Origin of the sequence: Aquamicrobium ahrensii (genome assembly GCF_040545755.1) — a bacterium.
In the GTDB taxonomy this organism is placed as follows: domain Bacteria; phylum Pseudomonadota; class Alphaproteobacteria; order Rhizobiales; family Rhizobiaceae; genus Mesorhizobium; species Mesorhizobium ahrensii.
This window is the reverse complement of sequence record NZ_JBEPMN010000016.1, coordinates 1-57,531: the sequence shown is the minus strand read 5'-3', so window position 1 is coordinate 57,531 and position 57,531 is coordinate 1. Positions and strand designations below refer to the sequence as shown.

Annotated in this window: 44 protein-coding genes, 2 tRNA genes and 2 pseudogenes (1 of these 48 only partly in view); 22 read left to right on the top strand and 26 right to left on the bottom strand. The window is 63.3% G+C overall.

The window, feature by feature from the left end; all coding sequences use genetic code 11:
• From asnB to ABID44_RS16185, 4 genes are all read right to left on the bottom strand, one after another.
• On the bottom strand, nt 1–962 hold the 5' portion of the coding sequence (gene asnB, locus ABID44_RS16200; RefSeq protein ID WP_354152744.1) for an asparagine synthase (glutamine-hydrolyzing). 919 nt of this gene lie to the left of the window's left edge; the window shows 962 of its 1,881 coding nt (coding positions 1–962); its start codon is at nt 960–962; its stop codon lies beyond the left edge, outside the window.
• 12 nt (nt 963–974) lie between these two features.
• The gene (locus ABID44_RS16195; RefSeq protein ID WP_354152743.1) at nt 975–2,180 is read right to left on the bottom strand and encodes a glycosyltransferase family 4 protein; all 1,206 of its coding nucleotides are present in this window, start codon (nt 2,178–2,180) and stop codon (nt 975–977) included.
• Complete coding sequence (locus ABID44_RS16190; protein WP_354152742.1) at nt 2,161–3,474, bottom strand: UDP-glucose dehydrogenase family protein; 1,314 nt, start codon at nt 3,472–3,474, stop codon at nt 2,161–2,163. Before ABID44_RS16190 ends, ABID44_RS16195 begins: the two co-directional genes overlap by 20 nt.
• 89 nt (nt 3,475–3,563) lie before the next feature.
• Complete coding sequence (locus ABID44_RS16185) at nt 3,564–5,528, bottom strand: heparinase II/III family protein (RefSeq protein WP_354152741.1); 1,965 nt, start codon at nt 5,526–5,528, stop codon at nt 3,564–3,566.
• A gap of 152 nt (nt 5,529–5,680) precedes the next feature.
• On the opposite strand from ABID44_RS16185, the gene ABID44_RS16180 reads away from it, so the two are divergent.
• The 8 genes from ABID44_RS16180 to ABID44_RS16145 all read left to right on the top strand — a co-directional run bounded on the left by ABID44_RS16180 (nt 5,681) and on the right by ABID44_RS16145 (nt 13,487).
• Nucleotides 5,681–6,940 (top strand): glycoside hydrolase family 5 protein, encoded by a 1,260-nt coding sequence (locus tag ABID44_RS16180; RefSeq protein ID WP_354152740.1) that lies wholly within the window; start codon nt 5,681–5,683, stop codon nt 6,938–6,940.
• A 138-nt stretch (nt 6,941–7,078) separates the two neighbouring features.
• Nucleotides 7,079–7,981: an outer membrane protein gene (locus tag ABID44_RS16175; protein WP_354152739.1), complete on the top strand. Its 903-nt coding sequence runs from the start codon at nt 7,079–7,081 to the stop codon at nt 7,979–7,981.
• Nucleotides 7,982–8,076: 95 nt separating this feature from the next.
• Entirely contained in the window at nt 8,077–8,736 is a 660-nt protein-coding gene (locus tag ABID44_RS16170; RefSeq protein WP_354152738.1) for a phosphoribosylanthranilate isomerase, read from the top strand.
• A gap of 30 nt (nt 8,737–8,766) precedes the next feature.
• Complete coding sequence (gene trpB / locus ABID44_RS16165; protein WP_354152737.1) at nt 8,767–9,987, top strand: tryptophan synthase subunit beta; 1,221 nt, start codon at nt 8,767–8,769, stop codon at nt 9,985–9,987.
• A 1-nt stretch (nt 9,988) separates the two neighbouring features.
• Nucleotides 9,989–10,318, top strand: coding sequence for a divalent-cation tolerance protein CutA (gene cutA / locus ABID44_RS16160; RefSeq protein WP_354152736.1), 330 nt, complete (start codon nt 9,989–9,991; stop codon nt 10,316–10,318).
• Between the two features lie 3 nt (nt 10,319–10,321).
• Complete coding sequence (trpA, locus tag ABID44_RS16155; protein WP_354152735.1) at nt 10,322–11,164, top strand: tryptophan synthase subunit alpha; 843 nt, start codon at nt 10,322–10,324, stop codon at nt 11,162–11,164.
• A 45-nt stretch (nt 11,165–11,209) separates the two neighbouring features.
• Nucleotides 11,210–12,142, top strand: coding sequence for an acetyl-CoA carboxylase, carboxyltransferase subunit beta (accD, locus tag ABID44_RS16150; RefSeq protein ID WP_354152734.1), 933 nt, complete (start codon nt 11,210–11,212; stop codon nt 12,140–12,142).
• Between the two features lie 13 nt (nt 12,143–12,155).
• The gene (locus tag ABID44_RS16145) at nt 12,156–13,487 is read left to right on the top strand and encodes a bifunctional folylpolyglutamate synthase/dihydrofolate synthase (RefSeq protein ID WP_354152733.1); all 1,332 of its coding nucleotides are present in this window, start codon (nt 12,156–12,158) and stop codon (nt 13,485–13,487) included.
• A gap of 70 nt (nt 13,488–13,557) precedes the next feature.
• On the opposite strand, the gene trxA is transcribed toward ABID44_RS16145, so the two are convergent.
• From trxA to ABID44_RS16105, 8 genes are all read right to left on the bottom strand, one after another.
• Complete coding sequence (gene trxA, locus ABID44_RS16140; protein ID WP_354152732.1) at nt 13,558–13,881, bottom strand: thioredoxin; 324 nt, start codon at nt 13,879–13,881, stop codon at nt 13,558–13,560.
• A 73-nt stretch (nt 13,882–13,954) separates the two neighbouring features.
• Nucleotides 13,955–17,473 (bottom strand): double-strand break repair helicase AddA, encoded by a 3,519-nt coding sequence (gene addA, locus ABID44_RS16135; RefSeq protein WP_354152731.1) that lies wholly within the window; start codon nt 17,471–17,473, stop codon nt 13,955–13,957.
• Nucleotides 17,470–20,595: a double-strand break repair protein AddB gene (gene addB / locus ABID44_RS16130; protein ID WP_354152730.1), complete on the bottom strand. Its 3,126-nt coding sequence runs from the start codon at nt 20,593–20,595 to the stop codon at nt 17,470–17,472. Before addB ends, addA begins: the two co-directional genes overlap by 4 nt.
• The gene (locus tag ABID44_RS16125) at nt 20,592–21,296 is read right to left on the bottom strand and encodes a nucleotidyltransferase family protein (RefSeq protein ID WP_354152765.1); all 705 of its coding nucleotides are present in this window, start codon (nt 21,294–21,296) and stop codon (nt 20,592–20,594) included. The genes addB and ABID44_RS16125 overlap by 4 nt, the downstream gene beginning before the upstream one ends.
• Before the next feature lie 17 nt (nt 21,297–21,313).
• Nucleotides 21,314–22,825, bottom strand: coding sequence for a tRNA (adenosine(37)-N6)-threonylcarbamoyltransferase complex ATPase subunit type 1 TsaE (tsaE, locus tag ABID44_RS16120; RefSeq protein WP_354152729.1), 1,512 nt, complete (start codon nt 22,823–22,825; stop codon nt 21,314–21,316).
• 8 nt (nt 22,826–22,833) lie between these two features.
• On the bottom strand, nt 22,834–25,386 hold the full coding sequence (locus tag ABID44_RS16115; protein WP_354152728.1) for a sensor histidine kinase: 2,553 nt from the start codon (nt 25,384–25,386) through the stop codon (nt 22,834–22,836).
• A gap of 206 nt (nt 25,387–25,592) precedes the next feature.
• On the bottom strand, nt 25,593–26,993 hold the full coding sequence (gene ahcY, locus ABID44_RS16110) for an adenosylhomocysteinase (protein WP_354152727.1): 1,401 nt from the start codon (nt 26,991–26,993) through the stop codon (nt 25,593–25,595).
• Nucleotides 26,994–27,260: 267 nt separating this feature from the next.
• Nucleotides 27,261–27,719 carry a MerR family transcriptional regulator gene (locus tag ABID44_RS16105; protein ID WP_354152726.1) on the bottom strand — a complete coding sequence of 153 codons (459 nt, stop codon included), beginning with the start codon at nt 27,717–27,719 and terminating at the stop codon, nt 27,261–27,263.
• A gap of 362 nt (nt 27,720–28,081) precedes the next feature.
• On the opposite strand from ABID44_RS16105, the gene ABID44_RS16100 reads away from it, so the two are divergent.
• From ABID44_RS16100 to ABID44_RS16090, 3 genes are all read left to right on the top strand, one after another.
• The gene (locus ABID44_RS16100) at nt 28,082–31,795 is read left to right on the top strand and encodes a peptidoglycan-binding protein (protein ID WP_354152725.1); all 3,714 of its coding nucleotides are present in this window, start codon (nt 28,082–28,084) and stop codon (nt 31,793–31,795) included.
• A gap of 322 nt (nt 31,796–32,117) precedes the next feature.
• On the top strand, nt 32,118–33,041 hold the full coding sequence (locus tag ABID44_RS16095) for a sulfite exporter TauE/SafE family protein (protein ID WP_354152724.1): 924 nt from the start codon (nt 32,118–32,120) through the stop codon (nt 33,039–33,041).
• Between the two features lie 29 nt (nt 33,042–33,070).
• On the top strand, nt 33,071–33,838 hold the full coding sequence (locus tag ABID44_RS16090) for a TIGR02186 family protein (RefSeq protein WP_378226613.1): 768 nt from the start codon (nt 33,071–33,073) through the stop codon (nt 33,836–33,838).
• A 78-nt stretch (nt 33,839–33,916) separates the two neighbouring features.
• On the opposite strand, the gene pdeM is transcribed toward ABID44_RS16090, so the two are convergent.
• Nucleotides 33,917–34,627, bottom strand: a complete 711-nt coding sequence (pdeM, locus tag ABID44_RS16085) for a ligase-associated DNA damage response endonuclease PdeM (RefSeq protein WP_354152722.1) — start codon at nt 34,625–34,627, stop codon at nt 33,917–33,919.
• Nucleotides 34,624–37,143 carry a ligase-associated DNA damage response DEXH box helicase gene (locus tag ABID44_RS16080; protein WP_354152721.1) on the bottom strand — a complete coding sequence of 840 codons (2,520 nt, stop codon included), beginning with the start codon at nt 37,141–37,143 and terminating at the stop codon, nt 34,624–34,626. The genes pdeM and ABID44_RS16080 overlap by 4 nt, the downstream gene beginning before the upstream one ends.
• 133 nt (nt 37,144–37,276) lie before the next feature.
• Between ABID44_RS16080 and ABID44_RS16075 the strand changes: the two genes are divergently transcribed.
• Both ABID44_RS16075 and ABID44_RS16070 read left to right on the top strand, forming a co-directional pair.
• Nucleotides 37,277–38,287, top strand: coding sequence for a ligase-associated DNA damage response exonuclease (locus tag ABID44_RS16075; protein WP_354152720.1), 1,011 nt, complete (start codon nt 37,277–37,279; stop codon nt 38,285–38,287).
• 5 nt (nt 38,288–38,292) lie between these two features.
• A complete protein-coding gene (locus tag ABID44_RS16070) occupies nt 38,293–39,897 on the top strand; it encodes a cisplatin damage response ATP-dependent DNA ligase (protein ID WP_354152719.1) in 1,605 nt (534 codons plus the stop codon).
• A gap of 8 nt (nt 39,898–39,905) precedes the next feature.
• Here the strand turns inward: ABID44_RS16070 and ABID44_RS16065 are convergent, their stop codons facing one another.
• Nucleotides 39,906–41,003: a hypothetical protein gene (locus tag ABID44_RS16065; protein WP_354152718.1), complete on the bottom strand. Its 1,098-nt coding sequence runs from the start codon at nt 41,001–41,003 to the stop codon at nt 39,906–39,908.
• Nucleotides 41,004–41,227: 224 nt separating this feature from the next.
• Between ABID44_RS16065 and ABID44_RS16060 the strand changes: the two genes are divergently transcribed.
• The 4 genes from ABID44_RS16060 to ABID44_RS16045 all read left to right on the top strand — a co-directional run bounded on the left by ABID44_RS16060 (nt 41,228) and on the right by ABID44_RS16045 (nt 42,686).
• Nucleotides 41,228–41,303 (top strand) — tRNA-Thr (locus ABID44_RS16060).
• Between the two features lie 206 nt (nt 41,304–41,509).
• On the top strand, nt 41,510–41,665 hold the full coding sequence (locus ABID44_RS16055) for a hypothetical protein (protein ID WP_354152717.1): 156 nt from the start codon (nt 41,510–41,512) through the stop codon (nt 41,663–41,665).
• Between the two features lie 126 nt (nt 41,666–41,791).
• Nucleotides 41,792–42,211 (top strand): PaaI family thioesterase, encoded by a 420-nt coding sequence (locus tag ABID44_RS16050; RefSeq protein WP_354152716.1) that lies wholly within the window; start codon nt 41,792–41,794, stop codon nt 42,209–42,211.
• An 82-nt stretch (nt 42,212–42,293) separates the two neighbouring features.
• A complete protein-coding gene (locus ABID44_RS16045) occupies nt 42,294–42,686 on the top strand; it encodes a GFA family protein (protein ID WP_354152715.1) in 393 nt (130 codons plus the stop codon).
• A gap of 110 nt (nt 42,687–42,796) precedes the next feature.
• Here ABID44_RS16045 and fghA read toward each other — a convergent pair whose 3' ends face one another.
• Nucleotides 42,797–43,630 (bottom strand): S-formylglutathione hydrolase, encoded by an 834-nt coding sequence (fghA, locus tag ABID44_RS16040; RefSeq protein WP_354152714.1) that lies wholly within the window; start codon nt 43,628–43,630, stop codon nt 42,797–42,799.
• Between the two features lie 138 nt (nt 43,631–43,768).
• A complete protein-coding gene (locus ABID44_RS16035; RefSeq protein ID WP_378226611.1) occupies nt 43,769–44,410 on the bottom strand; it encodes an IMPACT family protein in 642 nt (213 codons plus the stop codon).
• Nucleotides 44,411–44,534: 124 nt separating this feature from the next.
• Here ABID44_RS16035 and ABID44_RS16030 point away from each other — a divergent pair, with 124 nt between their 5' ends.
• Together ABID44_RS16030 and ABID44_RS16025 are read left to right on the top strand one after the other, a co-directional pair.
• The gene (locus tag ABID44_RS16030; protein ID WP_354152713.1) at nt 44,535–45,743 is read left to right on the top strand and encodes a BaiN/RdsA family NAD(P)/FAD-dependent oxidoreductase; all 1,209 of its coding nucleotides are present in this window, start codon (nt 44,535–44,537) and stop codon (nt 45,741–45,743) included.
• A gap of 135 nt (nt 45,744–45,878) precedes the next feature.
• Nucleotides 45,879–45,955, top strand: a tRNA-Arg gene (locus ABID44_RS16025).
• 496 nt (nt 45,956–46,451) lie between these two features.
• Here the strand turns inward: ABID44_RS16025 and ABID44_RS16020 are convergent.
• Nucleotides 46,452–46,865, bottom strand: a pseudogene (locus tag ABID44_RS16020) (recombinase zinc beta ribbon domain-containing protein); the annotation flags it as partial.
• Nucleotides 46,866–46,952: 87 nt separating this feature from the next.
• Here ABID44_RS16020 and ABID44_RS16015 point away from each other — a divergent pair.
• The gene (locus ABID44_RS16015) at nt 46,953–47,135 is read left to right on the top strand and encodes a hypothetical protein (RefSeq protein WP_354152712.1); all 183 of its coding nucleotides are present in this window, start codon (nt 46,953–46,955) and stop codon (nt 47,133–47,135) included.
• On the opposite strand, the pseudogene ABID44_RS16010 reads toward ABID44_RS16015, so the two are convergent.
• The 7 genes and pseudogenes from ABID44_RS16010 to ABID44_RS15980 all read right to left on the bottom strand — a co-directional run.
• A pseudogene (locus ABID44_RS16010) lies at nt 47,064–47,456 on the bottom strand (recombinase family protein); the annotation flags it as partial. The gene ABID44_RS16015 and the pseudogene ABID44_RS16010 sit on opposite strands and share 72 nt — an antisense overlap.
• A gap of 26 nt (nt 47,457–47,482) precedes the next feature.
• Nucleotides 47,483–47,824: a hypothetical protein gene (locus tag ABID44_RS16005; protein WP_354152711.1), complete on the bottom strand. Its 342-nt coding sequence runs from the start codon at nt 47,822–47,824 to the stop codon at nt 47,483–47,485.
• Between the two features lie 65 nt (nt 47,825–47,889).
• A complete protein-coding gene (locus ABID44_RS16000) occupies nt 47,890–48,411 on the bottom strand; it encodes a hypothetical protein (RefSeq protein WP_354152710.1) in 522 nt (173 codons plus the stop codon).
• Complete coding sequence (locus tag ABID44_RS15995) at nt 48,408–50,393, bottom strand: type IV secretory system conjugative DNA transfer family protein (protein ID WP_354152709.1); 1,986 nt, start codon at nt 50,391–50,393, stop codon at nt 48,408–48,410. Before ABID44_RS15995 ends, ABID44_RS16000 begins: the two co-directional genes overlap by 4 nt.
• Nucleotides 50,390–50,782, bottom strand: a complete 393-nt coding sequence (locus ABID44_RS15990) for a DUF6232 family protein (RefSeq protein ID WP_354152708.1) — start codon at nt 50,780–50,782, stop codon at nt 50,390–50,392. The genes ABID44_RS15995 and ABID44_RS15990 overlap by 4 nt, the downstream gene beginning before the upstream one ends.
• The gene (locus tag ABID44_RS15985; protein ID WP_354152707.1) at nt 50,779–51,399 is read right to left on the bottom strand and encodes a hypothetical protein; all 621 of its coding nucleotides are present in this window, start codon (nt 51,397–51,399) and stop codon (nt 50,779–50,781) included. The genes ABID44_RS15990 and ABID44_RS15985 overlap by 4 nt, the downstream gene beginning before the upstream one ends.
• A 30-nt stretch (nt 51,400–51,429) precedes the next feature.
• Nucleotides 51,430–52,713 (bottom strand): hypothetical protein, encoded by a 1,284-nt coding sequence (locus ABID44_RS15980; protein ID WP_354152706.1) that lies wholly within the window; start codon nt 52,711–52,713, stop codon nt 51,430–51,432.
• A 222-nt stretch (nt 52,714–52,935) separates the two neighbouring features.
• Between ABID44_RS15980 and ABID44_RS15975 the strand changes: the two genes are divergently transcribed.
• Nucleotides 52,936–54,078 (top strand): GGDEF domain-containing protein, encoded by a 1,143-nt coding sequence (locus ABID44_RS15975; RefSeq protein ID WP_354152705.1) that lies wholly within the window; start codon nt 52,936–52,938, stop codon nt 54,076–54,078.
• A gap of 11 nt (nt 54,079–54,089) precedes the next feature.
• Here ABID44_RS15975 and ABID44_RS15970 read toward each other — a convergent pair whose 3' ends face one another.
• Nucleotides 54,090–54,653, bottom strand: coding sequence for a recombinase family protein (locus ABID44_RS15970; protein WP_354152763.1), 564 nt, complete (start codon nt 54,651–54,653; stop codon nt 54,090–54,092).
• 214 nt (nt 54,654–54,867) lie between these two features.
• Between ABID44_RS15970 and ABID44_RS15965 the strand changes: the two genes are divergently transcribed.
• Entirely contained in the window at nt 54,868–57,441 is a 2,574-nt protein-coding gene (locus tag ABID44_RS15965) for a hypothetical protein (RefSeq protein WP_354152704.1), read from the top strand.
• Nucleotides 57,442–57,531: the final 90 nt, after the last annotated feature.

Here is a 57,531-nt window from a genome sequence, read left to right as displayed (position 1 = left end):
AGTTCGTTGTGGTCGGCGCCGAAGGCGTCCGCCACCTGTCTGGCATAGGGCAGTTCCGAGGAGCCGGGCACGTCGAAGCCGACCGAGAAGGTTGAGACCGGCTTGTCCATGTGGCGGCTCATCAGCGCCACGATCATCGAGGAATCGAGTCCGCCGGACAGATAGGCTCCGAACGGCGCATCCGAGCGCAGCCGCAACTGCACCGCCTCGTCAAGCTTGTCCGAGAACAGGCGCACCGCCTCGTCGAAATCGCCGATATCGGGTTTGGTTCGCGAAAATGGCGTGGTGAAGTAGCGCGTGACGGAAACCTTGTCGGCATCCAGCACCATGAAGGTTCCGGGCGGAACCTTGGAGATGCCCCTGAAGAAGGTCGCCGGCCCCGGCACATAGCGGTAGCTCAGATACTCCCGCAGCGAATCCTGGTCGAGACGGTCATCGATGCCCGGAAACTTTCGCAGCGGCTCGATCTCGGAAGCGAATGCATGCACGCCTTCGGCTTTGGCGACGAACAGCGGCTTCTTGCCGAACGGATCACGCGCCGCGATCAGGCGGCCGGTCCGGTTGTCCCAGAGCAGGAAGGCGAACATGCCGTTGAAGCGGGAAAAGCACTCCTCCCCCCACGCCCGCCACGCTTCGATCAGGATTTCGGTATCGCCCTGCGTGGCGAAGCGGTGGCCGCGTTGAATGAGTTCGGCGCGCAGTTCGATATAGTTATAGATTTCGCCATTGTAGACGATGGTGTAGCGCCCATCATGCGAATGCATCGGCTGGGGGCTGCCTTCGATGTCGAGGATCGAAAGCCGGCGATGGCCGAGCCCCGCCTGCCATGCGCCATCGGGACTGCGCGCCGTGAAGACGCCGCGCCCGTCCGGCCCGCGATGCGCCAGCAGATCCGTGGCCGCATTCAGTTCGGTATCGAGCGACAGGCGCGATCTGGCATGAAATCCGAAGATGCCGCACATGAGCCGTCGCCCTTATTTTCCGCGAGCCGTGAACAGCGCCTCATAAGCGGCCAGAAGCTTCGGCGCTTCGTAGTTCCACGCCAGTTCGTTCCGCACACGCTCGCGCCCCAAAGCGCCCATGGCGGCGCGGCGCTCAGGGTCGTCCAGCAGTTCGGCGATCTTGTCGCCAAAATCGGCCGGATCTGTGCACGTGGCGTAGAGTGAGGCTTCCTGCGCGGAAAATCGACCTTCGCGCAGATCGTATTGCACGATCGGTTTGCCGAGCGCCATATATTCCATGATCTTGTTCATGGTCGACTTGTCGTTCATGGCCGTCGGCCGATCGGGGTTGACGCAGACATCGGACGTGGAAAGCGCCGAGAACAGCGTCTCGTCCGGGCAGCGCCCTGTGAAGGTCACATAGTCGCCCAGCCCCATCGTCGCGCTTTCCGCCTTGATCGCCTCCAACTCCGGGCCGCCGCCGCAGATGACGAACTGCATATCGTCGCGCTTGCGCACGTTCACCAGATGGCTGACCGATTCCAGCAGAAGATCGAGCCCTTCCTGCTTGCCGATCACCCCGACATAGCCGACGACGAAGCGGCGTCCGTTGCGCCATGCAGGGTCGGGCTCCACCTCGCGCACACGGTCCAGATTGGGGCCGGAGCGCACGATATGCACCTTGTCCGGGTCCATGCCGCCGCGGGTGATGGCGATCTCGCGATAGCTCTCGTTGGTGGCGAGAGAGCGGTTGGCGGTGCGGAAGGTCATCCGCTCCAGCCACACCATCAGCTTCCAGCCGAAGTCGCGGCGGCCGAATTTCGCCTCGTAGAGCTCGGGATTGATGTCGTGATGGTCGAACAGGAACTTCTTGCCGAACAGCCGGTAGAAGCCGCCGATCAGGAAGATGGTGTCGGGCGGATTGCAGGCATGGATGACGTCGAAGCCCCGTTGCCACGCCACTTTCAGCGAAAGCAGGAATTCCCAGAACAGGGCGGCGCTGTATTCCAGCGCATAGCCAAGCACACCCTCGGCGTCGAGCGGCAGCGAATGGCGGTAGATATGCACGCCGTCGATCACCTCGCGGGAAGCGGTCGAGCCCTTGCCCTTGGGGCAGATGATCGAGACCTGATAGCCGGCCTTGACCAGCGTGGTGGCTTCCGACCATACGCGCCGGTCGAAAGGCACCGGCAGGTTCTCGACGATGATGAGGACGCGCCTACCAGTTGATGCCGTCATAGGTCCCCGCAACGCGCTCGATGTTCGGAAGGCGCGCCATGTCGAGCAACACCTGATCGGGCCGCATTTTTTCCACCACGGCCTCATATTCGGGCGAGCGGCTTGTCGCCACCAGAATGTCGGCGTGCGTGACCACATCGTCGACCGACGGCACCATGAGCTGGGTGACATGGGGGATGGCGTTCATCAGATAGGCCTTGTTGGCGCCGACCAGTTTCGCCAGCGACACGTTCTGGTCGAATATGCGGATGTCGCAGCCCTTGCCGAGCAGGCGCTCGATCAGTTCCAGATAGGGACTCTCGCGCAGGTCGTCGGTGCCGGCCTTGAAGGAGAAGCCGAGGAAGCCGACATTGCGCTTGCCGTGGCCGAGAACCCATTGCAGGGCGCGCTCGATCTGCTGCTTGTTGGAGGGCATCAGTGATTTCAGCAGCGGCGCTTCAACGTCATGCTGGATCGCGTAGGCGTTGATGGCGCGCACGTCCTTGGGTAGGCAGGAGCCGCCGAAGGCGAAGCCCGGCAGCAGATAGGCGTTGGAAATGTTGAGCTTGGTGTCTGCGAAGAACACCTTCATGAGTTCGTGGCTGTCAACGCCGGCGGCCTTGCAGACATTGCCGATCTCGTTGCCGAAAGCCACTTTCAGCGCGTGCCAGGTGTTGTCCGTGTATTTCACCAGTTCCGCCAGACGCGGCTCGGTCACGATGGTCTGGCCGGGCAGACCGTCATAGAGTTCGAGCAACCGTTTGCGGGTGGTCTCGTCTTCGACGCCAATCACGGTCTTGGCGGGATTGTTGAAGTCGGCGACGGCCGAGCCTTCGCGCATGAACTCGGGATTGGAGGCGACGCCGAAGGCAACGCCCAGCTTCTTGCCGGAAGCCTCTTCCAGCGCCGGAACCACGAGGTCGGCCAGCGTGCCGGGAAGCACGGTCGAGCGAATGACGACCGAATGATAGCTGTCCTTGTTGGCGAGCACCGCGCCGATCTGGCGCGCCACGGCTTCGACGGCCGAAAGGTCGAGCGAGCCGTTGGGCCGCGACGGCGTGCCGACGCACAGCAGCGACAGGTCGCTGCCCATGATCGCCTCTTCGGTCGAGACCGTCGCCCGCAGGTTGCCGGCGGCGACCTTGGCCGCGACCAGTTCGCCGATGTCCTTTTCGATGATGGGACTCTGGCCGGCGTTGATCAGGTCGACTTTCGACTCGCTGACATCGCAGCCGATCACTTCGTGGCCGCGTTCGGCCATGCAGGCCGCACAGACGGTGCCTACATATCCCAGTCCGAAAATGGATATTTTCATGATTGTCTGACCGCTTTGCCTTGCTGTCGTTGTGCCGGCGCTTACCCGTCCGATCCTTGCGGAACCGGTCTAGCCCCGACAGGTAAAGGTCACGTTACGGGGTTGAGCACAATTGAAATGCGCCAGCTCATGGCGTTTGCAGGCGCACGGAACAGCACGGTCGCCGCCGCCTGCAGGACGCCAAAGCCGGGTGAATGGAAGCCCCGGCCCGACATCTCGTCCCCGCGCACGATCTCGATGGCGGCCTCCCGGGGCGCGACAAGCGCGATTTCCGGCCGCCCGTTCCGGCTTGCCGTCACCTGCCCGTCAGAGACTCTGGCGTCGAGATCGGGAGCCAGCAGAAATGCGATTTCCACATCGCCCGCAGGCGTTTTTCCGGTCAGCCGGTCGGTGATGTCGAAGCTGGAAGCGGTTTCGACGATGTCCCGGTGATGGATAACGCCGAAGCGTTTTTCATAGCCGTCATGCGAGGCCGACACGTCAAGCGGCGCGCTGTTCGCGCCCTTGACGAGCCTGGCCCGTGCGCGGCGAGGCATCCAGTTGAAGGGGCCTGACGGTTCGCTCTGGCTGGCGCCGGCGATGGTCAGGGTGTTATGAACGGGCGTGACGCGGAAGCGACGCCGGTTTTCGCCTTCCGAATGATAGAGATAGGTGCCGGCATCGACCAGCACCGGCCTTCCGTCCAGCGACAGCCATACCGATAGCGCATCCGCATGGCCATGAGCGGCGAGCGCGCCGAAACCCAGCGGGCCATGATCGAAGGTGAAATGCACACGACGGCCGGCGATCTTACCACGCCGGATTGTATAGCCGCCCTGCGGAAAGGTCGTTGTCCCGTCGGTTGACGCCGTACCCGGCGGCGGGCTGGAAAAGACGATATCGCGCCAATGCGGGTCGTAAATGGCGGGCGCAAGTTCCGGGCGCTGGAGAAATCCGGCAATCGCGGCGGGAATGGAGGCTGCATAACGCGGCTCCTCGCTGCCATAGGCCAGAAGCACGCGGCTCTGGTCGTCGTCGCCGATCAGGGGGACCTGGCCCTCGTCATCGAGGAAGGCGTTCAGCGCCGCTGCCGCCTTGCCCAGCCGCTCTCGTACAGCCGGGGAGGGGGCGTCCGCGCCGATCGCCCGGAAGCCGACCAGCAACATCTCCAGCGTGAAAGCCGCATAGGCTGGAGATTGTTCCTGTCCAACCCCGTCTTCATGGAACAGGGCGAGCGCCCGGCCTTCAAGATGCGCCCTGCCACGCGCCAGCCAGTCCGGCGCTTGCGTATGGTCCGGCAGCAGACGCGCGGCCAACACAAGCCCCATTGCTTCGGCGACCAGATGATTGTTGGCGGAAGAAAAGAGGGAAGGAAAACGCGCAAGCCATATGCCGTGCGCGGCGACGAAAGCCGCGAGTTTTTCGCCCGTGGCGCTATCGATCCATGGATCGAGCGCGCTGACGATCACGCCGAGCGAAACCAGTCTGTAGCCGGCTTCTATTCCCGAATACCAGTTCACGCCGCGGCCGGGCGGATTGGCTTCCATCCATGAAAGCACGGAGCCAAGCAATGCACGGGCGAGCGCTGCATCCTGCGTATGATGGGCGTGGATAGCCGGAGCCGCCAGAAAATGCAGGCGGTTCGCTTCGGCGACATATTTGACGTCGCGATGTCCACCCTCGAAGCGGAAATCGATGTCGAAGGCGGAGACTTCCGCACCCGGCCACCGGGTGCCGCTGACCGGATCGAGGGTCCAGACCTTCGGTGCAATGCGGCCTGTCTCGTCGAGGATCGTTTCCGGCCAGTCGCGGTTGAGCAATCTGAGTTTCCCCGACCGGAACCTTTCGGCTGCGATGGCCAGTTGCGCCGCGACCGGAGGGGGCAGATCGCCTGTAAGCAGGGGAGCGAAGAGCGCCAGCGGCGTCGGCCGTGCGCCGGGCGTCGCGGAGGGCGTCCAACCGCTATCCTCGCGCCGGGCGGCGCGCCTTGCAATCTGTTCGCGAATCCGATGGCGGATCTCGCCGCGTTCCATGACGGCGAGACGCCGCGCATACCAGCCCAGCCGTCTCAACATGCGAACGCCTTAGCAAGGGGCGGTTGCATTACCATTAACATCGCCATTCCGAATGCTAACCGTGTCGGCGATATCGTCCGCCCGGGGGCTCGCCTTGAGGTTTCTCCTGTTCTAGCCTTGCTCGCATTGCCACGCCATCGGAGCCCTGGGCCATGAGCCTGAATCGCCGCCAGTTCCTGTCCCTGTCCGCCGGCGCTCTCGCCGTCCTGCCTCGTGACGCCGCCGCGCAGACGACGAGGCGGCTCCTCCATCGCGGTGCGGGAATCCACAACATGATGAACTGGGGCATCCTTCAGGAGGGAAGCGCCACCCGTTATGCTCCACGCCCGTTCGAGACGCCGCGCAATGCCTTTCCCGAAGCTCTTGCGCGCGAATTCGCTGCGGCCGGATTCGATTTCATCCGCCTTTCGCTGGACGTGGGGCCGTTCATGCAGTTGCAGGGCTCCGACCGCACCGCGCTGGAACGGAAGCTGCTTGCCAATATAGGGCGGCTGCATGCGCTTGGCCTCGACGTGCTTGTCGATTGCCATCCGGTGGAGCAGGTGCCGCTCTATTCGCCCCAGTCCATCCTTGAGGATCTGGAGAGCCCGCTGTTCGGCGAGTACAGGGCGATGATCGTCAGGCTGGCCGCCATGCTCGCCAATGTGCGCACCGGGCGCGTGGTGCTGGAACTGATGAACGAGCCGCTCATGAACAACGCCGCTCATCGCACGCAGGTGATGGTATGGGGTGCGGCGCAACTGTCCCTGCACGATGCGGCAAGGCGGGCCGCGCCCGACCTGCCGCTCATGCTCACGGGCGCGCATTATGGCGGCATAAGCGGCCTGAACGATCTCGACCCGTCGCCCTACGCCGACAGCAACGTTCTGTATTCCTATCACTACTACATGCCGCTCAGCTTCACGCACCAGGGGGTGGATTACGGCACCCCGGACGCGGCGACCTCGCCTTATGTATCGGATCTTCCCTATCCTTATGACGCCATTCCGGTGGAGGAGATCGAGGCCGCTCTGGAAGCGCGCATCGCCGCCGCACCGCTCGATGCAGGGGCCAAAGCGGCGGCAAGGGAACACGCGCAATCCATACTCGGGCGCTTTCTGGCCGATGGCTGGAATCGCCAACGCATAGAGGACGACTTCGCCATCGTCGCGAAATGGGCGGACCGCCACGCCATCGCCCGCGAGCGTATCGTCATGGGCGAGTTCGGCGTGACGCGCCGTTCCGGCAAGCTCATGGGCGCGGCGGAAATCTATCGGCGTCGCTGGATGTCCGATGTGACGCATGTGGCGGCGTCCCACGGCTTCGGCTGGTCGATATGGGACCTCAACAGCTATCAGATGGGCATATCTCGTTTCGACGACGAGACCCGGCTGGATCGCGAACTGGTCTCAGTGCTGGCCATGCCCGGCTAAAACGGCTGGTTTCCGGCACATGTCGAGCTTTCTTGGTTAATCGACAGGGTTAAGCCCGTTTTAACATTTGCCATTCATTATTCATGTCGCGGTTTATGTGTGCCGGTGCGCAGGCGGCGGCCGGATTAGGGGTGAACTATGTCGATACTGTTCAGGAAAGCGGCTCTGGCCGCTATCGTTGCCGGCGGTGCTTCCCCGGTGCTTGCTGCGGACTTTTCCGAGCCTCCGGTCGTGATCGAGGAGCCGCCCGTCATCCAGCAGCCTTATGAAGAAGTCAGTGACTTCGGCGGCTGGTATATCCGTGGCGATCTGGATTATCACAAGTCGAAGATCCGCGGCGCCAATTATATCACCTATGGGGCGGAGCCGTGCCCTGTCGGCTGTGGCGACCCTGACGCCTGGACCGGGGTCGGCGGCACCAAGAGCTTCGACACCACCGAACTCAAGAGCGCGTTCTCGATCGGCGCTGGCGTCGGCTACCAGATCAACCGGCATTTCCGCACCGACCTGACGCTCGACTACTGGTTCAAGACCAAGTTCAAGGGCAGCACATCGGATGATGGCAACTTTGGTTGTGGTAGCCCCACCATTCCCTGTCAGTCTGTCGATCGTTCCAAGATGTCGGCGCTGGTTCTTCTGGCCAATGCTTATGTCGACCTTGGCACCTGGAACGGCCTGACGCCTTATGTGGGCGCGGGTATCGGCGGCGCGCATATCAAGTGGACCGATCTGGAGAACGACGCCAATGTCGGCTACGCTCTCCACAAGGGCAGCAAGAGCTGGCGTTTCGCCTATGCTTTGATGGCCGGCGCCTCCTACTGCCTCACCGACAACATGATGCTGGATGCCGGCTATCGGTTCAGCCGTATCGAGGGTGGGCGCATGTTCGAGCGGAACGGTGCGGGCCCCGGCTTCGACAAGGGCTTCAACACGCACGAAGTGCGCGCCGGCCTGCGCTACAATTTCGGTGGCGGCGCAAATCATTGCTATCAGCCCGAGGTCGTAGCCTATGAGCCGCCGGAGCCGATCTACACGAAGTAAGCCGACAGGCTGTACATAACGCAAAGGCCGGGAGCATTGCTTTCCGGCCTTTGCTTTGTCTCGACTTCGCCCGCTTTTCATGCCAAGTCCCCGCCATGGCACTCGACATCAAGATATGCGGGCTGAAGACCGGGGAAGCGCTGGCCGCGGCCGTTGAAGGCGGCGCCAGCCATGTCGGCTTCATCTTCTTTCCCAAAAGCCCGCGCAACCTGACGCCGCGCGAGGCGGGAAAGCTGCGCGCACAGGCCGTCGGCAAGGCGAAGGCCGTCGCAGTCACCGTAGACGCCGACGACGCCTTCATGGACGCCATAGTGTACGCGATGCAGCCTGACATGCTTCAGCTTCATGGGTCGGAAAGCCCCGAACGTGTCGCCGCGGTCAAGGCGCGCTATTCACTGCCGGCGATGAAGGCTTTCGCGGTCCATGAGGCCGCCGATCTCGACCGCATCGCGCCCTATCGCGGCATCGCCGACCGCTTTCTGTTCGACGCCAGACCGCCGGCCGGCTCGCAGCTTCCGGGCGGCAATGGCGTGCGTTTCGACTGGACCATTCTCGCCGGGCTTGACGCTGGCGTCGATTACATGCTTTCCGGCGGTCTGGACGCCGCCAATATCGGCGATGCGCTGCGGCTTGCGAACCCGCCGGGCATCGACATATCGTCCGGTGTCGAGCGCGCGCCCGGCGTCAAGGACGCCGCGCTCATCGAAGCTTTTTTCAAGGCGGTTGCAGCGGCGCGCAATGACCGTGCAGCCTGAACCGCAGACCTTTGTCCGAGGAGAACGGCGATGAACAAGCCGGCCATGCCAAATTCCTTCCGCACCGGCCCTGACGATCAGGGGATGTTCGGCATTTTCGGCGGCCGCTTCGTGGCCGAAACGTTGATGCCGCTGATCCTCGATCTCGAAAAGGAATGGAACGAGGCGAAGAACGATCCGGCTTTTAAAGCCGAACTTCAGGCGCTTTCGACCCACTATGCCGGCCGTCCCTCCAAGCTCTATTTCGCGGAGGGCCTGACGAAGCATCTCGGGGGCGCGAAGGTCTATTTCAAGCGCGAGGACCTGAATCACACCGGGTCGCACAAGATCAACAATTGCCTCGGCCAGATCCTGCTCGCCAAACGTATGGGCAAGACACGCGTCATCGCCGAGACAGGCGCCGGCCAGCATGGCGTGGCCTCGGCCACCGTGTCGGCGCGCTTTGGCCTGCCCTGCGTGGTCTATATGGGCGCAACCGACGTTACGCGCCAAAGCCCGAACGTCTTCCGCATGAAGCTGCTGGGTGCTGAGGTGAAGCCGGTGAGCGCCGGTCACGGCACGCTCAAGGACGCCATGAACGAGGCCCTTCGCGACTGGGTCACCAATGTCGAGGACACTTACTATCTCATCGGCACCGCCGCCGGCCCGCATCCCTATCCGGAAATGGTGCGCGAGTTCCAGTCGGCCATCGGCGTCGAGGCGCGCGCGCAGATCCTTGAGCAGGAAGGCCGTCTGCCCGACGTGATCATCGCCGCAGTCGGCGGCGGCTCCAACGCCATCGGCCTGTTCCACCCCTTCCTTGACGACAGGCAAGTGAAGATCATCGGCATCGAGGCCGGCGGCCGCGGTCTCGACGGCGTCGAGCATTGCGCTTCCATGAATGCCGGTCGTCCGGGCGTGCTGCATGGCAACCGCACCTATCTGCTTCAGAACGAGGACGGCCAGATCATCGATGGCCATTCGATTTCGGCAGGGCTCGACTATCCCGGCGTCGGGCCGGAACATTCCTGGCTGCGCGACACCGGCCGCGTCGACTATGTGCCGATCCTTGATGACGAGGCGCTGGACGCCTTCCAGCTTTGCACGCGCACCGAGGGCATTATTCCAGCGCTGGAATCGGCCCATGCCATCGCCCATGCGGTCAAGATCGCGCCTTCGATGGGCAAGGAAGAGATCATCATCGTCAACCTGTCCGGCCGTGGCGACAAGGACGTGCATACCGTGGCTTCCATGATGGGCATGGAGATCTGAGTTGGGCGCAACGCCGTTCGTGGATATCTGGATCAACTGTCCGGACCGCGCGACTGCCGAAAAGATTGCGGAGGCGACGGTCGGCGAGGGCTTTGCGGCCTGCGCCAACCTGCTCGCCCCGATCCGAAGCATCTATCGCTGGAAGGGCGCGGTCGAGCGCGCGGAAGAGGTTCCGCTTGTGCTGAAGACGCGCGCCGCGCATTTCGAGGCGGTCGCCACGCTGGTGAAATCGCTTCATCCTTATGAAACGCCGTCGATCGTCGCCACCGAACTGGCCGCTATCGACACGGCCTGTGCCGACTGGCTGGCCGAAGAAACAGGGGAAGCCTGAGCCATGACCGAGACCCGCATCGACCGCCGCATGGCGAATCTGAAGGCAGAGGGCCGCCCGGCGCTTGTCACCTATTTCATGGGCGGCGATCCGGACTATGACACCTCCTTGTCGATCATGAAGGCGCTTGGCCGCTCCGGTGCCGACGTGATTGAACTCGGCATGCCGTTTTCCGATCCGATGGCGGACGGCCCGGCGATTCAGGCGGCCGGTCTGCGCTCGCTCAAGGGTGGCCAGACGCTCGTACGCACGCTGCAGATGGCGGCGGATTTCCGCAAGGACGACGACGAGACGCCGATCGTGCTGATGGGCTACTACAACCCCATCTACATCTATGGCGTCGATCGTTTTCTGGCCGATGCAAAGGCGTCCGGGATCGACGGGCTGATCGTCGTCGATCTGCCGCCGGAAATGGATGAGGAACTGTGCGTGCCGGCGCTCCGGGCGGGCGTCAACTTCATCCGTCTGGCGACGCCCACCACCGATGACAAGCGCCTGCCGAAGGTGCTGCAGAACACGTCCGGCTTCGTCTACTATGTGTCGATGACAGGCATCACCGGCTCGGCCCTGGCCGACACCGGCAAGGTGGCCGAAGCCGTCCAGCGCATCAAGCAGCACACCGACCTCCCGGTCTGTGTCGGCTTCGGCGTCAAGACGGCCGAACAGGCCCGCACCATCGGCGCATCGGCCGACGGCGTGGTGGTCGGGACCGCCATTGTCAACGCGGTCGCCAATGTGCTGGGGCCGGATGGCGGGCGCACCGCCGACCCGGCCGAGGCTGTCGCCACGCTGGTGTCCGGCCTTGCGCAGGGCGTGCGCCAGGCCCGCCTTGCTGCCGCCGAATAGTTGCCCTAACCCAAACCGAATCAAGTCGCGGTCAGGAGCCGAACGATGAACTGGATCACCAACTACGTCCGCCCGAAGATCAATTCGATGCTCGGCCGGCGCGAGATGCCCGAAAATCTCTGGATCAAGGATCCGGAAACGGGCGAGATGGTCTTCCACAAGGATCTGGAAGAGAACCAGTTCGTCATCCCGTCCTCCGGCTATCATATGAAGATCGCCGCGAAGGAACGCCTGAAGTTCTTTTTCGACGGCGGCCGCTACGAGGCCCTTGAAAACCCCAAGGTGGTGCAGGACCCGCTGAAGTTCCGCGACGAGAAGCGCTATGTTGACCGCCTCAAGGACGCCCGCGCCAAGACCGGCATGGACGACGCCATCCTGAATGCGAGCGGCGAGGTTGACGGCCTGCCCGTCATGGCCACCGTGCAGGATTTCACTTTCATGGGCGGCTCGCTCGGCCTAGCCGCCGGCGAGGCGATCATCAACGCCTTTGACACTGCGCGCCAGCGCCGCCAGCCGCTGGTGCTCTTTGCGGCTTCCGGCGGCGCGCGCATGCAGGAAGGCATCCTGTCGCTGATGCAGCTTGCCCGCACGACCGTCGCGGTCGATCGCCTCAAGGAGGCGGGTCTGCCCTATATCGTGGTGCTGACCAATCCGACCACGGGCGGCGTCACCGCTTCCTATGCGATGCTGGGCGACGTGCACATCGCCGAGCCGGGAGCCCTGATCGGCTTCGCCGGTCCGCGCGTCATCGAGCAGACCATTCGCGAGAAGCTGCCCGAAGGCTTCCAGCGCGCCGAATATCTCATGGAGCACGGCATGGTCGATATGGTCGTGTCGCGGCTGGAGATGAAGCAGACGATTTCCCGTTTGCTCAGGCTGCTGCTCAAGGTGCCGGAAGCGGAAGAGGAGCCGGAGGTGGAGGTGGAGGTTCTGCCGCCGCCGGTCGCCGCCGCGCCGGAAGCCCGGCCGCAGGCCTGAGGCGCAGGCCGGCATGACCACGCTTTCCGCAGACCGCGAAATCGAACATCTGATGACGCTGCATCCGAAAGGTTTCGATCTTTCGCTGGAGCGCGTGTCGCGCCTGCTCGAAAAGCTCGGCAACCCGCAGGACCTGATGCCGCCGGTGATCCACATCGCCGGCACCAACGGCAAGGGCTCCTGTTCCGCCTTCTGCCGGGCCATTCTGGAAGCGCAGGGCCTTCTGGTCCACACTCACACGTCGCCGCATCTGGTCAACTGGCACGAGCGCTACCGCCTTGCCGCGGATGGCGGCAGCCGGCTCGTCGACGACGCCACGCTGGCCGAGGCCATAACGCGGGTGGCCAGAGCCAATGATGGCCAGCAGATCACCGTGTTCGAGATTCTCACCGCCGTCGGCTTCCTGCTGTTTGCCGAACACCCGGCCGATGTGGTCGTCATGGAAGTAGGGCTTGGCGGACGCTTCGACGCCACCAATGTCATCGCCCGCCCGGCCGCATCGGTCATCATGCCGGTTTCGCTGGACCATGAGGCTTATCTTGGCGATCGCGTCGAACTGATCGCTGCTGAGAAGGCCGGCATCATCAAGCCGGGCTGTCCGGTGGTGATCGGGTCGCAGCCTTATGAATCGGCGCTTGAGGTGCTTGTCGACACCGCCGACCGCCTCGGCTGCCCGACTTACGTCTACGGACAGGATTTTCTCGCTTTCGAAGAACATGGTCGGATGGTCTATCAGGACCAGAGCGGGCTGATCGACCTTTCTCTGCCGCGCCTGCCTGGCCGTCACCAGATCGCCAACGCCGCCGCCGCCATCGCGGCCGTGAAGGCCTCCGGCTTCGAGCCGCGCGAACATGCCGTCGACCGCGCCATGGCGACGGCGGTCTGGCCGGGGCGCATGCAGAAGCTGCCCCACGGCAAGGTCGTGGAGCTTGCGCCGCCCGGGGCCGATATCTGGCTCGACGGCGGCCATAATCCCGGCGCGGGCGTCGTCATCGCGGAAGCGCTGGCCGAGCTGGAGCATAAGGACCCCCGGCCGCTTTTCCTGATCGCGGGCATGATCAACACCAAGGATCAGGGCGGCTATTTCACGGCCTTCAACGGTCTGGTGAAGCATGTCTACACCGTGCCTGTGAATTTCAGCGACGCCAGCGTCGGCAACGACGAATTGGCGGCCCGCGCTGAAGCCGCAGGCCTGTCGGCGGAGCCGGTCAGTTCGGTCGCCAGTGCGCTGATGCTGCTGCGCGACACATGGAAGGACGCCGATGCGCCGCCACGGATCCTCATCGGCGGCTCGCTCTATCTGGCGGGCGCGGTGCTGGCCGAGAACGGTACGCCGCCCACCTGACGCTTGCCTTTCGACAACAAAAAGCCCGGCGCGATGGCCGGGCTTTTTGTTATTGTAAAGATAGTCCGGATCAGGCGATGGAGCCGTTGATCCACTGCGACAGGGCGGTCTTGGGAGCCGCGCCCACCTTGGTGTCGGCGACCTGGCCGTCCTTGAAGATCATCAGGGTCGGGATGGAGCGCACGCCGAACTGGGCGGCAAGCTCCGGGTTCTCGTCGATGTTCAGCTTCGCGATCTTGACCTTGCCGCCAAGCTCGTTGGAAATCTCTTCCAGAGATGGGCCGATCATCTTGCAGGGGCCGCACCATTCGGCCCAGAAATCCACCACGACCGGCTCCTTGGCGTCGAGCACGTCGGACTGGAAGTTGCCGTTGTCGACCTTGACGGTTGCCATGCGAAAGTCCTTTCGGTTGTTCAGCTCAACGATATGTGGCGGTGGACCCGGCCAAATTCAAGCAGGTCTTGTGTCACGGCAGGATGAGTCGGGCAAGGGCGGAGTCCATGACGTTCCCCGGCAATTCGATCAGGCGCGGCGTCTCGGTGAACAGCAGGGCGGCCGCGATTTCGCGGTCGGGATAGAGCGGTTTCAGCAATTCGCGGTAGAGCGCAAGCTGCAATATATAGGCTTCCGGCACCCGCTCGAGAGCCGTTGGCGGCGGACGGTTGGCCTTGTAATCGACGATCAGAACCCGGTCCGGCGTCACCGCCAGACGGTCGATCTTGCCCGAGACGGATCGCTGCCTGCCCTTCACTTTCAGGCCGCCCATGAGCGCCACTTCGGCGCGCGACCCTTCCGCGAAGATGGGGGCGAAGCGCTGGTCGTCGAGCACGCCCATGACGGCGGAAAGCAGGCGTTGCCGCTCGCCCTCGCTCCAGTCCGCGCCAGCGCGCGCCAGGTAGCGCCGGGCGGCTTGAGGCTGCTCCGCGGCGGGAATCCCCGGCAGCATCTGCAACAGCTTGTGCGTGGCGAGACCGCGCGCAATCGCCATCGAAGGCTCGTCATCCGCTTCCAGCACCGGCGAGCGCGGATCGGCGACCGGCTCGATTCCGTCTTCCTCGATCAGCGCCGAGGCCCCTGAAGGGGAGAGCGGGCGCGGCAGCTCCTCGTCGTCGTCCAGCCTGTCGAACAGCATGGTTGGCAGCGGCGCGAAATCGTCGCTGACGGGTTCCGCGCCGGCCTGCGCGGATGTCAGCGGCGGCAGGCCGGTGGCGTGGAAGCGATGCACCGTCTCGCCGCTGACAGGATGCACGAGTTCCCGCGTTTCCGGCGCCGTGGCCAGCGCCCGCGTGACAATACGGTGCCACGTGCCGTCGCCGGGTTCGCGCTTGCCGTGGTAGCCGGCGACGATCAGCCGGTCCTCGGCGCGCGTCATGGCGACGTAGAGCAGCCGGCGATATTCGTCGTCGGCCAGCTCGCGGGCCTTTTCCGCAGCGCCGCGCGAGACGGCGTTGGCGACTTCGGCGTCGGAACGCCACAGATAGCCACGTCCGCGCCGGTGCCGCCCGGAGCTTTCGAACGCCATCAGGCGCGGCAGGTGCTGGTCGCTGAAGGCGCGCGCGCCGCCATCGACAAGGAACACGACCGGCGCCTCCAGACCTTTGGAGGCATGCACCGTCATGATGCGCACTTCGTTGCGGGTCTGGTCCATCTCGCGCTTCACTTCCGGGCCGGCGTTTTCCAGCGTGGAGAGGAAGGAATCGAGGCCGGGCAGGCCGGTGCGCTCCTCGGCAAGGCAGAAATTCAGGAACTCATCCAGTATGTCGCCGGCTTCCGGTCCCAGCCGGGCGATCATTTTCCCCCGCACCCCGTCACGTGCCAGAAGCCCGGCGTAGAACTCGAACACCGGCCTGAAAGCGGCTTCGCTGGCCCAGCGTTCGAGCGTTTCGGCGATGCCGGCCAGCAACTTGTCCGCTCCGGCATGGTGGCGCAGCGACCGGATGAGCGACTGGCCGCGCTCGCGCCCCGCCGCAAGGTCGAACAGGCGACCCTCGGGCAGATCGAAGATCGGTGAGCGCAGCACGGCGGCGAGCGACAGGTCGTCCTGCGGCTGGACGAGGAAGCGGCCAAGTGCGGCCAGGTCTTTCACGGCGATGTGGCCGGGCAGGCTCAGCCTGTCCGCGCCGGCCACCGGCACGCCCTTTTCCTTCAGGCTTTTTGACAGCGCGTGGATGAAACGGTCACGCTTGCGCACCAGAACCAGCACGTCGCCGGCGCGCAGCGGGCGGCCCTTGCCTTCGAGGATTTCTCTCTTGTCCAGCCAGCTCTTGATGGTGCCGGCGACATGCTCCGCCACCCGCACGGCAGGTGCGCTGGCATGGTTGACGGGCAGCGTCCAGTCGTCCGGTTCCTCCACCTGATCCGCGCCGAGCGTTGGCCAGACCTCCACATAGCCCGGTGCGTCGTTACGGATCGCCTTGTGGTCGAGCGGCTCGGGGTCGTGGCTGATGCCGCGCCGCACCTGCGGGTCGGCGAAGACATGATCGACGGCGCGCAGCACATCCTCGCTGGAGCGGAAGGAGAAAGTCAGTTTGAGGTCCGCGAACTCGCGATCGGCGGCGCGCACGCGACCGGCGAACTCGACCTTGCTTTCGGCGAAGGAATCCGGCGCTGCGCCCTGAAAGGAATAGATGGACTGCTTCTCGTCGCCCACGGCGAAGATGGTGCGCAGGGTGTTGTCGCGGGCACTCTCGCCGGAGAAGAATTCCTCGGCCAGCTTCTTCACCACGTCCCATTGTTCGGGGCTCGTGTCCTGCGCCTCGTCGAGCAGGATGTGGTCGATGCCCTGGTCGAGCTTGTATTGCACCCATGCTCCGGCGTCCGGTCGCTTGAGCAGGTTGACGGTGCGGGTGATGAGGTCGTTGAAGTCGAGCAGGCCGCGCGCGCGCTTCAGTTCCTCGTAACGGCGGATCAGCCAGTCGGCGACAGTGAGGGCCGCGGTGGTGCCCTTCACCATGCGATAGAGCGCCAGCCGGTCGCAAGCGGCGATGATCGCTTCGGTGGCCGCCAGATAGCGCTCGGGCAAGTCCGGCATTGCGCCAAGCAGCGCCTTGGAAAACAGCCAGTCCGGCTTGTAGGCCTCGCCCTTGCCGCTGAGGAAGGATTTTTGCAGGCCGTTGAGGCGGCGCAGCGGCTCCCTCTCGGCGAAGGCGATCAGCGCATCTTCCACAAAAGAGTCGCGCGCACGGTTTGCGCCGAGTTGCAAGGACAACTGGTCGAGCGTTGTCATATAGGCCGGCTCGAAGCCGGGCGGCGGCCAGACCGCATCGGCGATGTCGGCCTCGCTGTCGTCCGCATCGAAACCGAACTCCTCGTAAAGCGGCTGGAAGCCGGTTGCCGTGCCGCCAATCTTGCCAAGGAAATCGCGCAATCCTTCGCGCTTTCCGACGATCTCGGACAGCAGGGCGTCGAGCCCCGTCTCGCCGCCGCGGGAAAGCACGGTGGCGAAGGCTTCGGTCAGCTCCGTGCTCGCCCCGCCGACCGCCCCGGCGATCATGTCGCGCCGAGCCGCCCCCACCAGCGCCTGTTCCATCTGCGTGTCGAGCATCTGGAAATGGGCGACGATATTCGCTTCAAGAGGAAACTGGTGCAGCACCGCCTCGCAGAAGGCGTGGATGGTCTGGATCTTCAGCCCGCCCGGCGTTTCCAGCGCCTCGGCGAACAGGCGGCGCGCGCGCTGCAAGGTTCCGGCATCGGGGCGCTGCCCGTCCATCTTTTCGATGCGCTCTGCAAGCTCGGCCTCGTCCAGCGCCGTCCATTCCGACAGCGTGGAAAAGACGCGATTCGACATGTTGGCCGCTGCGGCGCGCGTATAGGTCAGGCACAGGATTTTCGACGGCTCGGTGCCGCGCAGCAGAAGCCGGATGACGCGCTGGGCCAGCACATGCGTCTTGCCCGAGCCGGCATTGGCCGACACCCAGGCCGAATTGGCGGGGTCGGAGGCGCGCGCCTGCGCCTGCGCGGTGTCGGTCGGGATCGGATATTTCATTCCTCTCCCCCTTCGCTTGCGCCGTCGCCACCGGCCGACCATTCCAGCACGCGCGCCAGATGATCATAATCGCCATCCGTCTCGCCCTCGCGGAAGGGGAGTGAGCGCGACAGATAACCGGTGGCCGGATTGGCGTAGTGGTGAAGCAGCTTTTCCAGCCGTGCCCACGCATCTTCCCCCAGTTCGCTGCCGGAACGGATCGCCTTGCCGTGCCGCAGGATGGATTCGGGCTCCACTTCGCCATTGGCGCGCAGGCGGATGAAAGCGAGGTCCGCCGGCTCGCGGCAGCCCAGGTCGCGGAAGCTCCCCCGCCTCAGCAGCGCCGCTTCAAGCGCGAGTTGCGGCGCAAGCAGCGTATGCGCCTGCGCCTTGGAGGGTGACGAGCCGGTCTTGTAGTCGAGAATATCGGCCATATTGCCGGTGAGCAGATCGACGCGGTCGGCATAGCCGGACAGTGTGACGCCGGCGCTGCCGACGAGCGTCTTTTCAGCCCTCGCCTCGGCGTGGCGCGATATGACGTCGGAACGCCCGCGCTCCCATGTGATGATATTCGCCGCCAGCGTCTCGAAACGCGGCCACCACACCGCCTCGACGTCCTGTGGCAGCTCGGCTTCGGCGAAGCAGTCGCGGCCCGCCTGCAATAAGGTTTCCAGCGCATCCGCCGCGGAGGGATCGGCCAGTGTGGAGAAACGGTGCAGGATGGCGTGAAACAGCGTGCCGCGCTCGGCCGCGCCTGGATCGCGGATCACCGGATCGAGCGCATGAAGGCCGAGGATGCGGCGGGCGTAGACGGCGTAGGGGTCGCGCCGCAGCGTCTCGATTTCCGTGACCGAGAAATGTTTCGGGCGAACGTCTATCGCTGGCGTGGGGCAGGGGCGGGGCGCGAAGTCCACGCGCGGCGCTTCGTCCAGCTTGCGCGCCCAGTCAAGCAGTTGTTCCCCGCGCCGGCGCATGACGGCGGCATTGTCCTTGCCGGTGAAGGTGAGCAGGCGTTGCAGCCAGCGCGAGGGCACGGCCGGCGCATCGCCGGAGCGTAGCGCGCGCGCCAGCACCACCTTTTCCGCACCCATCGCCATCTGGAAATCATGGGCGGCAAGGCCTATGCGCCGCTCCGGCGGTTCGAGGTCGAGCCCGCCCTTCATCAGCCGTGACATGAAGCGGTCGTTCTCGGGCTTGCGGGGCCATACCCCTTCGTTGAGCCCGCCGACGACCAGCGTGTCGACATGCTGGAGCCGCGCTTCCAGCGCGCCCCATATGGCGATGGCGCGGTCGGTCCCCTGACGCGGCTTCACCGTTTCGGGGGCGAGCAGGGCCTCAAGCACGTCCGGCCATTCGTCGGCTGCGAAGGCGAAGGGCGATTGCGCCGTCACCAGATCGCGCAGCACCTGCGCCAGCTTCTGGCCGGCATCGCCGGCATAGAGGGCCGTGACGCTGCCGTCGGCATGCCGGCCCAGCGCTTCCAGCACCCTGGTGCTCGCTTCTGCGAACTGGGGCACGCCAAGGTCGGTGCGGCCGCGCAGTTCGAGTAGCGGGCCGAACGCTTCGACAAGCCGTTTGACGATGGCGATTGCGTCGTCGATGCGGCGCGCCGGAAAGCGTGCGAACCAGAATGGCTCGCGACCTCCGCCGCCGGGGTCCGCCAGCCGCCGCTCGAACAGTTCGGCGAAGGTGGCGATGTCGGGGCGTCCGACACCGCCCCGCAGTGCTGCAAGCTCGATCAGTTCCGCCGCATGGCGCACAGGCGCGCGCTCCAATCCCAGCGAAAGCAGGGGGTGCTTGACCAGCGCCAGCAACGGCAGTGGGTCGCCGGGGCGGAAGGCGGCCTGAGCGGCAAGGCGCAACAGGGCGGCAGGGGGCGTGTTGGCGAGCGGTGCGCCGCCGGAATCGTCTGCCGTGACGCCGAAGCGCAGCAATTCGGCCGAGACGCGGCGGGCGAGCGCCCGGTCGCCGGTCACCAGCGCAGCGCGCTTGCCGGGCTGGCTGACCGCATGGCGCAGCGCCACGGCGATGGCGGTGGCCTCGTCGCGTTCGTTCGGGGCTTCCAGAACGGTCACGCCTTCGAGAGCGGCCGCCATGTCGGCGTCGCTGAAACGTCCGCGCGTGTGCGGCCACAGCTCCGTCGTGTCGGCCGGGCGCAGCGCTTCGCCGACGATCCGATTGCGCAGGTTAAGCGCGGGCGCGGGTGCGCCGAGCGGAGCGATCTCGTCGCGCGCCGCGCCGATCTTGCCTGTCAGCTTGACGAGGCCGTATTGCGGATGGCCGAGCAGCGCCGCCCGTGCATCGGGCGCGGAGATGGCGGTCAGCGAAGCCGCATCGAGCGCGGCGTCGAAACCCGGCAGCACAACTGCCCCGTTCGGCAGGCGGGAAATGACCTTGAGCAGTTCCGCCGTGGCGGGGATAGAGCCAGTCGAGCCGGCGGCGATCACCGGACCGGCAGGGGGCGCGCGTTGCAGGCGCTCGGCCTCGAAGCGGATCAGCGCGCCGCGATGGGCGGCGGGGTTCGAGCGGTCGCGCTCGGCGAGGATCAGCGGCCAGTGCTGGCTGGCGATGCCGAGAAAATCCAGCGTCACCTGCCACCAGCCGGCCAGATTGCCGGTGACGAGCTCGGCGAGCCGGGCCCAGTCCGAGCCCTCCGTCTCCACCTCGTCCATGAGGTCGGCCAGATCCCGCGCCAGCCAGATGGCGTCCGCGGCGGATGCCGGCACCATGATCTCCTCGGCAAAGCGCGCCGCGACTTCGGCGGGCAGGCGCTGTTTCCATGCCCGCACAAGAACGGCGAGCAGCAGCAGCCGTTCTGTCGACGCGATGGGCGGGGCAAGGTCGAGCGCGGCGGCGCTTTCGGGCGTGTCGCTCTCGAACAGCGCCTCGTCCTCGTCGAACTCACCCAGCGGCCGCACTGTCGGCAGGATGGCGGCGCGCCCGCCCATCAGTTCCATGAACTCGGAGCGCAAGGCGCGCGCCGCGCGGCGCGTCGGCACATAGATGGTCACGTCTGCCAGCGCCAGCGGGTCGCCGTCGAAACGGAAGCCGGGGATCAACGCGCCCGACAGGAGCCCGGCGGCCAATGTCGTCAGGAAGGGCGCTCCGGGCGGGATCGAAAAGACGCGCGGCGCGCTGCTCATGCCGCCCCGGCGGAAAATTTTTGAATGGCGGCTTCGGCCGGTGCAATGGCGTCCGGCGTGCCGACGGTGATCCAGTGGCCGTTCATCGCCGCACCGAACAGGCGGCCGGCGGCGATGGCGCGGTCGAAATAGAGGTTGAGCGAATGCGGCTCCGGCTTCGCGTCGGCGAAGATGCGCGGGTGAATGATGCCGGCCCCGCCATAGATCAGTCCGGAAGGATCGCCGCCGGCGCGAGCGAGGCGGCCGTCTTCCCCGAGCAGGAAGTCAACGCCGCCGCTGTGGCCTGTGGCGTTCGCCGGATTAGCGAGCATGAGCAATATGTCCATGCGCCCATCGTCCCATTTCTCAGCCAGACGCTCAAGCTCAGGCGTGCCGCGCTCTATCCAGAAGGTGTCGGCATTGAGGATGTAGAACGGGTGGGACCCAAGCTCCGGCAGCGCCTTGACGACGCCGCCGGCCGAGTCGAGCAGCCTCGCGCTCTCGTCGGAAATGACGATGTGGGGCTTTTGGTGCCCAGCAACATGGGCGGCGATCATGGAGCCGAGATGATGGACGTTGACCACCGCCTTCTCGACGCCGGCTCCCGCCAGCGCATCCAGCCCGCGGTCGAGCAGGGTTCGTCCGGCGATCTCCACCAGCGGCTTCGGCAGGGTGTCGGTGATCGGACGCATGCGCGTGCCGAGCCCGGCGGCAAGCACCATGGCTGTCCTGGGACCCGTCACAGTTCGCGTTCCTCCAGAAAGCCCTGCTGTTCGTAGAAGGCGCGCAGGCAAGCCAGCGCCGGATGGGCGAGCGCCCGGCGCAGATAGTCGCGGATGCGCGGCAGGTGCTTCAGATAGCCGGGCTTGCCGTCGCGGCGATGCAGGCGCACGAAGATGCCGAGGATCTTCGAGTTCCGCTGCGCCGCCATCAGCGCATAAGCTTCCAGAAAGGCGGCTTCATCGAAAGGCCCGGAAGCGTGGCGTCTGGCAAGATAGGCGTCCACCGTCGCCTGCTCGACATCGCGCGGCACGGTTGCGCGCGCATCCATGGCGAGCGAGGCGAGGTCGTAGGCCGTCGGGCCGATCAGCGCATCCTGAAAATCGATGAGGCCCAGCCGGTCGTGCCCGCTGCGTTCCGCCCGCCAGATCAGGTTCGGCGAATGATAGTCGCGCTGCATGAGCGTGGTCTCGCTGCCTTCGATGCGGTCGAGCGCGGCGTTCCATTCCCGCCGGTAGCGGGCGCGCAGATTGTCGTCGGCCGGCTGGCCGGTCACGGCCGGCACATACCAGTCGACCAGCAGGTCGACCTCGATCAGCATGGCGTCGCGGTCGAAGGGCGGCACCTCGTGGATCACGCCGGGCGCGGCCTCGATCCGGTCCCGCCATTGCCTTCCATGCAGGTCGGCCAGCAGCTCGGCGGCTGCGACATAGCGTTCCCGTATGGGATTGCGCTCGGCGTCGAGCACGCCGGTGCTGCCCAGATGCTCGATGAGTAGGAAGCCCTTGTCGAGGTCCTGCGCGTAAATTTCCGGGGCGCAGATGCCGGCTTCGCGCAACGCCCGGTCGATGGCGACGAAGGCGGCAACCGTCTTCGAGGTGTGGGCGATCTCGGCATAGGGCCTGCCGTCGCGCACTGGCGGGCCCATCGCCAGCGGCGGCGAGTTCATCAGGATGCGTGCGGCCTCGCCTTCCAGCCAAACCGTCTCATAGGAGCGTGCCGAGGCGTCGCCGGTGAGGTGCCGGCGCTGCGCGTGGCCCCAACCGGCGGTTTCGAGAAAGACGCGCATGGCGCGTGACCGCCCGATCCGCGCCAGCGTCTCGTCGTTGCCGGAAATGCGCGCGCAGCGGCCTTCGCCCTCATGGACAAGCTCGACGGAAATGGCCGTGGCGGGCAGGCGGTCGCCGGCGCGTTCGGGCCATTCCACCAGCGCCGCGCCATCCGCAATCGCTTCGTCGAAGCCGAGTTCGTCCAGTTCGTCCTCGGAACCGAGGCGATAGAGGTCGAAATGATGGACGGGAAAGCGCGTGTCGTAGCTCTGCACCAGCGTGAAGGTGGGGCTCGGCACTTCCAGCGCGGCGTCATCGGCGAGGGCGCGGATTAGGGCGCGCGCCAGCGTCGATTTTCCCGCGCCGAGATCGCCTTGCAGGGCCAGCACGTCGCCCGGCCGCACGGCCATGGCGAGGTCTTCGCCCAGCCGCCGTGTCGCGGCCTCGTCGTCAAGCACCACCTCGATAGGGGAGGCTTCCATGCCGGGGGCTACTCCGCGGCGTCGCGCATGTCCGCCGGCATGTCGGGGAAGGTGCAGACCACAGTGGTTCCCTCGCCGGAGCCGGTTTCGATGCGCACATTGCCGCCATGCAGCTCGACGAAGCTCTTCACGATGGACAGTCCAAGGCCCGCGCCGCGCCGGCGACCGCCATTGACCCGAGATTCGAAGCGGTGGAACACGAGATCCAGCACGTCGGGCGGCATGCCCGGCCCATCGTCATGCACGGCGAATTCGACGCCATCAGCCAGTTGCCGGCAGGTCAGCCGCACCGCGCTGCCTTCCGGCGCATAGTTGGCGGCGTTGGTGAGCAGATTGTAGAGAATCTGGCGCACCCGCACCTCGTCGCCCCTGAAGCTCTTCGGCGCGGCCGCGGCGTCCACCTCCAGCCGGATCGAATGGTCCTGCAACCGCTCGGAAACCAGTTCGGCGGCGGCCGTAATGGCGTTCGCCACATCGACCTCCGTGATCTCGAGCTGCATGATGCCGGCATCGACGGTGGCGAGGTCGAGAATGTCGTTGACGATGGTGAGCAGCACCGACGACGACGAGCCGATATGCTCCACATATTCCCGCTGGCGCGGCGACAATGGCCCGGTGGCCGGCAGCGACAGCAATTCGGTGAAGCCGATGATGTTGGTGAGCGGCGAACGCAGCTCATAGGAGACGTGCTGCACGAAATCGTTCTTGATCTGGTCGGACTTCAGCAGGGCTTCGTTCTTTTCCTTCAGCGCCCGCTCAACATTGACGCTGTCGGTGACGTCCACGAAGGTGGTCATAACCTGCCCGTTGGGCAGATGGATGACGGCGTAGCGCAACACGCTGCCGGAATTCAGCTCCACCAGCCCGTGCCAGTTGCGGCGCTCCTCGTCGAAGCCGGTGATGGCCGCGACGAAGCCGTTCCATGGGCTGTCCTTGGCCCGGCTGTCGCAGATCGCCCGTATCGAGGCGACATGGATATTCGGCTGGACGGTGCTGCCGTCCAGTTCCCACAGCGCGGTAAAGGCCGGATTGGACAGGCGCAAGCGCCCATCGGGCCCGAACACGGCCACCCCCTCGGCCAGATTGTCGAGCGTTTCGCCCTGAACCCGCACCGCGGTCTGGTAGCGGCTTTCGAGATCGATCTTTTCTGTCAGGTTCTCGAACAGCCAGGTCACGCCGCCCTTGGGCTGCGGGTTGGCGACGACGCGGATCGTTTTGCCGTCGGGCAGATGCCACCAGTGCTCCTGCGTCTCCACCGCGCGATAGGCGCCAAGCAGGTTTTCCTTCCAGCGCCGCCATTCCGGCTGTTCGGCGATCTTGCCTTCGCTGCGCAGGCGGTCGAGCAGCAGGGCATTGTCGGGCGCGCTGTTGAGGAAGGGCAGGTCGAGCGCCCACAGCTTCTGGAACGCCTGGTTGAAGAAGCGCAGCTTCTCCTCAGTGTCGAAGATGGCGACCGCCGTGTTGAGGTGGTCGAGCGTGTCGGAATGGTTGCGCACGGTGCGCTCATATTCCTCGCGCATGGCCTCGATGTCGCTGACGTCGCAGGCGAGGCCTGCCGAGCCCTTGTCGCCACGATAGTCAGTGACGGCGAACTGGCGGCGGTCGCCGGAGATGACGGTGGAGAGCATCTGCGCGAACACCGGGCTGACGCGATGCTCTTCGCCAATCGCCGCGCGGGCGCGGTCTCCGAAGACCTCCTTGCCTTCCCGAACCGCGTCCCCGGCGCTTGCGGCCTCGACCGCTCCGGCATAGGCCCGGTTGGTCCACTTCAGCTTGCCGTGCTCGTCGCGCAGCCAAACCGGCATGTCGAGAGCGTCGAGCAATCCGCTAAACGTTTCGTGCTCGGCCGCCAGCCGATCGTTTTCCAGCCGGAGCCGGACATGGGCGCGCTGGCTTTCCGAAAGGGAAAGGAAGCGCACCAGCGTGTGGGTCGCCGCCTTGCGCCCCTGCACCTCCAGCGGCGCGCCGCCATGCGTCTCGACGGCTATGTCGAAGGCGAGGCCTTTCCCACGAAGCGCTGTGATGCCGCGCTCAAGCGCCGCGGCTGAGCGGGGAGCGAGCCAGCGACCGAAGGCGAGAAAGGCCGCGCGCTCTTCCGGAGCCCCGGCTTCCGGGGGCAGCGAGCCGATCAGTTCGGGTTTCTGGTTGTCGCCGGCCCACACGATGATGCGCTGGTCGCGCAGGTTGAGGATCGCCTCGGAGCGTTGCAGGGCTGCGTTGACGTCGGCGATGCGGGCCCGGAGCTGGGCGTTCTCGGCCGCCGTGCGCTGGCGTTCGCGGATAAGCACGATCGCGGAGATCAGCGCGGCGCCCATCACGCCGACCGACAGGGCAAGCTGGATGACATCCGAGGTGCCGATCGGCATGGCTGCGCGAGTGGCTGTCTGCGCCCCCGCATTCAGGACGGAGAAGGGAAGGATGAACGCGGATGAGCCGAGCAGCAGGCCAAGCCGCCTTCCCGCTTGCAGCCGCCGGCCGACAGAGGGGCAGCCTCCGTCCCTGGAATCACAATGGCCGCCGGCAACGGCCTCTCCCGCCCGAAGCGGGTTTTCCCCCGGCATGTCGTGGTCCTCTCCGCGCCCTCTGGAAGGACACCCAGCCGAAAAACCCGGCCTGTCGGCCACGAACCCATGTCCGGCTGAAGCGTCGCGAATCACCTCACAATACCGCCTCGCCGAATCTGCGTGAAGCAGGGTGTCTCGCAAAAATAGAGCCAGGCGAAAAGTCAATCGCCCGGCTCTATATGTGGTGGTATTTTCAGATATGGTTAATAGCGGTAGTGTTCCGGCTTGAACGGACCCTGCATGGTCACGCCGATATAGGCGGCCTGTTCTTCCGAAAGCGTGGTCAGCTTCGCGCCAAGCTTGTCGAGGTGCAGGCGCGCGACCTTTTCGTCGAGATGCTTGGGCAGCACATAAACCTCGTTCTTGTACTGGTCATTCTTGGTGAACAGTTCGATCTGGGCCAGCACCTGATTGGTGAAGGAGGCCGACATGACGAAGCTCGGATGGCCGGTGGCGTTGCCGAGATTGAGCAGGCGGCCTTCCGAAAGCAGGATCATGCGCTTGCCGTCGGGGAATGAGATCATGTCCACCTGCGGCTTCACATTGGTCCACTTCAGATTGCGCAGCGCGGCGACCTGTATCTCATTGTCGAAATGGCCGATATTGCCGACGATGACCATGTCCTTCATCGCGCGCATGTGCTCGAGGCGGATGACATCCTTGTTGCCGGTGGTGGTGATGACGATGTCGGCGGTGGGGGCCGCGTCTTCCAGCGTCACCACCTCATAGCCGTCCATCGCCGCCTGAAGGGCGCAGATCGGATCGACTTCCGTGACCTTGACGCGCGCGCCGGCGCCCGCCAGCGAGGCGGCCGAGCCCTTGCCCACGTCGCCATACCCGCACACCACGGCGACCTTGCCGGCCATCATCACGTCCGTGCCGCGGCGGATGCCGTCGACCAGCGATTCCTTGCAGCCATACTTATTGTCGAACTTGGACTTGGTGACCGAGTCGTTGACGTTGATGGCCGGGAAGGGCAGCAGGCCCTTTTTCTGGAGCTGGTAGAGACGGTTCACGCCGGTGGTGGTTTCTTCGGAAACGCCGCGGATCGCCTCGCGCTGCTTCGTGAAGAAGCCGGGGGTGGCCGCCATGCGCTTTTTGATCTGGGCGAAGAGGATTTCCTCTTCCTCGCTGCCGGGGTTGGTCAGCACGTCCTCACCGGCTTCGGCGCGCGCGCCAAGCAGGATGTACATGGTGGCGTCGCCGCCATCGTCGAGGATCATGTTGGAGGGCTCGCCATCCGCCCACTGGAAGATGCGGTCGGTATAGGTCCAGTAGTCTTCCAGCGTCTCGCCCTTGACGGCGAAGACCGGGATGCCGGCGTCGGCAATGGCGGCGGCGGCATGGTCCTGCGTGGAGAAAATGTTGCAGGAGGCCCAGCGCAGCTCCGCGCCGAGCGCCTTCAGGGTTTCGATCAGCACCGCCGTCTGGATGGTCATGTGCAGCGAGCCGGTGATGCGCGCGCCCTTCAGCGGCTGGCTCTTGCCGAACTCCTCGCGGCAGGCCATCAGGCCCGGCATTTCCGTTTCCGCGATCTCGATCTCCTTGCGACCCCAGTCGGCAAGCGAGATGTCGGCGATCACATAATCCTTGTTGGCTGTCATGATGGCGCTCCAATGGGAATCAGTCGGCAGGCGGCCACGCCGCGAACGCGGCAGGTGGCGAAAAGCTGCTCGCTGACTAGCAGATCGCAACGGTCACGACAACGCACATAAAGAAATCTTTATCTGTAGATACTTAGAGCGGACGTGGCGGGGAAGGGCCGATTTGCCGTCCGGGACTGGCGGTTTATTCCTGGAAGGCGGAAATTTGTTCCGCCTCCCCCTTCGCCAGCTGCTGGCGAAGGCGTCGCGAAGAGAAAGGCCGGGAAATCAGGCGGCCGCCGTCTGCCGGGCCGACATGTTCCCGGAGAGCATCTGGCGTGCCTCATCCATCGATCTGGAAAGGTCGGCGATCGCCTCGTCGAGCAGGGCGCGTTGCTTCTGCAGCCGGGCCATCTGCTTCTCGGACTTTTCCAGCGCCACCTTGAGCTGGCGGGCGTTGGAGCCGGACGGATCGTAGAGATCCATCATCTGCTTCACGTCCCGCAGCGAAAAGCCGACCTTGCGGCCGAGCAGGATGAGCTTGAGCCGCGCCTTGTCGCGATGGCTGTAAAGGCGGGTGGCGCCGTCGCGCTGCGGGTTGATCAGCCCCTTGTCTTCGTAGAAGCGCAGCGTGCGCAGAGTGACGCCGAAGTGCTTCGCCATTTCGCCGATGCGGGTCAGCTCTTCGCTCTCGTGGGGTTCGCCGGCCGCACTCGTCGCGGCTTCGGCTAGATCATTCGTCTTCATTCGGGAATCCCGGATTATATGCGTTTGCCTGAAGAGCAACCCCGTTGAACGCACGGAGCTCCTTCCATTACGTTTACGTAAGGTGTGATTAGCTGGAATTGCCTCCAGGTTCAAGTATTCACTGCGGCAAAACGGGCTTTTTCCGGCGGCGCGGTAAGACTTCTTAACCGCGGTTAACGCGTTGTTTACCACGTTGGGTGAATTGTGCGCTTGTCGGTTCTCCGTGCTGATCCAGTAGCGAAGTTTTCACGGTTTTCGGCAGGCGCCGGGTCCAAAACGCCCGAATTCGCTTTCCGTTCCGACCGATTTTGAAGGGGACGCCGGTCTGAGGACCGGACGCTTTAAGGGAAACGGGCGTCGCGATGAGCAACAGAAGGTCCTATCTCGACACAACGGCTGCGGGGCGGCAGCACAGGCACGCCTCGACCCTCGATCAGATCAACGAGTCGCTGGCGGCGCTTGAAGAGCGGTTGCAGCGCAGCCGCGCCGACGTTCAGCCGCGCGGCGACAACCTGCTGCGCAACCCCGCTTCCCAGGGTGGGCGCAGTTTCGCCAGCGAGCGGGGCGACGAACGAAACCCGCGGGAATGGTCTTCGCGCCAGCCGGCCGCAGCCCCGGCGCGCAACTATCAGGCGCTCATGCACGACATCGAACGCATACGCGGCCAGGAGGACGGGCTCGCCGCGGCCGGCCATATAGCGGGGGAGTTGCAGGGCCTGCGCGACGAATTGCGCCAGCAGATGACGGTTGGCCTGCACCGCGAGTTCGAAGCTCTGCGCCGTGAAATCGATCGCGCCTGCCGCTCGGGCGAAGGCGCTGGCGACAGCGCGCGTCTCGGCCGCGAACTGGAGCGTCTTTCCGGCGCGGTGCAGGAACTGGCGCACAGGAGCGACGATCGCGGCGTCAATCTCATGCGTCTGGAGCTTGAGCAACTCAGCGCGCAGATCGAGACCCTGGCCCGCGAGGACAGCGTGCGCGCGGTCGATCGCCGCTGGGAAGATTTCGACCGGCGCTGGACGGCTTTCGAGGATCGTTTCGGGGCCAGCGCGGATCGCAACAATGGCGATGAGGGGCTTGCTGCTCTCAACCAGCGGCTGGAGGAGATCGCGCGCGCGGTGGATACCTTGCCGCAGTCGCTTTCGTCGCGGTCGCTGGAAGAAAAACTGCGTACGCTGACGCTGGCGGTCGACCAGCTCGCGGCGCAGCGTCCGTCGGAGGCGAACACGCTGAACCTGATCGATGAGCGGCTTGACGAGATTTCGCGCGCCATCGTCGCATCCACCGTGGCGGCGCAGGCCAACAGTTTCGATCCTGCCGCTCTGGATCGGATCGAGAACCGGATCGCCGCGCTGGCGGGACAGATCGAGGAGGTGGCGCAGGACCGGCCGGATGCCGAAGTCATAGAGCGGCTGGCCTTGCTGTCGCGCCGGGTGGACGAGTTGACTGCCGAAAGCCGCGTGCCGGAAGAAGTGATCGGACGCCTCGCCGACCAGATCGCGGCAATTGCCGAGCGTGTCAGCCAGGCTCCGCAGATGCCCGACCTCGGCTATCTGCTGGAAGGGCTGGAGCAGCGCTTCGATCTGTTCGCCGTCTCTCTGGAACGCCGCCACAGCGACGCCGTCGAGCAGGGCAATGTCATCCTTCGCGATTTTGAGCGCCGGCTGGAGGAAATCGCCGAACGTCTGGACCGGCGCGACGCCGTTCCGGCTTTCGACGGCGCGGAAGTCATGGAGGCGATCGACGCCCGCTTCGATGCGCTTGCCCGCGAGCTGGATGGGCGCGAACCTGCCGGGCAGCAGGCCATCCATGGCCTGGAAATGCGCCTTGCCGACATTTCGCAGCGGCTCGACGGTTCCGTCGAGCGTTTTGGCGCTATCGATCCGGACCTGATCCGCAGCCTCGAGGCGCAGGTTGCCGGGCTGTCGGCCCACCTGTCGCAGCCCGGCAACCCGTTGCCGGAATTCGAGGACATCAGCCCGCGCCTGACCCAGATCGAGCAGTCGCTGGCCGGCACGCGTGAGACCATTCTGGAAGCCGCGCGCGAAGCGGCGGAGCGTGCCGTGCAGTCCATGGCGGCGGAAGGAACGGGCGGCGGAGTTGAACAGGCCGCGGTCGCCGGCCTCGCCCAGGACCTGAAGACGCTGGAGGCGCTGACCCGTCGCTCCGACGACCGCAACGCGCGAACCTTCGAAGCCATACATGACACGCTGCTGAAGATCGTCGACCGGCTGGGCTCGCTGGAAGGCTCGGGCGTGGTGCAGGCCGGGCCGCGACCATCGCCCAAGATTTCCGTGGGCCAGACGCCCAGCCTCGATATGGACATGCTGGCCGGTGAGGGCGAAACCCTGCTGGCCGACGCCATGGACGGCGAGGTGCAGTTGCGCACGCCGGCGCAGGCCGCCTCGGACGCGGCCAGGGCCGCGCTCGGTGAAGTCACGGGGCCGGAAGCTTCGCGCAAGACCTCGTTGCTCGGCAATCTCACCCGCGCCTTCCGCAAGGACGGCGCGCCGAAGCCGGAGGAAGCGGCTCCGGTCGCCGAAAACGCCGATGCCGGTCTGGACGCGCCGCTCGAGCCGTCTTTCCTCAACAAGCCGCTGGAACCCGGTTCCGGTGCGCCAGACCTCAATGCGATCATGAAGCGTGTGCGCGATGAGCGCGGGCAAACCGGTGGCGGTTCGGCGGCGGATGCCGCAAAGTCCGATTTCATCGCAGCGGCGCGCCGCGCCGCCCAGGCGGCGGCAGCCGAGGCTGAAACGCTGAAGCGTCAGTCCAGTCTTGGCGGCCCCGCCAGGAGCCTGCGCATCGGCGAATTATTCAAGGCCCGGCGCAAGCCGATCCTCATGGCCGTGGGCGCGGTGATCCTGGCTCTTGCCGGGTTGCAATTCGGCAAGACTTTCCTTGATGGGAATGAGCAGGTTTCGGGTGTCGCCCCGGTTCCGGCCACGATCGAGCGGAAGGTCGTGCAAGAACCCAAGGCTGCGGAGGAAAAATCCGTGCAGCAGGTGGAACCTGCGCGCATCGTTGAGCCTGTGCGCATGGGGGAAGATCGAGCGTCAGCGATGACGGAGCAGAACGAACAGGCTGAATCTGTGTCTGCGCTGCCTGCCGAAACCGCCCGGCAAGCCGCATCGGAAGAAGTTGCACCTGAGGCTGACGCCGCCCTTACCGACGCTGTCTCCACCGGCGCGGTGCCGCCCGTATCCCTGCCTGTATCTCCCGCGCTGATCGATGTGCCTGCCGATATAGGCACTCCGGCGCTGCGCGAAGCAGCCGCCGCCGGTGACGCCAAGGCGCTGTTCGAGATTGGCGCGCGCTATGCAGAGGCGCGTGGCGTCAAGGAAGATACCGCCGCTGCCGCGCAATGGTACGAGCGCGCGGCCGAACTCGGCCTCGCCCCGGCCCAGTACCGCATCGGCAATCTTTACGAAAAGGGCATCGGCGTCGCCCGCGACGCCGACAAGGCCCGGAAGTGGTATGAGATGGCGGCGAAGCAGGGCAACGCCAGCGCCATGCACAATCTGGCCGTGCTGCTGGCCATGGGAACCGACGGCGTCGCCGAAAACGAAGGCGCAGCGCGCTGGTTCAAGGCGGCCGCCGACCTCGGCGTCAAGGACAGCCAGTTCAATCTCGGCATTCTTGCCGCCAAGGGCGTCGGCATGCCGCAGAATCTCGAGGAGTCCTACAAGTGGTTCGCCCTCGTCGCCAAGACCGGTGACAAGGACGCCGCGTCCAAGCGCGACGAGATCGCCAAGGCGCTGCGCCCCGAGCAGCTCGAAAAGGCCCGCCAGACGGCGGAGCTGTGGGAGGCCAGGGAACTCGACCTCGACGCCAATGGAGTCACCCTTCCCGACGCCTGGGTTGACGAGCCCATCACCACCGCCTCCATCGACATGAAGAAGGCGGTGCAGAATATCCAGGCTATTCTCAACAAGAACGGCTATGCGGCCGGCGCGATCGATGGCGTGATGGGCGGGAAGACTAGGGAAGCCATCATCGCTTTCCAGGCCGACAACGGACTGCCGCCGTCCGGAGAGGTGGACGACAAGCTGGTCGAGGCTCTGCTGGCGCGCAACTAGCAGGCCGCATGCGAGGACGAAAATAGCGTCCTCGTCATGAACGGATCTCCGGAAAGACGGATGTCTGCGGCCCCGTCTATTCGTTCGCCGCGTCTTTCGGGCAGTCGCCATTCCGGCGACAAATTGGTCCGACCCCGCAAATATGCGTGCTTAGCGTCGCTATTGCGATGCCTTGCCATATATTTGCCTGTTAACTGATTGAGATATTTCTGGTTTCAAATCCGCGGCGGGCAAAATACCGCCCGCGGTTCCTGTGCAAGAAGAGGTTAGCTTTTCGGCGGTATGATGCGGTCCGGAAACGACGGTTGATTGGAACAGACGGGTGGGCATCTATCTCCCGATTGCGGAACTTTCGGTCAATGTCTTCGTACTGCTGACGATGGGCGCGGCGGTCGGCTTCCTGTCGGGCCTGTTCGGCGTCGGCGGCGGGTTCCTGATCACGCCGCTGCTTATCTTCTACAACATCCCCCCGGCCATCGCCGTCGCCACCGGCGCCAATCAGGTGATCGGTTCGTCCTTCTCAGGCGCAATGTCGCACATGAAGCGGGGCACGCTCGACTTCAAGCTGGGCTTCATGCTGCTGGCGGGGGGCATCGTCGGTTCGACGGCGGGCGTTTACGTGTTCTCGCTCCTGCGAAGTCTCGGTCAGCTCGACCTGTTCATTTCGCTGCTCTACGTAATTCTTCTGGGTTCGGTCGGTGGGCTCATGCTGGTGGAGAGCGTCAATTCGCTGCGTGCAGCCCGCGGCGGCGCGCCGACCGGCCTGAAGCGCCCCGGCCAGCACAACTGGATTCACCGTCTGCCGCTCAAGATGCGATTCCGAACCTCCAAATTGTTCGTCAGCGTTATCCCCGTGCTCGGCATCGGGGCCATCATCGGCTTCCTGTCGTCGATCATGGGTGTGGGCGGCGGCTTCATCATGGTGCCGGCGCTGATCTATCTGCTGCGCGTGCCGACGAATGTGGTCGTCGGCACCTCGCTGTTCCAGATCATCTTTACGTCCGCCTATACGACGCTTGTGCATGCCACGACGAATTTCACCGTCGATATCGTGTTGGCCATGCTGTTGATGGTGGGTGGCGTCGCCGGCGCTCAATATGGCGTCAAGGCGGGCCAGAAGCTGCGCGGCGAACAGTTGCGCGCGCTGCTGGCCCTGATGGTGTTGGCGGTGGCGTTGCGGCTGGCGGTGGACCTGTTCATCAAGCCGGACAATATCTACTCGCTCAGCATACCGGGGATGGGCTGATGGCGGCGCGCTCCCTGTTCCTTCGGTGTATGCTGGCGCTTGCGGCGATGATTGCCGGGCTGGTCGCCGCAGCCGCGCAGAACCCCAATCCGGAAGGCATACAGATCGGGCTGTCCACCGAGCATATCTCGATCACCGCCGGGTTTTCCGGCGCGGACCTCACCATTTTCGGCTCGCTGGAAAATGCCGATCCGGAAGTGGCCCGGCAGGGGCGCTATGATGTGATCGTGGTGCTTGAAGGCCCGTCCAGACGCATCGTCGTGCGACGCAAGTCCCGCGTGCTCGGCGTCTGGGTCAACCTCCAGTCAGAAGAATTCGAGAACGTGCCGGTTTCCTATTCAGTGGCCACGACGCGGCCATTCCAGGACATCACCGAGCCGATCAGCTATCGCCAGCTCTCGCTCGGCGCCAACAACATCTACCTGCAGCCTGCCGATCCCGAGGGCAGCCCTCCCACCATCGCCGAGTTCACCAGGGCATTGCGTGACAGGAAGGTGGCCGCCGGGCTTTATAGCGAGAATGTCGGCGGCGTGCGCTTCCTGTCGCAGAACCTGTTTCGGGCCACGGTGCGCCTTGCGCCCGACGCGCCGGTCGGCACCCACAAGGCGCGGGCCTTCCTGTTCAAGAACGGCCTTTTTGCGAAGGAAAGCTCGGCCCAGCTCGAGATCCGCAAGGCGGGCTTCGAGCAGGCGGTGTTCCGCCTCGCCCACAATCACGGCTTCTTCTATGGCGCGCTGTCGGTGGCTTTCGCCATGGCCGTGGGCTGGCTGGGCAGCATCGTGTTCCGCAGGGATTGAGCCATTCGCCGCCGGATGGGAACACCCGGCGTGCTTCCAGCCTTCCGTGAAACCGGGGAACGATCCGGTCGGGACATTTCAGCCGGGCTTCAGCATCCCGCCGGCGATCGCGAAGACGCGATCACGGCCCATCATGTAGGCCATCAGGCTGTCGCGGCGGAACAGGCCCGCATAGGCGTGATCGAGCACGTTGAGCGAGCCGGTATAGGCGCCGAAGGCCGGCATCACCATGCGCACGCCGTCGCTGGCGAAGCAGCGTCGCCGGACCGAGCGGCCGCGCTGGACGATACGCGCGCAGGGGTGAAGATGGCCGGCGATTTCTCCTCCCACCGCTGTGCGGGAGGGTTCATGCCTGAACAGCAGCGCACCGATGGCAAGCTCCCGCACCGTCTCGCCGGGCAGGTCCGCCGGGGCGTCCGGATCGTGGTTGCCGGCGATCCAGAACCAGTCGCGCGCCGCCATCATCGCTTCCAGCCGTTCGCGAAAGGCGGGGTGCAGACGGCCGGCGGCCTCGCCGTCGTGGAAGGAATCGCCGAGGCTGACGACGATGCGCGGCCGATAGCGGTCGAGCGCTTCCTGCAACCGCGCCAGCGTGGCGATCGTGTCATAGGGCGGCAGGAGCGCGCCACGCCGGGCCAGTGAAGATCCCTTTTCCAGATGCAGGTCCGATACGGCGAGCATCTCCATTTCCGGGAAATAGAGCACGCCGCGCGCATCGCACACGGCGCGTTCGCCGGCGATGGCGATCAGTTCGGCGTCGGGCGTCATGGCGGCCGGCGAAAGATTCATCTGTGTCCCATCGCTTCATCGACCAGTTCGGCCGCCTCCATCAACAAACTGTCGTTGGCGTCGCCATTGACCGTTTCCCTGCCGATCTCCAGCATGACCGGCACCGCCAGCGGCGAAATCTGCTCAAGCGGTTTATGCACGATTCGCCCGTGCACGCGCGAGAGCATGTCGCCAAGCCGGCTGACGTCGAGCAGGCCGGCCCCGGCGTCGGCCCGCGTCGCCTGCAACAAGATATGATCCGGCTCGTGGCTGCGCAGCACATCGTAGATCAGATCCGCCGAAACCGTCACCTGCCGTCCGGTCTTTTCCTGACCCGGAAAGCGCTTTTCGATCAGGCCCGAAATCACCGCGCAATTGCGGAAGGTGCGCTTGAGCATCCAGCTGTCGTTGAGCCAGGCTTCGAGATCGTCGCCCAGCATGTCCTCGTCGAAAAGTTCGGCAAGCGAGGGCTTCTTCGCCCAAAACAGCGCGCCCATATCGTCCAGGGCCCAGATGGCCAGCGAATAATCGGTGGCGACGAAGCCGAGGGGGCGGGCGTTGGCCCGCTCCAGACGGCGCGTCAGCAGCATGCCGAGCGTCTGATGCGCCAGCCTGCCCTCGAACGGATAGCACACCATGTAGTGCCGGTCGCCGCGCGGAAAGGTCTCGACCAGAAGGTCGCCGCGTTTCGGCAGCATGGATTTTTCCTTTTGCAGACGCAGCCAGGCGGACACCTGTTCGGGCAGCGTCGACCATCTGTCCGGGTCGGCCAACATGGCGCGCACCTGATCGGCCAGATAGGTGGAAAGCGGAAACTTGCCGCCGGCATAGCTCGGCACGATTATGTTGGCGCCGGAGCCGGCCGACACCACGCATTCATTCTCGCGTATGCCTTCGAAGCGCAGGATCTTGCCGGCGAACAGGAAATTGTCGCCAGGCCGCAGCGTCTCCGCGAAATACTCCTCCACCTTGCCCAGCACCCGTCCGCCATGACCTGCCAGCCCGCGACCCGGCCGCACATAGCGCACATTCAGTTCCGGCATCTCGACGATGGTGCCGACATTGAGCCGGTATTGCTGCGCGATGCGCGGATGGGTGATGCGCCACAGCCCCTCTTTCGTCTTGCGGATGCGGGCATAGCGTTCATAATTCCGGAGCGAATAGCCTCCGGTGGCGACGAAATCGACCACGCGGTCGAAAGTGGCGCGGTCGAGCGCAGCATAGGGCGCGGCGGAGCGCACTTCCCCGTAAAGCGCATCGGCGTCGAACGGACCGGCGCAGGCTGTGCCCAGTACATGCTGAGCCAGCACGTCCAGCGCGCCGGCAAGCAGCGGCGGCGTGTCCTGAGCGCCGAGATAATTGGCGTCCAGCGCGGCGCGGCATTCCAGCACCTCGAAGCGGTTGGCCGGAATGAGGATCGCCTTCGACGGCTCGTCCATGCGGTGGTTGGAACGGCCGATGCGCTGGGCGAGCCGGCTGGCTCCCTTCGGCGCGCCGACATGGATGACCAGATCGACGTCGCCCCAGTCGATGCCGAGATCGAGCGTCGAGGTGGCGACGATGGCGCGCAGCGCATTGTCGGCCATGGCCTTTTCAACACGCCGCCGCTGGCCGACATCGAGCGAGCCGTGATGCAGCGCGATGGGCAGCGCGTGTTCATTGGCGCGCCACAGCTCCTGAAACAGCATCTCCGCCTGGCTGCGGGTGTTGACGAACAAAAGCGTCGTTCTGTGCCGACTGATTTCCTCATAAATCTCGGGGATGGCGTAGCGCGCCGAATGGCCCGCCCATGGCACGCGCTCTTCCGATTCGAGAATGGAGATGGCGGGTTTCGCCCCGCCGGCCACCGTGATCAGACCGGCCATCTCGCCCGGAGGGTTCTGCGACACCAGCCAGCGGCGCAGGTCGTCCGGCTCGGCCACGGTGGCGGAAAGGCCGATGGTCTGGAGCCCCGGCACGATGGCGCGCAGCCGTGCGAGGCCAAGCGAAAGCAGATGGCCGCGCTTGGAGGTCACCAGCGAATGCAACTCGTCGAAGATGACGAAGCGCAGATCCTCGAAGAAGCGCTTTGCGTCAGGTGCGGCGATCAGCAGGGCAAGTTGTTCAGGTGTGGTGAGCAGAATGTCGGGTGGAACCAGTTTCTGGCGCTGGCGCTTGTGGGCCGGCGTATCTCCGGTGCGCGTCTCGATAGCGACAGGCAGGCCGATTTCAGCAACGGGCTTGCCGAGATTGCGCTCGATGTCCACCGCCAGCGCCTTGAGCGGCGAGATGTAGAGCGTGTGGATTCCGCGATGCGCTTCGCCCGGCTTTCGCTTCGGCCGCCCGGCCAGCTCGGTCAGCGAAGGCAGGAAACCGGCCAGCGTCTTGCCGGCGCCCGTGGGTGCGATCAGCAGGGTGGATCGCCCGGCCTGCGCGCGCGACAGCAGTTCGAGCTGATGGGCGCGCGGCGACCAGCCCTTGGCCGCGAACCATTTCAGGAACGGCTCGGGCAGGCGGGCGACGGCCGTTTCGTGCAAGGGCTCTGGCTTCGCGGTCACGCTTCCACAGGTAGCGCGGGCAGGGCGGATCGCCAAGCAAAAAGAACAAAACAGGATCATTTGCTTGCACGGATGGTGGCGCACAGGCACAGTGCGGCCTTTCCGCGGTGCCAAAACGACCTATCTGTGAGCCATGCGCCCCAGCGATCTGCTCCAGCCACGCCCTGAAGGGCTTTATTGCCCGCCCGGCGATTTCTTCATCGATCCGGTGCGCCCGGTGGAGCGCGCGCTGATCACCCACGGCCATTCCGACCACGCGCGGGCCGGCCACACCCATGTGCTGGCCACGCGCCAGACGCTCGACATCATGGCGCTGCGCTATGGAGAGGATTTTGCCCGGAGCCGGCAGGCTGCGGCCCTGGGCGAAAAGATCGATGTCGGCGGCATTTCCGTCACCTTTCATCCGGCCGGTCATGTGCTGGGTTCGGCCCAGATCGCGGTAGAGAAAGACGGCCTGCGCATCGTCGCTTCCGGCGATTACAAGCGCACCCCGGACGCCACCTGTGCGCCCTTCGAACTCGTGCCCTGCGATGTCTTCATCACCGAGGCGACTTTTGCGCTGCCCGTCTTCCGCCATCCGCCGCCGCAGGAGGAAATCGGCCGGCTGTTGAAGTCGGTGGCGCAGTTTCCCGAACGCAGCCATCTCGTCGGAGCCTATGCGCTTGGCAAGGCGCAGCGCGTGATGAAGGAACTGCGGCAGGCCGGTTACGACCGGCCGATCCATATCCATGGCGCATTGGCGAAGCTCAGCGACTATTATCAGGCCGAAGGCGTCGATCTTGGCCCGCTGGAGCCCGCGACGGTGGAGGCGGGCCGCAAGGGCGAATTTGCCGGAGCCGTGGTGATTGGCCCGCCATCGGCGTTCGCCGACCGCTGGGCGCGGCGCTTTCCCGATCCTGTCGCCTGCTTCGCCTCCGGCTGGATGCGCATCCGCCAGCGCGCCAGACAGCGCGGCGTGGAACTGCCGCTGATTCTCTCGGATCATTGCGACTGGGACGAACTGTGCCAGACCATCACCGAAACAGGCGCGGGTGAAGTATGGGTGACGCATGGGCGCGAGGAGGCGCTGGTGCGCTGGTGCGAATTGCAGGGCGTCAGCGCCCGTCCCTTGCACCTCGTCGGCTATGAAGACGAGGGGGACTGAACGGCATGAAGCGTTTCGCCGAACTCCTCGACCGGCTTGTGCTGACCCCCTCACGCAATGGCAAGCTCAAGCTGCTGACGGACTATTTCCGCGAGACCGAGGACCCGGATCGCGGCCTGGCGCTGGCCGCCATCACCGGCGACCTGTCCATCGCGGCCGTGAAGCCGGCCATGCTGCGCGCGCTGGTCACCGAGCGCATCGATCCGGTTCTGTTCGGCTATTCATACGACTATGTCGGCGATCTTGCCGAGACCGTATCGCTGGTGTGGCCGACGCCGCACGATGGTGACGCAACGCCCGCCCATCACATGACGCTTGCCGAAGTGATCGCGAAATTACAGTCCGCCAGCCGTTCCGACGGGCCGAAAGTTCTGGCCGGCCTGCTCGACCGGTCCGACATCCCCGCGCGTTTCGCCATCATCAAGCTGGTCACCGGCGGCCTGCGCATCGGGGTGTCGGCCCGTCTCGCCAAGCAGGCCCTCGCCGATTTCGGATCGGTGGATGTGGCCGAAATTGAGGAACTGTGGCACGGTCTCGAACCGCCCTATACCGGGCTGTTCGCCTGGCTGGAAGGACGCGCCCCGAAGCCTGAACGCGCGGCTTTTGCGCTGTTTCGTCCGGTCATGCTCGCCAATCCCGTTGGCGACGGCGATCTCGAAAAACTCGATCCCGCGCATTACGCCGCCGAATGGAAATGGGACGGCATCCGCGTGCAGGTATCGGCGGAAGGCGGTGTGCGGAGGCTTTATTCGCGCACCGGCGACGACATTTCCCGCGCCTTTCCCGACCTGGCCGACGCCATCGATTTCGAGGCTGTCATCGATGGCGAGCTTCTGGTCGGCTTGCCCGCCGCCACCGGCACGTTTTCCGACCTTCAGCAGCGCTTGAACCGCAAGACGGTTTCGTCGAAGATCATGCAGAATTATCCGGCTTTCGTGCGTTGCTACGATCTCATGCAACTGGGCCGCGAGGATCTGCGCGCACTGCCCTTCCGCGAGCGTCGCGCGCGGCTGGAAGCTTTCGTCGCAGGTCTCGAACCGACCCGCTTCGACCTGTCGCCGCTGGTCGCATTCGATGGCCGGGAAGCGCTCGAACAGCTTCGCACCGCACCCCCTCATCCCATTATCGAGGGCGTGATGCTGAAGCGCTGGGACTCGTCCTATCTCGCGGGACGGCCCAAGGGTCCATGGTTCAAATGGAAGCGCGACCCGCACACCGTCGACGCCGTGCTGATGTATGCGCAGCGCGGCCATGGCAAGCGTTCCTCTTTCTATTCCGACTATACGTTCGGCGTTTGGGCCGGACCGGAAGGCGAGGAGGAACTGGTGCCGGTCGGCAAGGCCTATTTCGGCTTCACCGACGAGGAACTGCGCAGAATAGACAAATATGTGCGCGACAATACCATCGATCGCTTCGGCCCGGTGCGGGCCGTTCGCGCCGACCGGGGGAACGGGCTGGTGCTGGAGGTGGCGTTTGAGGGGCTGAACCGCTCCACGCGCCACAAGTCGGGCGTGGCCATGCGTTTTCCGCGCATTTCGCGGCTGCGCTGGGACAAGCCGTCGGCGGAAGCCGACCGCATCGAGACGCTCAGGGCGCTTCTCAATCAGTAAGCATTTGCTTACTGATTGGGCGAAACCCTGATCTCGTAGATGTCGATGGCGTTGCCCTGGTTCTCGACATCGGAATTGATGGCTATGGTGCCGGCGGCCCCGGCGCGTTTGTCGGGGAACTGCACGTCGAACAGATATTCCCCGCGTTCGCGCCCGACTTCATAGCGCTTGCGGCCGCAATCGCCGAGTTCGCCGAAATTGCAGTCGATGGAGATTTGCGTTGTCTTGCCGTCCTCGGCGCGGGCCACCAGCACGAAAACCGCCTTCGAGCCGGAAACCTCGTCCAGTATGCCCTGGCCCACGTCGAAGGAAACGGCGGAGCCGGAAGCGCCCGAACGCACGCGCAGGAATGTGCCGCTGTCGTCTTCCATCACTTGCGCGCTGGCGTCCGAGGGGGTGGAGACCGTCGTCGGATCGAGCGGCGTGAAGACGGTGATCCATTCGCCGGAAAACTCCCCTTGAGCGGTCCGCAGGGGCGCACCCGATCCCGAGGGCGAAAAATCCTCGTCCTCGACGCTGGCCGGCGGCACCGGCACTTCGCCGCGCTGCTCGGGCGTTCGCAGTGCCCCGGATTGCAACAGCCACCAGGCGCCGAGGCCGATCACGACAATCAGCGTGAGGCCCGCGAACAGGGCGGGCAGGCCGCGCTTGCGCGGGCGCCTGCGACGCGGCGCCCGATCAGGCTCCGGCTCGGCGACGTTGCGTGGCAGGGGGCCCTCGGGGATGATGTCGGGCACGACGGGCATCACATATCCGTCGGAAGCCTCTCCTACTCTGCGATCCCTCGCTTCGAGCGCAGGCTCGCTGCCCCGGCCACGCGCGGCCGAAGACCTGTCCGGGGTGTCGATGTCCGGCGCGATGCCGTTCTGCGCCGTGGAAGGTTCGGTATTGTCCGGCGCGGGCAGGAATTGCGCCTCGATTTCGGCGATCTTGGCCTGCATGGCCTTGCGGCGGTTGATGGCCGTCTCGACCGTGACGTTCGGGTTGGCCTGCAGCGCCCGGTCGAGCGCGGAGAAGGCCGACCGGTACACCTTCTCGCGGAAGGACCGGTCACCGGCGTCGCCTTTTTCGAGGGCGTTCCGAATCGCTTTTTCGATCGGGTCCAAGCCGGAATCCTTGTGACAACTTGTGTTGCGTTGATGGTTACCCGCAGAACGCGGATCAATCAACTTTGTTGGCGTGAGGCGCGGTCGATACCGGCGCGGGCGCATGCAGTATTCGCCGTGAAATGCGCGTGCGCCAACAATCTGCCGTGATTTTTACCGGCCCACTTGAATTCGCACGGGCTTGCGGTTATCACGCCCGCATCCTCGAAGGCTTGTCCTTCCGGGCCGCTTTAGCTCAGTTGGTAGAGCATCGCATTCGTAATGCGGAGGTCGTCAGTTCGAGTCTGACAAGCGGCACCACTTTTCCTGAATGGTTCACTTTCATTCCCAATCGATGCGCGCCTCGTCCTTGTCCGGAACGCGGCAGGCTGGTTGGCTACTGGCATGCAAGCCGAAAGCATTGGCGGAATGGACCTTTTGCAGGCGGTCCGACATTCTGTCACAGTCGTGGCTATAGGCCGGACACACATGCCGGTGCTACTGGCGACAGGAAAGGAGATCTTTTCATGCCTAAACCTGTTCTCGTGCTTTTTCTTGTCCTGGCGCTTGCTCTGATAGTCGCGGGCGCGTTCACCATAGGCTTCGCGCAGACCATCACGCTGCTGGCGATCGCCGCCACCTTTATCGTGTTCTATCTGATCGTTGCGGTGTCGAGGGCCTGACCCCAACGAACCGGTAAGGGTCGCCTTCGGGCGGCTTTTTCGTGTCGGCAGGGTTGCGTCATATCCAAAGCATGGAATGATGGGCGCCGGGGGCTGAGCGACTTTTGAAAATCAGGAAGCCTGCCAATGTCCGACGTGCAAGCCTTTGCGGCGGAAATTTTCAACTCTCAGCCCTTCACCCGATGGATAGGGGCGGAACTGGTGTCCGTCGGTTCTGATCATGCCGATATAGGACTGCACGTTTCCGGCCACCACCGGCAACAGCATGGCTTTGTCCATGGGGGCGTGTTGAGCTATCTTGCCGATAATGCACTGACCTTTGCGGGCGGCGTCGCCCTTGGCGGCGACGCTTTGACGTCCGAGTTCAAGATCAACTACATCCGGCCTGCGCGGGGCGGCTATCTGATGGCGCGCGCACGCACGATCGGAAAAGGAAAGCGGCAGGCTGTCTGTCAATGCGAAATCCTGTCGAACGAAGATAGCGGCTCCCACCTCTGTGCAGTTGCGCAGGGGACGATAATATCAGTCGCTGTCCCGGCTGACTGACGGATGCCCGGCCTGCGCGCGGCGTCCGGTTTCCACATGAGTAGCGGCTGCGCCTAGGGCCTGATTTTGGAGGAGATGCGGCATGGACAGGTTCACCGGCGGTTGCCTGTGCGGCGATGTCCGGATTGTGGCGTCGGGACGCCCGTACCGGGTCGGCCTTTGTCATTGTCTCGGCTGCCGCAAGCATCATGGGGCTCTTTTTCACGCTTCTGCGATATTCCCTCAGGAAGCGGTGACGGTCGAGGGCGCAACGCGCGACTACGAGGGGCGGTTTTTCTGCCCCCGTTGCGGATCGCCCGTTTTTGCGCGCAGTGCGGACGAGATCGAGGTGAACCTCGGCTCTCTGGACGCTCCTGACCAGTTGAGGCCGACCTACGAATTGTGGACTATGCGCCGCGAGTCCTGGTTGCCGCCGTTTCCGCTCGGGAAACGATATGAACGAGACCGCGACGCCGCCAGCCGTTTCGAGGATTAAGCGCTGCCGGCAACCGGAGTCGATTCGGCAAAATTGAGTGTCCGCCGCCACATATTGTGGAAGGCGGGCAAAACGTCAGCCCAGAGCCGCTTTGGGCCTGAACTTGTCAGTCAGCGCAGACGTTGCGCGTGCCACTTCAGATGATCGTCCATGAAGGTCGAAATGAAGTTGTAGGAATGGTCGTAGCCTTCCTGCATGCGCAGGGTCAGCGCCATGCTTGCCTCCCGGCATGCGTCCTCCAGCAGCCATGGGCGCAGGCCTTCGTCGAGAAAACCGTCGGCCGTGCCCTGATCGACCAGAAGTTCCGGGAAACGGTTACCGTCCTCGATCAACAGCGTTGCGTCATATGCACGCCAGTTCGCCTCATCCGCGCCGAGATATTTCTCCAGCGCAGGCCGCGACCATCCAGCCGTGCTGGGCTGGGCGATCGGGGCGAAGGCGCTGCAACTGCGAAACCGTTCCGGGTTTTTCAGCGCTATGGTGAGAGCGCCATGCCCCCCCATCGAATGGCCGAAAATGCCCTGCCGCTCGATGTCGGCGGGGAAATTGGCGGCGATCAGGGCGGGCAGTTCCTCGGTGATGTAGGAATACATGCGATAGTTTTTCGCATAAGGCGCCTCGGTGGCGTCGACATAAAATCCCGCGCCTGAACCAAACTGCCAGTTGTCCTTTTCGTCGGGAACGGTTTCGCCGCGCGGGCTCGTATCGGGGCATACGATCATCAGGCCCAGTTCGGCGGCCATGCGGCGGTATTCGCCCTTGTCCATGACGTTCGCATGGGTGCAGGTGAGACCGGACAGGTACCACAACACGGGTAGCGGCTCGTTGCTGGCCTGCGGCGGCACGAAAACGGCGAAGGTCATGTCGCAGGCGCAACTGTCCGAAGCGTGCGAATAAACGCCCTGAACGCCGCCATGCACCTTCGAGGTGGAAACCGTCTTCATTCCGCAATTCCTCCGGTTTGGCGACAGGGGAGGGCGGTCCTGCCCCCGCTGTATTGCTCCGATGCTCGCGCCCATGGCCCGATGTGGGCCGCAACTGAGCCCACAAACCCGGAAAGGTCAAGGAGGGGCCGGTTGCCGTCAACCGATCCGCGGCGATGTGGAAATCACGGCGCGTCCGCTGGTGAGATCAGCAATCAGCGAGAGCGTCTGTTCGAGTTCCGAAAGAGGGATTGAAACGGTGAGTTCGCCGCCCGTATCGGTGTATTTCTCCGCTTTCACCTGTGCCGCCGGCATGGCTCCCAGCCGCGCCTTGACAAGGGCGAGGTCCGGAAAAAGACAGGTGACACTCAGCTCTGCGGTCTCGATGAGCGGCGTCTTGGCGGCGGTGCGCAGGCATATCGCGGCGGTTCCGCCATAGGCGCGGATCAGCCCGCCGCCGCCCAGAAGAACGCCGCCGAACCAGCGCGTAACGACCACGGCCACGCGGTCCAGTGACTGGCCGTCGATTGCCTGCAGGATCGGCTTGCCTGCTGTGCCGGAAGGCTCGCCGTCATCGCTGAAGCGGTAGGTCTGGCCGAGCCGCCAGGCCCAGCAGTTGTGGTTGGCGGATGGATCGCAATGCGCCGTGATGAACGCCTTGGCGCCCGCTTCCGAATCGATTTGCCCGGCGACCGCAAGAAAGCGGCTTTTCCGAATGTCCTGCCGGGCGCTTTCTGTGGCGGCAAGCGTGTGGAGCGTGGTCATGTTCTCCTCATAGGGCCTGCGCGGCATTTCAGCCATACCGGGATGACCTGAGGCGATTTGCAGCGAGCGTTGTTGATGCCGGCCCCCGGATCGTCTACCGGATCGTCGGAGAGGGGCCATCCACCGGATGCAGGCCCCTTGCGCATTCCGGAAACCATCCATGCGGCGTGAGACTTTCGATACCGTGATCCTGGGCGCCGGCGCGGCCGGAATGATGTGCGCCATCCACGCCGCCGCGCGCGGCGGCAGGGTGCTGATCCTCGATCATGCCAGGGCGCCGGGCGAGAAGATTCGCATTTCCGGCGGTGGCCGCTGCAATTTCACCAATCTCGGGGCGAGCGCGCGCAATTTCATTTCCGGCAACCCCCACTTCGCCAAGTCCGCTCTTGGCCGTTATACGCCACAACACTTCATTGCGCTGATCGAGAAGCATGGCGTCGCCTATCATGAAAAGACGCTGGGGCAGCTCTTTTGCGACCATTCCTCCAGGGACATCATCGCCTTGCTGGTGAAGGAAATGGCGCAGGCCGGCTGCGAAATGCGGCTTTCGACAACGCTCGAACGCGTTGAGGGCGATGACGCCGGCTTTGTCGTGACACTGGGTGGCGAGCGTGCGGCGACCGTCCGCTGCCGTCAGTTCGTGGTTGCCTGCGGCGGGAAATCGATCCCCAAAATGGGCGCAACCGGCCTCGGCTACCAGATCGCCAGACAGTTCGGGCTTGCGGTGACAGAAACCCGGCCCGGCCTGGTGCCGCTGACCTTCGGGGAGGACGTTCTCTCCGGTTTTCGCGAAATTGCGGGCGTTGCGGCAAATGTGCGTATATCCTGCGGCAAGGCGGCCTTCGAGGAAGCGCTGCTGTTCACCCATCGCGGCCTGTCGGGCCCGGCTATCCTTCAGATTTCCTCCTATTGGCGCGAGACGCAGCCGATCCGGGCGGCCTTCCTTCCATTGACCGACATCGGCGCGCTGCTATGCGCGGCCAAGCGGGAAAACGGACGCAGAAGCATTCAGACCGCGCTAGGCGAGATACTGCCCAAGCGTCTCGCCACCTACATGGCCGGGAAACAGGGATGGGGCGGCACGCTGGGCGAGACATCCGACAGGAAGCTCGCGGAAATCGCCGGCTTGCTCCGGAACTGGGAGCTTTATCCTGTGGGAACCGAAGGCTACCGCACGGCGGAAGTGACGCTCGGCGGCGTCGACACGGCATGCATCGATTCGCGCACCATGGAGACCAAAGCCGTGCCCGGTCTCTATTTCATAGGCGAGGTCGTGGACGTGACGGGCTGGCTCGGCGGCTACAATTTCCAGTGGGCATGGGCCTCGGGCTGGGCGGCGGGGACCGCGATCGCTGAAAATGCGGTGTGACCCGCCTGCGACGGCGCAGCCGGACGCCTTCCTTCTTCTGCGTATTTGACTGAGTTCAGGATAAACGCAGTTTTTCATCATCTGCGCCGTTGATGGACCGTTGCGGATCGTCTAAGAGGTTGCACGCACTATCAGGCACCCGTAGCTCAGCTGGATAGAGTGTCGCCCTCCGAAGGCGAAGGTCACAGGTTCGAATCCTGTCGGGTGCGCCATCTCACATTTACCACTGTAAATCACACCTAAAGCCTTGAACGGAAAGGCTACATTTGGTGTTCGAAGTCCTTCATTTCGGCTGTAGGCAATTGGCTCCAAAAAAGCCAGCCGCAGCACCGTTCTCTTGCCGATCAGATCGGAATTGTTCCATATAGTCCAAGGGCTTGAGAGAAATTGGAGAGCGTGTTCGAACGACTCCTCCAGGGTCCTCTGTGGTTTGCCGCTCGAAGCCAATTTTTCGAGGGCAAGAGCCTTCTCTCGTTCCAGCTTGGCAATCTTCTTCTCATAGGCCGCAATCACTGAGGCGCTGCCGGAATCAACAATGCGGTCTAGCAGCGTATCAATCTGTGATTCCAGCTTCCCGACGTTCGCTTTAAGTGCTTTTACGATCTGCGTGGCCTGCCCCAGCCGCATATCCCACGCATCTCTGAACATCGTCTTGACCAATTGAAACATCGTCTCTGCCGGTTCCAGTCCTTGCAGAACCATTTCGAACTCGCGCTCCAACTCGTCGCGGTTAATGGATTTGCGATAGCTCGCGCAGCCTTTGGTGGCGCACAAGTAATAGGGATATTTGCGGTGCTTTCCCTGCGACCAGCACGCCGTCAGTGGCTTGTTGCAGTCGTCGCACAGGATGAAGCCACGCAGCGGGAAGTCCGCGTTAATATCTTTGCGCGCCGGAGCCTTGGCCGTGCTTTTCAGTCGGGCTTGCATCTTCTCGAACGTGTCGAGCGTGATGATACCCTCATGCTTGCCCTCACGGAGACCAACACCCCAGTTGGGGGCTTCGACATATCCGGTATAAACGGTGCGCGTGAGTAGATCGTGGACACGCTGATTGCGGATTTCGCCATTGGGCAGGTCTTTAGGAAAACTCGGATGGCGCTCAAGGAAGCGTTTAACTTCCACCTGCGTTTCAAACCGGCCAGAGGCGTAGCCTTCGAAAGCTTCCTGCAAGATGGACGCATTGGGCTCATCACGGACAAGTAGCTTCCCATGGCCGCTTTCCCGCTCATAGCGATAGCCCACGGGAGCCTGGAACACCCAGTAGCCATTCTGAATACGGGCGCGCATGCGGTTGACGGTCTGTTCGCCGTTCTTCTGGCGCTGATGCTGCGATACCGACGCGAGAAGGTTCTCGACAAGCTGGGAGTCGGAATCCTCGCCAAATTCGATTGACGGGCTGACCAATACGCCGCCCGCATCACCGATCTGCACCCTCAATTCAAAGTGCGCCATTAGCCCGCGCGCCAGCCGGCTAATATCGTCAATAATGACAGCGTGAGGCTCTTTGCGCTGCTTACGCAGAAATGACAGCATGGACTGCATGCCGGGGCGCGATGTCAGGCTACCGGACGTATCGTCCTGAAAAACGCCAACGACCTCATAGCCCTTGTATTTCGCAAACTCGCGGCATCTTGTTTCTTGTGATCCAAGGCCGTCCCCGCGCACCGTTTGCTTGGCGCTGGACACACGGCAGTAGATAACTGCCTTGGTCATATCCTCGTGCTGTTTTTCGTGTGTGCTCATTCCATCTCCAGCCCACCTGCCGGACTGCCATCAACCTTGTTTTTGCAATTCGAATCCGTCCGCTTTGCTCTGTCAAACACTTCGTTCAACTCGTCCACCGCGTGTTCACTTTCCCCGCAGACCTCTTGGAGAGGGTGGACACCAAAACCGAGGTCAACGAAGGCGACGATGATTGACCAGAGCGCGTGCAAGAACGCTTCCTTCTCGTCCTCGCCAATAGCTGGGTCGTCAATTAAGTGTTTGTATCTTTCTACGTCAATCGAAACTATAGGTCGAGAATTAGAATTGAATAATCCCGTAACATTACTATTTTTGTTGCCATTGATTACTTCATTCATACCAATTCCCTCTTTTCATAATACAACCTTTAGTTGTTTATTACAAGAAATATGGCCCAAAAACCCTAGAGTTTCTGCCGTTTTCCTTGCTGCGGTGCGGTCGAGCGCCCATAAATCAGGCGCAGAGGATCGACCTGGCCGTATGCCCCAAGCGTGCGCGCAATGCGGATGTCAGCGATTTTGTGCATCCGCGAGCGCAGGCGCTCGCCCAATAGCGCTGCGGCATAGTCCTGCGCCTCGCTCTGCCGGTCGATGCGCGGAGCCCAACGCGGCGCAGGCGGCTTGAGCTGGGGGGCAGACCAGCGCAGCAGTATCTTTCGGGTTTCGATGTCATGCCAGCGCGGGGCATGCTTGCGCAGATGCGCAGCCATCCGTGCTTCGAGGCCGCTGATATAGCGGGCCATCGTTTCGCCGGAATAATCCGCGCCAGCGGCGCGCATTGATACCGCAGGGCGGCGTAAATGTGCTTCGGGAGGAAGATCGGCCACCGATTTCTGAAACTGTGTCGTTTGATCGTTGGACGGGGTTTCGCTCTGCATGGTGGATGCGGCCAAAAACGGGGCATCGAGATTGAGGCGGTACCTCATGGTTCGCTCCTCTGAGAGGCTGGGGCGGTAAAGAAGGCGATCAGCGGACACTTGCCGTCCGGTGGGACGATCCGGCGTGAATGCAGTCCGAGATAATCGCAGGAATGGTAATGCCGCGTGGAGTGCAACTCGCTATAGACCCCGGCAAAGCGCAGGTGCGGGGTTGAAAGGCTCGCAGGGTCGATGAAGAACAGTGCCAGTACCGGCGGCACCCACAGCAGGTGCTTGCCCCTCACCAGTGCTACAATGCGCCGTTCGTTCCTCGGCAACGGAGCGAGTTCTTCTTGTAGCCGCGCTTTGCCGTCGTCCGTCGCGTACCGAATGGCGAAGAGGGGCGCACCCAATAGACGCGTGCCTTCCAGCGGGTTATCCTCAACCTCATCGCGCCAAGGCGAGATGCGCCCATAGTCCACCATCGAAAGGCATAGGGGACGTAGGCCGCGCACGAAGACCCATGCTTTGCTGCGGTCCATGGCGAGGATTTCATCAGCGGTCATCAGCCGCCGTCCCAGCTCGCGGCTCGACACATTGATGCCGTCCGCTTCCGCCCGGTAAGAATAGTCTTGGCGGCGGATGGTGGATTCCGCCAGCATGTCGGACACATGCTTGGCCCGCGCCAATGAGTTCAGTCCAGCATAGATCTTGATATCGCAATAGGATTCGATGGCGCTTGCCGCCTCGCGTCCGTATTTGCGCACCAACCCGTCAAAGGACTGGATATAGAGATCGGCCGAAATTTTCAGGCCGCGCATCGTTTCCATGTCGGAGGCAAGATCGGCAAAGCGGAAATTCAGCGCCTCTTCCCCGACAATATGGATGGGGTGGTCCGCCGGGTAACGCTTGGCCGCTTCCAGCAAGCTATGAGTGAGAAGAGAGACGACCGGTGCAAAATCGCGGGCATGGCTGAGCGGGGCCATCACGAACACGACAATCTGGCGAAGGCGCATGTCCGCGATGTTGTGGCTGGCAGTGCGGCCATAACCCGCCATCCGCCCGCCTTGATTGAAAGTCAGGAGCCGCTGCGTTGCGCCTTCGAGGAAGGACGAGGCGTTCTCGGGGTTATCCTGAAAGAGCCGCAGCAGCCCGCCGCTTTCTGCGTGCAGGAATGCGGCAATGGGATCGTCCGGCATGAGCCGGAGCAATTCATGGCGCAGGAAAACCAGCCGCTTTTGAAAGCTGACCGGATCGTTCAGCAGGGCGAATACATCCGAGGGGGTGCAGCGCGCCGGATCGACCAAAGCCTGGCTTAAGATCGCAAGCGCGATGCAGCGGCGCGAGCCATTGATGAAATACACATTGGCATTCTCGCCGTTCTTGTTTTCCGGCAAATGCAGATTGGCCAGATCGAATGCCAGTTTGATGGCATCCTGCCGGAACGCATCCTGCGCATGGGCAGCGTCCAGCACCGCCTGATAGAGATTGAGCGGGGTATCCCCGCACAGCTCCTTATGCGCGCCCGCCGGATTGATGCACCAGACTTCGATGTTCCTGTCCCGCAAGGCGCGGACGAGCATAGGTGCGAGTTCGCATTTCACATCGGGAATGAAGAGCGATTTTCCCAGCCGTGCCTGATGCAGGATGGAGCCGATGACATAGTTTACTGTCTTGCCGACACCAGGCGGCATTTCGATCAGAGAGAATGGCGTACGCGGCGGAGCAAACGCTGGCGCAAGCTCTTCAAACAAACCAAGGAAGTTGCCGCTGGCGGCATCGTTCATCCCGCGCGCGACCAGCTCTTCCCAACTCGCCTGCCTTGCAGCGCCATGATCGGCAGATGCCTGCGCTGCCCGTTCCAGATTACGGCGCAAGCTGTAATCCCGAACCATGCCGATGATCGCGCCCAGACCGGCTAACGAGGCAACGGCAAGACACAGCCATGACAACGGCGATGCCCCCAAATGCCACGCAGCCACTCCGAAGAGCCCCGAGGTCATTGCCATGCGATTAATCGGGCCGGAGCGTGGATGGATCGGAACGCTCATGGCGCATCCGTCCGGTGCTCGGCAAAGGCCATCGCTTTTTCTACCGCGCTGCGCACATGGCGCAGCGTCGTTATCAAGCCGAGGCTGGATGCCACCTCGCTATCGCGCAGGGCAAGCGAATGGACGCGCAACGTGCCAAAAAGGAAAGCGATGGTTGCTGCGAGCGCGCACACGCCGATCAGGGTAATGATCTCACTCGCATACAGATAGCGACGGAAGACGATGGCGAAGCCAATCAGCCCGATCATCGGCGGTAGCACGAAGAGCAGCAGAGGCCGTTCGACTGACACATACTCGATACGGTGGATCGAATAGGTCTTGCGCGGCGTGCGCAGAAGTCTGTCGGTAACGATGAAGCCGCCGCCGCTAAAGAAGGTCGCATCGTTCATCGAGATGCTCCCTCATTGCTCTCGCACGTGCCGCTTCGCGCCACCGCGCCCATCTTGACTTCAAAGGCATCGACCGGTGCTGGCGTGTAGAACATCAACGTGCCGGTGAAGATGGCCCAATCGGTGCGGCTTTCTTCAATCGCCGTTTGCGCGATACATGCGCAAAGATCATCAGCCGACGCGAGACGGGCTGCCGTTGCGGAGCGAATTCTCTCTTGCGCGGTTTCATAGGCGGCTCCCGCCGCGCGCTTCCCGGCCTCGTATTGCTGCCGGGCAGCGCCAAGGCTGCCATGAACGTCGAGGCCGAAAGCATCCGCCATTCCCTGGCTTGCCCCAGCCGCCCAGCCCATGAAGGGGCTGTTCAGCAAGCCTTCTGCCTGCCGCAGAGCATGCTCGGCTTGATAGTCGATGCTCGGCAATGACAGCGAGGCCAGTTCTTGATCGCGCGCTTGTTCAGCCATCGCCTGCACATTGGCCGTGCAGGCCGGTAAGTAATCCGCCAGGACGATGCGCCCCCCGATGGTGGGGCCAATAAGGAGATAGTTGACGCCGCTCCAGACCAGCAAGCCGGCCAACACACTGGGAGGGACGATGTCTTTGAAGGGGCCGAAGAACATGGCGTTTATCCTTTCGTTTAGGGAGAAAAATCAGTGATCACCGCCGCGCGTGCGGTGATTGCTTCCGGCGTGGCCGTTGGCACGTCGCCCCCCGTTCGGGCGTTTGCCATCACCGTGATGGGGTGGGTGAAGCGGTTCGCCGCCAGGGTGCGGGGCGTTTCGGTCAGCACGCGGCGAAAGCGGCTCTACCGGGCTGGGGCTATCACCAAGCTCCAGTTCATGGAGTTGGATGTGCTTGCGCCATACCAACTGCCAGTAGGTGTAGAACCAGAGGGTTACGGGAAAGATCAGATCGACCGTCGCGGCAACAGCGGCGATGGGCAGGAAGCTGCCGATATAAGCGAAGGTGTCGGATACCCCCGTGCGCTTGGGAAAGGCAGGGGCGCTTGTCAGCGGCTGCGCCGACGAAGCGGCAACAACGCTAAGGCTCTCGCCGTGGCGGACAAGAATACCGTTCAGACGGACCGTGGTATCCGTGCGTCCGGCGATATCGGCACCGCCCTGTAGCTCTTCCGCGTAAGCCGATACCAATGTGACCGGCAGCGCCTCGCCCAGCTCGCCGAGTTCCTGGCGGATTTTTGCGTCGATCACCTGTGCCTGGGAGCGGCGCTCCCGGATATTGGCATTCTCATCCGCGAGTGCCGTTTGAAAATCGCTCATCAACGCATTGAGCGTTCCGGCATGGGTTTGCCGCGCTGCAAGACCGGCATCAACCTCGCGTCCGATGGCGGCGGCGCGGCCCGCCAGTTCTTCCATCGCGCGGGCTACCGTACCGTAGCCGCCGGAGCTTCCGGATACACAACCCGAAGCAATTTCGCAGGCGGCCTTTTCCTGAAGGTCGCCCACGATGGCGCGCAGGGCTGGCACGATCCGCGATGCCTGCGCAGAGCTGGCAGTTTGCGCAGCTATATGATTATCCAGCGCGATGCCGTGCTCTTGCAACTGGCGCTCTGCGACATGCGGTAGGACCAGGCCGGGATAAGTGCCCGCGAACAATCCACTGCCCACGGCCAGGATTGAGAGCACGCTGGCAAGCGCCGCCCCGCGAAATCGCCGCGCCGCCAGCGGCGCGCCGTTCTCTATGGCGAGCTTATTGACCCCGTAGGAGACAATCGCCGCCATGATGCCTATGGCGATAAATTTGGCATAAGCCAAAAAATCGCTGCCTTCCACAATGGCGAACAGGCCCGTTGTTAAGATGATGCTGCTGCCGATGGCGACGCCAGGTAAAGCCAGATCAAGGAAGGGCGGCAGCTTTTGTCTGGGAAGCTCGACCGGCTCCCGGCTCGTTGACTTGTGATCCGTCGAGGTCATCGGCACACCCCTTTGTGGTCGTGATCCTTCGGGCCGCCTCACCGCGCTTCGGTGAGGTGGGTCCCTGTGGTCAGGCATAAGAGGTGGCAAGCGCTATCCGCAGGATAGGCTATCCGATAGTGACGCTATTTTGGGTGAGTTGCAGGTAGGCGCTAGTCAGTCGCCTTGAACGTGGCGCGCGGTTGGATTTAATGCGCGCAAATTTCCGTGCGGGGCCAAACCATGATTCATCCAGATTATCCGGTGTTTGCCAATGTAACCCAAGAGCTGTTTTCTTTACGGGAGAGCGGGAAAGCTATCCTTCTGCGCAAAGCGCTTGGCATTGCACTGGACCGGCGCTTTGCAAATTTTCAAAAGGGCGTCGTGCAGGAAAAGAAAAGCCAGTTCATAAATCTGGCCAAAGAGGTGTCAGGTGCTGTGTGGTCGGCCAGAGAGCCGCACAAGATTATCACAACGCTCAAGAATACCGGCGATGGCGACGAGGAAATGACTCGTGCGCTGTATTTCCTGTGCTGCATAACCGACGAGTTTGACGAACTACGGGGGACACTCTTTCAGGTGATCGGCAACGATGTCGTCGTTGATGCCCCCGCTATCTGGCCGCCGAAACTGGAATTCCGCTTCCGCGACTTGATCGCGGCCAACCCGAAGGAAATCCGCCATCAGGTGAAAGCGCGTGTCGCGGCTCTTGCCGAGCAACGCACTGCGATGGAAAGGGCGGGCCAGCTCAATTTGGAACTGAAATCTGAATTCGGATTGATTCTGGATGATCGCCCCGTTCAAGCGGCGAATGCCGATGATGCGACTCTGTCGGGTTCGCCCATCGATCCTTCCGAAGACAAAATTATCGGCAGAGCATTTGTCGAGAATGACGCCGCAAAGTTTATTGGAGCGCATTCATCTCCCCCCTGCGGGACGCTTTGCATCATCGATATCGATGATCTGACCAAGATCAACAAGGTTTACACGCACACCGTTGGCGATCAGGTCATCGAAATTGTTGGCATGCTCGCCGAGGATGCCGTTAAAGGACTGCACCAGAAAACTGGCCGCTGCGGCGACGATACTTTCTTTATTGCCTTAGCCAAGGAGGATGAGGACACGACGATCCAACTCATGGGGCGGCTACTCAAAAACGTTCAAGATTTCGGCTGGAAGCAGGTAGCAGCCGACCTACGGGTAACAGTCAGCATCGGTATCGCGGGGCTCAGGCCGCAAGAACCGTCCCTTGATATGGCGGTTCGCGCCGGACGCGGCATGAGGGATGCGAAGGCGAGGGGCGGAAACATTACGGCCATAGGCCCACGCCACCTGTCGCGCAGCGACATGTTAAGCCCCGTTTCGACCTTGAGAGTGTGGTCATAAGGAAGCGGCAGTTAGTTCTTCGGTCCCGAGTTGATCGCCCTACGAAGCGTCGCAATATGCACGTTAAAATGTGTAGCGATTTGCTTGCGTGTTCTATGGCGCTGATCAAGCCAGATCCGTGCTTGCTCAATTTGTGACGGCGTAAGCTTGGCTGGACGTCCAAGGCGCGCGCCTCGTGCACGCGCCGCTGCCAGCCCCGCTGCAGTACGCTCGCGGATCAGTTCCCGCTCGAACTCCGCTAAAACGGCGAAGATGCCTAAAATCATCCGCCCATCCGCCTTGGTTGTGTCGATCATAGCGCCCAGGCCAGTTAGGACGCGCAAGCCGATGTCCCGCCTTCGCAGCTCTTCGACCAGGGCCACCAGATCGATTAGGCTGCGGCCGAGGCGGTCCAGTTTCCATGCAACAAGCATATCGCCGCTGCAACATTGTGCGAGGGCCTGCGTAAGTCCCTGGCGGTCAGCTTTTACGCCGGATGCGGTATCGCTGAAAATCCGGGTGCACCCTGCCGCGTTGAGCGCATCAATCTGTAAATCAAGATTTTGCTCGGACGTGGAAACGCGGGCGTAGCCGATTTTCGAAGGTCGATGGAGACGAGAGGATAGTGGCTCGTCGTGGCCGGGAGCAGCAAAAACCTCCCTTTTGATAGGGGAGCGGTAGCAGAGGGTTTCCTTATAAATCCCATGTAAGTATTCTATATGTTCTTGATTGATACTGGGACCTCAAAAAATAATGATTGTATTTTAATGAATTTATGTGGGAAAGTGAAAGCAACAAAAGGGGAGGATTTTGCGCGAAATTGTAAACAATGTAATGAAATGCTTGTTCGTTGCTGCGATCCTCATTGCGGCTTATGGCGTATTGTACGCGAACATGCACGGCCTTGCATCGCGACTTGAGCCCATCGTCGCCGTTTACATTGCTTTGGGATTGCTGTTCGCGCTTGGACTTGTCCTCGGTTCTTTGATCTCATGGCTCGCCAGGCGCGGCCAGCGTGACAAACAACGCGCACCCGTAGATGTGCGTGAGAGCCAATCTGGAAACATTTTCTTCGCTTTATTTGGTGCAATCGCTCTGGTCGGCGTGATGGGTACGGTTGTTACAACCGTCCTAAAGGGTCCCGTGTCGGGGATGCAGCGCGTCACGAAATATACAGTTGCCGAAAATGATATGCTCGCGGCATCGGTTCTTGTTTCCCGTCACTCCTTGTCGCGTGAAAACGCCGATTGCGATGGCGATGGGATTATTGAGCCTGTGGCCTACGCGGAGGGTGGAGAGGCAAGCCCCACCGGCGGCGGGGTTATTCCGCCTGATGTTGGCGTGAGCGCTCTTGATCCATGGGGCGGTGCCTATGGGTACTGCGCTTGGGATCACGGCGAACGGCTCAAGGACGAGGGGTGCGGAGGCGAAGAGGCAAACCGCCTGCGCGGTGGCAATACGGAAACAGGAATCGCTATCGCAGTTATCAGTTCGGGACCCGACCGTGTGTTTCAGACAACCTGTGAGGATTGGGTTGATGAAGCGCCGGACGTCAACAAACCGGCGGGCAGCGACGATATCATTCGCCTGATGCCCTATGGCAGCTTCCTGCTGCCGCAGGCTTCGCAAGCCCGATTGGAGGAACTTCCCGAAGAGGCCTGCACCGCGCAGACCATCGGTATGATGCGTATGTCGCTGGGTGTCGTGCAGATTTGCATGGACACAGGCTGGACTGAGGTTGGAACGTCGGCTTTTTCCGACAGTAATTTCGATCCTGTTACCAATGCTATGCTGGGGCAGCAATACACGTCCAATTCCATCAGCTTTTCCGGCTTTCTGAACCAGCGGGATATTGAAATAGTCGAAGGGGCCGCGATTCTCGTCATCAATGGCGCGCCTGCCGGAACAAGCAGCACCATTACGGCGGGCGATGCAATTGCTTTGCGCGCAACGGCTGCACCTGTACCGGAAACGACCTATACATTTGCGCTTTCCGTGAGTGGCGTGCGTAAAAGCTGGACGGTACGTACGCGCAACTTCACACCAACTCAGTTGAGCATTACGCCGCCATCGCAATCGGGTACGATCACGACGCCGGGGAACCCCGGTTATGGGAGCCCGATCAGTTTTATCGTGCGGAACATAGGCGAGGTCGAAACGGGGCCTATGTTGGCCTCACAACTGTCTAACGCCACAAATTTCCAATTTTATTCATCGGGTTCTCACATCGGAGACGGATGCAGCGGACGAAGCCTGGCGTACAACGGCACATGTGTCATTGACGTTCGCCCTCGTGCGAGTAATGACGGAGCCTATAACGGCACACTCACCGTGCGGACGGGGAGCGTGTCGGCGGTTGCAAACCTCTCAATCAACGCGACGGGCTGGAGCTGTGCCCGCCCATGGGGCGGGACAGTTGCGCATGGCGGCTCGATCACGGCATATCAAAGTGCCAGCGTGTCTTATGGCAGCAATTGCGCCTCGCAGACTCGCAGCTGCTCCCTTGGCGTTCTCTCTGGTTCCTATACCCATCAGACCTGTACCGTTCAGGCCGCCAGCAATTGCACGTCACCGTGGGGTGCAACAGTCAATCACAATGCAAGCGTAACCGCCTATCAAAGCTCAAGCGTTGCCTACGGGGGCACGTGTGCCAGCCAGCAGCGCTCGTGCAACAACGGCTCGCTCTCCGGCTCGTACACGCACCAGAGCTGCTCGGTGAATGCGCCGTCCTCGTGCTCTCGTCCCTGGGGCGGGACCGTTGCGCATGGTGCTTCCATAACGGCATATCAGAGTGCGTCGGTTCCTTGGGGTAGCAGTTGCGCAAGTCAATCCAGAGCGTGCAGCAACGGCTCCTTGAGCGGCTCTTATATTCATCAGTCCTGCTCTGTTCAGTCCGCCACCTATGCCTATGGCACGTGGGTGTGGGGCGGATGTTCGGCATCATGCGGTGGCGGGACACAATCAGCTACGCGTAGCTGCATTCGACAAAATGATGGAGCTTCGGTCGCCTGTTCTCACTGTGGAGGTGCATGCTCCACCTCGCAGGCTTGCAACACCCATGCATGCCCAGGATATTGGGTGGAGGTCGGCCTTAACTTTTCTACCATTCCGCCCGCTTGCCCGGCTGGTACAGGCAATAATGTCAGATGCACTCCAATCACCCACAACATACCCACCGGGTCTGATCAGAACGTGTACACTGCAACCTCCGCTACGTGTGTCGTTCAGACCACTGTGGGGGGGGGAACGGACACTGATGGATTTGTCTGCAATAGTCATCCTAAAATATTGTGCGCGTACTTCAATTCAATCGGCTTGCTGCCTGATCACATCTACGCGGCGGACTTGCGCTATGCCCAGCAGTTTGTGCCTGATGCAGTCTGAGGTGGTCCCGGTTTCCGAGACAGGGGCATAAGGTGGATCGACCGATGAAAAGGACGATCCAGCATGAAGACACGCAGACGGTTCTCGGCC

What these genes read in the sequence shown, in the direction of transcription:
- ABID44_RS16195 (WP_354152743.1), bottom strand. Translation starts at nt 2,180, where the DNA reads ATGACGGCATCAACTGGTAGGCGCGTCCTCATCATCGTCGAGAACCTG.
- ABID44_RS16190 (WP_354152742.1), bottom strand. Translation starts at nt 3,474, where the DNA reads ATGAAAATATCCATTTTCGGACTGGGATATGTAGGCACCGTCTGTGCG.
- ABID44_RS16185 (WP_354152741.1), bottom strand. Translation starts at nt 5,528, where the DNA reads ATGTTGAGACGGCTGGGCTGGTATGCGCGGCGTCTCGCCGTCATGGAA.
- ABID44_RS16180 (WP_354152740.1), top strand. Translation starts at nt 5,681, where the DNA reads ATGAGCCTGAATCGCCGCCAGTTCCTGTCCCTGTCCGCCGGCGCTCTC.
- ABID44_RS16175 (WP_354152739.1), top strand. Translation starts at nt 7,079, where the DNA reads ATGTCGATACTGTTCAGGAAAGCGGCTCTGGCCGCTATCGTTGCCGGC.
- ABID44_RS16170 (WP_354152738.1), top strand. Translation starts at nt 8,077, where the DNA reads ATGGCACTCGACATCAAGATATGCGGGCTGAAGACCGGGGAAGCGCTG.
- trpB (WP_354152737.1), top strand. Translation starts at nt 8,767, where the DNA reads ATGAACAAGCCGGCCATGCCAAATTCCTTCCGCACCGGCCCTGACGAT.
- trpA (WP_354152735.1), top strand. Translation starts at nt 10,322, where the DNA reads ATGACCGAGACCCGCATCGACCGCCGCATGGCGAATCTGAAGGCAGAG.
- accD (WP_354152734.1), top strand. Translation starts at nt 11,210, where the DNA reads ATGAACTGGATCACCAACTACGTCCGCCCGAAGATCAATTCGATGCTC.
- ABID44_RS16145 (WP_354152733.1), top strand. Translation starts at nt 12,156, where the DNA reads ATGACCACGCTTTCCGCAGACCGCGAAATCGAACATCTGATGACGCTG.
- trxA (WP_354152732.1), bottom strand. Translation starts at nt 13,881, where the DNA reads ATGGCAACCGTCAAGGTCGACAACGGCAACTTCCAGTCCGACGTGCTC.
- addA (WP_354152731.1), bottom strand. Translation starts at nt 17,473, where the DNA reads ATGAAATATCCGATCCCGACCGACACCGCGCAGGCGCAGGCGCGCGCC.
- addB (WP_354152730.1), bottom strand. Translation starts at nt 20,595, where the DNA reads ATGAGCAGCGCGCCGCGCGTCTTTTCGATCCCGCCCGGAGCGCCCTTC.
- ABID44_RS16125 (WP_354152765.1), bottom strand. Translation starts at nt 21,296, where the DNA reads ATGGTGCTTGCCGCCGGGCTCGGCACGCGCATGCGTCCGATCACCGAC.
- tsaE (WP_354152729.1), bottom strand. Translation starts at nt 22,825, where the DNA reads ATGGAAGCCTCCCCTATCGAGGTGGTGCTTGACGACGAGGCCGCGACA.
- ABID44_RS16115 (WP_354152728.1), bottom strand. Translation starts at nt 25,386, where the DNA reads ATGCCGGGGGAAAACCCGCTTCGGGCGGGAGAGGCCGTTGCCGGCGGC.
- ahcY (WP_354152727.1), bottom strand. Translation starts at nt 26,993, where the DNA reads ATGACAGCCAACAAGGATTATGTGATCGCCGACATCTCGCTTGCCGAC.
- ABID44_RS16105 (WP_354152726.1), bottom strand. Translation starts at nt 27,719, where the DNA reads ATGAAGACGAATGATCTAGCCGAAGCCGCGACGAGTGCGGCCGGCGAA.
- ABID44_RS16100 (WP_354152725.1), top strand. Translation starts at nt 28,082, where the DNA reads ATGAGCAACAGAAGGTCCTATCTCGACACAACGGCTGCGGGGCGGCAG.
- ABID44_RS16090 (WP_378226613.1), top strand. Translation starts at nt 33,071, where the DNA reads ATGCTGGCGCTTGCGGCGATGATTGCCGGGCTGGTCGCCGCAGCCGCG.
- pdeM (WP_354152722.1), bottom strand. Translation starts at nt 34,627, where the DNA reads ATGAATCTTTCGCCGGCCGCCATGACGCCCGACGCCGAACTGATCGCC.
- ABID44_RS16075 (WP_354152720.1), top strand. Translation starts at nt 37,277, where the DNA reads ATGCGCCCCAGCGATCTGCTCCAGCCACGCCCTGAAGGGCTTTATTGC.
- ABID44_RS16070 (WP_354152719.1), top strand. Translation starts at nt 38,293, where the DNA reads ATGAAGCGTTTCGCCGAACTCCTCGACCGGCTTGTGCTGACCCCCTCA.
- ABID44_RS16055 (WP_354152717.1), top strand. Translation starts at nt 41,510, where the DNA reads ATGCCTAAACCTGTTCTCGTGCTTTTTCTTGTCCTGGCGCTTGCTCTG.
- ABID44_RS16050 (WP_354152716.1), top strand. Translation starts at nt 41,792, where the DNA reads ATGTCCGACGTGCAAGCCTTTGCGGCGGAAATTTTCAACTCTCAGCCC.
- ABID44_RS16045 (WP_354152715.1), top strand. Translation starts at nt 42,294, where the DNA reads ATGGACAGGTTCACCGGCGGTTGCCTGTGCGGCGATGTCCGGATTGTG.
- fghA (WP_354152714.1), bottom strand. Translation starts at nt 43,630, where the DNA reads ATGAAGACGGTTTCCACCTCGAAGGTGCATGGCGGCGTTCAGGGCGTT.
- ABID44_RS16035 (WP_378226611.1), bottom strand. Translation starts at nt 44,410, where the DNA reads ATGGCTGAAATGCCGCGCAGGCCCTATGAGGAGAACATGACCACGCTC.
- ABID44_RS16030 (WP_354152713.1), top strand. Translation starts at nt 44,535, where the DNA reads ATGCGGCGTGAGACTTTCGATACCGTGATCCTGGGCGCCGGCGCGGCC.
- ABID44_RS16015 (WP_354152712.1), top strand. Translation starts at nt 46,953, where the DNA reads ATGGCCGCTTTCCCGCTCATAGCGATAGCCCACGGGAGCCTGGAACAC.
- ABID44_RS16005 (WP_354152711.1), bottom strand. Translation starts at nt 47,824, where the DNA reads ATGAATGAAGTAATCAATGGCAACAAAAATAGTAATGTTACGGGATTA.
- ABID44_RS16000 (WP_354152710.1), bottom strand. Translation starts at nt 48,411, where the DNA reads ATGAGGTACCGCCTCAATCTCGATGCCCCGTTTTTGGCCGCATCCACC.
- ABID44_RS15995 (WP_354152709.1), bottom strand. Translation starts at nt 50,393, where the DNA reads ATGAGCGTTCCGATCCATCCACGCTCCGGCCCGATTAATCGCATGGCA.
- ABID44_RS15990 (WP_354152708.1), bottom strand. Translation starts at nt 50,782, where the DNA reads ATGAACGATGCGACCTTCTTTAGCGGCGGCGGCTTCATCGTTACCGAC.
- ABID44_RS15985 (WP_354152707.1), bottom strand. Translation starts at nt 51,399, where the DNA reads ATGTTCTTCGGCCCCTTCAAAGACATCGTCCCTCCCAGTGTGTTGGCC.
- ABID44_RS15980 (WP_354152706.1), bottom strand. Translation starts at nt 52,713, where the DNA reads ATGACCTCGACGGATCACAAGTCAACGAGCCGGGAGCCGGTCGAGCTT.
- ABID44_RS15975 (WP_354152705.1), top strand. Translation starts at nt 52,936, where the DNA reads ATGATTCATCCAGATTATCCGGTGTTTGCCAATGTAACCCAAGAGCTG.